This window comes from Candidatus Nomurabacteria bacterium, assembly GCA_023898465.1.
Lineage (GTDB): Bacteria > Patescibacteriota > Patescibacteriia > HK-STAS-PATE-3 > HK-STAS-PATE-3 > HK-STAS-PATE-3.
Genome location: CP060223.1, coordinates 749,550 through 807,220, shown reverse-complemented (window position 1 = coordinate 807,220; position 57,671 = coordinate 749,550). Strand labels below are relative to the sequence as shown.

Genomic DNA, 57,671 nt, shown 5'->3' with positions numbered 1-57,671 from the left:
GGTGTAATTGCCGGTGGAAGGCCCCGGCGCAGGACGAGTTGGATTCCTCTCGTGCGAGAGAGGGCTACTGGGACCGGCGACCCAGGCTCGCATACCTACGCGGGCAACGCTTGAGTTTTGTCAGCATCGAGGGAATACCTCCCATTCGTTGTGACGTGGCGCGATGATGCGCCGATTTCCAGTGGTTGACGTTGTCCGGGACTACATATGCGGTCACGAACAACGGGATAAGTTAGCACGGTCTAGAAAAACTGTCAAGCATATAAGGAAAGACCAGCTTCAAGAGAGAAGCTGGTCTCGAATGTGGCCTTAGGCGATTCGGCATTCCTTGCCTAGCCAAGTTGCTACGCAGAAGCGTTCCTCATCCAGACACGCGTACAGGAGTGGGTCATAGACCCGTCCGGTATTGTAACGGAGGTCTTCGACCTCGAAGCGAGCGCCCGGTGCTACCTCCTTGATCCTGGCGATCTGTAGCTGTACAGGATCGGGAAGTACGCCTGGGTAAGCGCACCACTCTGTTTCGATTTTCCAGGTCTGCCAGCGGACGTAAGTTCGCAACTGCAGGCGACAGCCGAGGATGAGGTTTGCAGTCAGGTAGACCGACGAAACAAGTAGCGAGCAAGTCGCCGCGAATTGAGCCGGACCAGGTACCGCCAAGTAGATGGCAGACACTATCACGAATATCGCGGCGACCTTAGCGCTGATGTGGAAGAAGCGCCTGAAGCGCGCATCTCGACGAAGCGTTGGTTCGCACTCAGCGCGACGTGCACGCTTGTATCTCTCCACATCAGCCTTGACGAAAGGTCTGATGTTGAGTTGGTTGAGCGCGATTGCCAGAGGGCGAAGTCGGGTTCCATGACGTAGTTGCTGGAAGCGGTGAGATCGACGTCGAGCGCAGGTCGGCCGACTCTTGCGAATTGGTGCCTGCACAAGGCTGGTCATCAGAGCGTCCATGAGTATTCCTTTCCTGCATGGGAACGGGTGTGAAAGAACGAGTATGGGGGTAGCATAGATTTTGCAGGCACTGCTTGTCAAAGTAGACGTTGACAGGCGAGTTTTTATATCTTAGTATTTTACTCAGATATGAAGTTTTCTACTAAAGGTGACTATGGCTTAGCTCTCATGCTCGGTCTGGCCAGGCAGCACGGTCAAGCCAGTCTTTCTTTGCGCAATCTCGCAGAGCAGGAGCGAGTGCCTTACACCTATGCTGAACAGTTAATGGTATATTTACGTCAGGCTGGTTTAGTAGAGAGCAGCCGAGGTAGTCAGGGAGGCTATCGTCTGACCCGTTCACCCAAGGAAATTAACGTAGGTGAAATACTGCATGCGGTGCATGAATTAGATGTGCTGGCTTGTGAACGGAGCGCACAGGGTTGCCCTCGGCAGGACTTTTGTACCACGCATGATATTTGGGTGCAGGTGCGAGAAGCAATGGAATCTAAGCTCAGCAAAATGCGACTTGATAAGTTACTCCATACTCAGGTAAGCTCATAACCTATGGCAGACAAGGACAAAAAAATCGGCAAGATTGAGCTAGATCAAGAAACCTGCATTAGCGCGGCCTCTTGCGTGGCTTTAGCGGCTAAGACCTTCCAACTCGATGGTCAAGGTAAAGTTGAGTTTGTCGATAAAGAGCATCCCATTGGTGATGAAGAAGAGATGATTTTAGAAGCGGCGAAGTCTTGTCCGGTGGATGCTATCAAGCTTTTTGACCAGGACGGCAAACAAATGTGGCCTGAAGTATGAGTGAGTTACGTATTTCGCAACTCCAGGCTAGCGCCGGCGCTAATCAAATACTCAAAGGGCTTGATTTAGTTGTTCGCCAAGGCGAGGTTCATGCCATCATGGGCCCCAACGGTTCAGGTAAGAGTACACTCGCTTCAGTGTTGATGGGTCATCCTCAGTATGAGGTGACCGGCGGTACTGTTACTATTGATGGGGAAGATATTCTTAGTCTGAGTCCTGATAAACGAGCACGACTTGGCGTCTTTTTAGCATTCCAATACCCGAGCGAGTTACCCGGCGTGAGTCTTTCTCAATTTCTTCGTCAGGCGTATAACGCCCAGCGTGAAGAAAAAGATCAGCTAGGTGTATTGCCGTTTCAACAAATGCTTGAGGAAAAGATTGCCCAACTAAAACTCGATCCGAACTTTCTCATGCGTGGAGTAAACGAAGGATTTTCCGGTGGAGAAAAGAAAAAGGTTGAGATATTGCAAATGGCGGTATTACAACCTCGCTTTGCCATCCTCGATGAGACAGACTCAGGCCTGGACATCGATGCCTTACGCATTGTATCTGAAGGCGTTCAGCAACTCCTAGGTCCTCAATTAGGCGTGCTTATTATCACGCATTACCAGCGCATCCTGAAATATATTACGCCGGATCACGTGCACGTATTAGCAAAAGGTAAAATTATTCGCTCAGGCGATAAGACGCTGGCTGATCAGCTAGAGGCAGAGGGTTATGATCGTATTTTGCGCGAAGCAAAAGTATGAGTCAGGCCAGTCAGGTAAAAAAGACCAATGAGTATCAATATGGTTTTCATGATCCTGACTCATCAGTGTATCGTTCTCAGCATAAACTAAGCGATGAGTTAATTCGTGATATTTCCGCCCAGAAGCATGAGCCAGAGTGGATGCGGGATTTTCGCCTGCATGCGCTGAAGCAATTTATGAAGAAGTCGATGCCGAAGTGGGGGGCTGATTTGTCACGTTTAGACTTTGATGCCATTACCTATTACGTGCGACCATCAGAAGCCTCAGCCGACAAATGGGATGAGGTGCCGGATGACATTAAGCGAACTTTTGACCGCCTTGGTATCCCGGAAGCTGAGCGGAAATATCTCGCTGGAGTTGGCGCGCAATACGACTCGGAAGTGATTTATCATAATGTGCGTGAGACGCTGGATAAGTTGGGAGTGGTTTTTCTCAGTATGGATGAAGGCTTGCGTCGTTATCCCGATTTAGTACGTGAACATTTTGGTACTGTTGTACCGCCGGGTGATAATAAATTCGCCGCCCTAAACTCCGCAGTATGGAGCGGCGGCAGCTTTGTCTATGTCCCTAAAGGTGTGAAAGTTGATCTTCCTTTACAGGCCTACTTCAGGATTAATACCGAGGCCATGGGGCAGTTTGAACGCACGCTCATTATTGCTGATGAAGGAAGTGAGGTGCACTATGTTGAAGGTTGTACGGCGCCAATCTATTCCAAAGCTTCTTTACACTCCGCTGTGGTAGAAATTATTGCCAAGCCCGGCGCTCGAGTTCGTTACACCACGATTCAAAACTGGTCGCAGAATGTATACAACTTAGTAACGAAACGCGCGATAGCCTTTGCCAACGCAACTGTCGAGTGGATCGATGGCAACATCGGTAGCTGCGTGACTATGAAATATCCCTCGGTGTATTTGATGGGTGAAGGGGCTCGGGCAGAAATTCTTTCCCTAGCATATGCGAATTCAAATCAGCATCAAGATGCTGGCGGCAAGGCGATTCATGTGGCGCCAAACACTTCTTCTCTTATTACCTCCAAATCTGTATCGCAGGGTAATGGTCGGACAAGTTACCGAGGTGTGTTACAGGTGCAGCCGGGAGCGAAAAACGTGCAGTCAAAGGTGAAATGTGACGCACTCCTCCTTGACCTTGAATCACGCACTGATACCTATCCTCGCATGGATGTGCATGAGTCAGCTACGATTGAGCATGAAGCAACGGTTAGCCGGATCGGACAAGATCAACTTTTTTACCTCATGAGTCGGGGCTTAAGTGAAGATGAAGCTGCGGCTATGGTGGTGAATGGATTTCTCGAACCGATTGTGAAGGAGTTGCCTATGGAATATGCGATGGAACTTAATCGCCTGATTGGTTTAGAAATGGAAGGGTCGGTTGGATAAGGCTATGCAAGAAAACACCCATCAATTCATTATTGATACAAATACTGCTGCAGCGATCGAGTCGCCCCAGGAGGTAGTGGTTCCTCGCGATAGTCGATTAACGTATGTGGCGTACTACTTAGGCGGTACTTGTCATCGTAAATTGCGTATTGTGCTTGAAGATGGAGCTGATGCACAAATCATTGGTGTCTTTGCGGGGGCTGGTGATGACCTTTTTTCCATTGATATTACGACGGAGCATAAGGGGAAAGGAAGCCAGGCTCGTACCTTACTGCATGGTGTTTTAGTTGAGCGTGCCAAGGCTGACTTCAAGGGGATGATTAAAATACTTCCGACTGGAAATCAGACAAATGCCTTTCTAGAAGAGCGAGTTATGGTCTTGAGTGAAGCAGCGCAGTCAGAATCTTTGCCGAGCTTAGAAATTGAAGCGCAGGACGTAAAGGCGAGTCATGCCGCAACGACCGGCGGTCTACATAAGGAGCAACTTTTTTACGCCTTGAGTCGAGGATTGCCAAGGCAAGAAGCTGGGCGTATGCTGATAGAGGGGTTTTTACGAGCTCCTTTCCTTGCACTCGAAGTAGCGGAGCAAGAAAAGGTATACTCGCACATTGCTTCTTATCTGATGCGTTTCCCACTCCCTGATAATGTCTGATTTCATACCAGTTGCTAGGGTTGAGGATATTCAGCCCGGCCAGAAACGTCGATTCGTGGTAAACGGGTTGGCGATCACGCTCATTAATTTGAACGGGCGCTTCTTTGCCACGCAGGATACTTGTACGCACGAATCAGCTTCTCTGACCGGTGGTGAGATAGTAGATGGATGTTTAGAATGCCCTCGTCATGGCGCGCGCTTTGATATTGCTACCGGAGCAGTACGAAGCCTACCGGCTACTCAGCCGATCCGCGTCTTTCCGGTAAAAGTTGAAGGTACTTCTTTACTCGTGTCATTAAATTCCCATCAAGCTATATGAGTACCCCATTAGACATAGAAAAGATCCGAGCTGACTTCCCCATACTTCAGAGGAAGGTGAACGGACACACTTTAGCGTATTTGGATAACGCTGCGTCTACCCAAAAACCGAAACAGGTTATTGAAGCTGTTGATCAGCTCTATCGCGTTCACTATGCAAATGTGCATCGCGGAGTGTATACCATTAGCGAAGAAGCAACCGCCGGCTATGAAGCTTCTCGACAAGCAGCAGCGGAATTTCTTCACGCGCCTAAGGCTGAGAATATCGTCTTTGTTCGCAATGCGACCGAGGGTATTAATTTATTGGCACATGCTTGGGCACGGAAGTTTCTCCATTCAGGCGATATAGTGCTTCTGACAGAAATGGAGCACCACGCGAATTTAATTCCCTGGCAGCTATTAGCTAAAGACAAGGGCGTGCAGCTACGCTTCATCCCAATTACCGATGAAGGTCGACTCGATCTTTCTCAGCTTGACGCATTGATGACCCCTGAGGTGAAGCTGCTCTCAGTCACGCATATGTCTAATGTCTTGGGGACTATAAACCCGGTAAAAGAAATAGTTGCAAAGGCAAAGACACATGGCATTGTCAGTATTATTGATGGAGCGCAGGCAGCTCCGCACATGCAGGTAAATGTCCAGTCAATTGATTGTGACTTTTATGTGGCCACTGGACATAAAATGCTTGGGCCAACTGGTTCAGGATTTGTGTATGGCAAAATGGAACGCTGGGAAGAGGCTGATCCTTTCCTGGGTGGCGGCCATATGATTAATGAGGTGACCTACACCGAGGCGACGTGGAATGCCGTACCATTCAAATTCGAAGCTGGGACACCTGAAATTGCAGGGGTGACTGGTTTGCAGCACGCCCTGCGTTATTTACAAGATTTAGGGTTAGAAAATATCTATGCGCATGAGATGGAATTAACCGGTTATGCGCTTGAACAGCTACAGAAGATTTCCGATCTTCAAATATACGGACCTCTCAATACTGAGGGGCGAGGCGGCGTGCTTTCCTTTAATATGAAAGGGATGCACTCCCATGACCTGGCATCAGTGTGTGATACCTACGGTGTGTGTTTACGGACTGGCCATCATTGCGCACAGCCTTTGGTGCGTAAGCTTGGTGCAGTGGCCACTGCTCGCATTAGCCTCTATGTCTATAACACCAAAGAGGAAGTTGATCGCTTAGTGCAAGCATTGCACGAAGCAAAAAAAATTCTCACCTAATATGGACCTCTATCGACAAGAAGTACTCGAACACACGAGGAGCCCAAAGAATTTCGGCACACTGGATGATGCTAATGTGCAGCAGAAAAATAGTAATCCCATGTGTGGCGATGAGATGCACATAGATCTTAGGGTGCTAGATGGCATTATCCAAGATATCCGTTTCAGTGGTGAGAGTTGTGCAATCGCTAAAGCCGGAGCCTCTATGCTGACTGAGGCGGTAAAAGGCAAAGCAGTGAAGGAGGTCATGCAAGGCACTAAGGAGGAGCAGTTAGCTCGCTTTGGTAGTCCACTCACTCCTAGTCGCCAAAAATGTGCCTTGCTTTCTTATGATACTTTGCAGCAAGCTTTGGCTCAGGTGAAATAAAGGGCTTGCATCTTTTTTCCTACATGTTAGGTTGAAAGCAGTTTTTTGATATTGAGGCGACATCCTGCCAGGGAGCCTGATCTGTGCGTCCCTAACGTAGCCCTACACCCTTCTGGGCTTTGTAGACAATCAACTACGTTTTTTCGTCGCCTCACTTCTTCAGCCACCCGTTCCTCAAACGGGAGCCACTATGCTGCGGGTTCGTTTCACGAACAAACATGGTGGTCCCCCCTCCGTTGTGGGCGGGTGGCTTTTCTTTTTCTCGATTGAGTGGACAAAAGTAGATAATTCTGCTACAATAGTAAAGTCTATGAGAAATACACGGGGGAATTGCGAGTCTCTTTGTTTGAAGAGATTTTTTTGTACCTAGACTTGATTTTTTTCACTTTCCATGCTATTTTCTCATGTTTCCTAGCGTGAATATATGGGACGTCCACTCCATCACCACTTAAAACATGCTTTTATCCCGCATGAGGGGAATAATCATCATCCCCATGCCTTGCGGTCAAAAGCCCTCAAAGTGTATGCAACGCTCCTTATTGGAGTGAAGCTTTTTGTGATGAGTATTGTGGCTTTTTATCCTGGCACCTCGTACGTCTCAAACGTGACTGTGCAGAATATCGTTGCGCTCACCAACCAAGCCCGTCAGAGTGCCGGCTTAGCTCCTTTAGCAGTGAATGGCCTCCTAGGACAGGCTGCGCAAGGGAAGGCAAATGACATGATTGTGAATCAGTATTTTGCTCATACAAGTCCGGCGAATGTGACCCCGTGGGACTGGTTTAAGCGAGCAGGGTATTCATATAAATTTGCTGGTGAGAATTTAGCTAAGGATTTTTCAACGGCCGAAACGCTGGTTGATGCCTGGTTAGCAAGTCCTTCGCACCGTAAAAATATCATGAATGCAAATTACACTGAGATTGGTATTGCGGTTTCCACTGGTGAAGTAAATGGTGTACAGACTATTGTGGTTGCACAGATGTTTGGCGCGCCTTTGCAGGTAGAAGTAGCCGCAGCACCGGAGCCCGCACCTGCAACTTCGCAATCCTCAAGCACACCAAGCATACAACAACCCAGCACTCCTACTACACCTAGCACGCCGACACCTCAGCCAGTAGTAAAGGCCGAGCCACCAATTACTCCGACTATTGCTTTTCCAAAACCGGAAAGCTTGTTAAATGTGGCGCAGCCGAGAGTGGCCGGAGTGACCAGTCCTAATGCTGTCGTAAAGGTGCAAGATGGTGAAACAGTGGTACTTGAGGTAAAGGCTGATGCCGAGGGTAAATACGAAGGTGATGTGACTGAGCCCTTGCTTGACGGTTCACATAGTTTAATTGCCTATGCGGTTGATCCGGACTCACAACTTGAGAGTGGCAGCACCGAGCCGGTAACTATTTCCATTGATACCCAGTCTCCACTTATTGCCCTTGATCGATCTGTCGTCTTACCATCCTGGGAACCGCGGACTGGTTATGATGTCTTTGCAACAGTCACCAATGACCCAGAGCATGTAGTAGTTCGCTATGGAGGAATCGAAGCGAATCTCCAACCGAGCGTTGACGGATATTACGGTCAAATTGATACACGAGGTAGTGCTCAAGCTGATAGCGCTATTTCAGTTATTGCGCAGGACGCAGCGCAAAATATTACCGAGGCTCCACTTATCACTACGGAATTCTTCGGTCGAATGGTTTTGGAGCCAAGCCGTCTGATCACTCCTGACACGCTTATTCAAATCGTCTTATACTCGCAGCGCTTCTTTGTTGCCTTCCTCATTTTCTTAACCATTGCGCTCGCATTGATGGTATTTATTCGATTCCGAGTGCAGCATCATCCAACTGTTGTCTACTCTCTGCTCTTGATGTACACGATCTCGATACTGCTTATTGTGTAGGCGCTGAAAATTCAAGCATCAAGTGCGCAAGTAGCAGGTGAATTTCCGTTGTTTCACTTTCTCGCTACATAGCGCTTTTTCTGCTACGATGAAGTCCCATGCAAGACGTGCCATCGTATGTACAAAAAAGTCGCCCTTGGTATATGAAACCATGGGTACTTGGTCTTGGCGCGCTTTTCATTATTTTGAGTGGCGGATACGTCGGGCTTACTATTCATTCCTTGCAAAAGGTTATCACTAGCGATACCAGTAGTTTTACGTTTAATACCCAGCAAAATCAGGGAGTAAACACAAATAGCAATCTCGATGCTCAACTGGTCGGTGAAAATGATCCATCACTCGGTCCTGCTGATGCTGCAGTAACTATTGTTGAGTTTGGAGATTACCAATGCCCCTATTGTAAGGAGGTGTTTCCAACCGTACGTCAGCTTATGAATACCTACAGTGGGCAAATTCGTTTTGTCTTTCGTGATTACCCAGTTACTGAGGCTCATCCACTCGCGTTATTTGCGGCTGAAGCAGGGCAGTGTGCTTGGGAACAAGGCTCAAATCAATATTGGTCGCTCCATGATCGTATGTTTATTGGACAAGACGAAATGACGCAGGAAAATATCCTGGCTTGGGCTAGATTAGCCGGAGTGAAAGAAGATGAGTTTACGAGTTGTATAACTAGTGGCAAATATGAGAATGAAATTTTGGACGATTTTTCCGACGGCTTGGATTTAGGGGTTCGTGGCACGCCTACGTTTTTTGTAAACGGAAGAAAAATTGAAGGGGCCCTACCTTTTGCCACTTTTCAGCAGTTGATAGAAGGGTTGTTAGAGTAAATTGACAATACGGGCTCAAAATTCGTATACTATCCATCACTTAGGCATTTCATTTTTTTCTTAAATTCTCGAGCACATGACACCATCTCCAGTAGTTCGTAACGTGCCATCGGGTGAAGGCTCACGTCCAGCCGGCATCCTCGATGCACCTCCCAAGACCACATTTATGTTGGGTCTTTTTGTTGGCGTAGCACTTACTGCGCTGGGCTTTATTATGTTTGGCGGTGGCGCTTCAACTGCAACAGTAAAGGGAACCGATACAGTGGCCGCAGCAAATACAAACACCTCTGCAGCTGCAGCCCCGACCGGCAACGCATCGGCTATTAGCAAGCCAACCAAGGATGATCATTACCTTGGCGCTGACCCTTCTAAAGCAAAAGTAGTACTGGTAGAGTTCTCTGATTTCCAGTGCCCATACTGCAGCAACCTTCACCCAACCTTGCAGCGAATTATTGATGAGAATCCTGACACTGTTTCTCTAGTGTATCGACATTTCCCACTCACTTCGATTCACCCTCAAGCGCTACCAGCGGCAAATGCTTCTGAATGTGCTGCTGAGCAAGATAAGTTTTGGGAGTTTGGCGATAAGATATTCGCAACGCAGTCTTCAATGAGCGACTCCTATTACAGTCAGGTAGCGAGCGATCTCGGACTAAACGTTGATAAGTTTAATGATTGCTACCAGAGCAAGAAGTATGATGATGATGTACAGGCTGATATGAGTGAAGGAGAACTCGCTGGTGTGTCTGGTACTCCGGCCACCTTTGTCTTACAGGGTGACGATGTCACTACTGGTCAATTGATTAGCGGCGCACTTCCGTACGCCAGCTTCAAATCAGTTATTGACCAGTTACTCTAGAACGATTCGGCAGCATGCCACGTAAGAAAGTTACACCAAAGCCCAGTTTGCCCGTGTGGTTCTGGGCTTTTGGTATTGTGGTAATTATCTTCGGAGTGTGGCTAAGTTGGCCGCATGGATCGAGTTCTATTAGCGACACTACACTCCTTAGTAATACCTCAAGCGATACTTCCCCCGAAGGCGTCTTTACTGATTACTTTGATGCTGGCTGGCGGAGTGGTGATACGAATGCAAAGATATTGGTAGAAGCGAGCTATTTTTTCCCAGAGCTGGCTAGTGCATTAGAGGCGCTTCCCACCAAATCAGGGCATCAGGGTGAAGTTGCTGATCGTTTAGCCATCCTGAAGCCAAATACTGATACAATCGTCTTCTACCTCACCTTAGCTAGTTCAGATGATGAACTTTCTGAATTTGATCCTGAGGAAATTGTTAGCTTAAGTGATGATGAGGGTAATGTATATCCCGTGCAGCAGTGGTCAGAGGCTAACTCAGTGCTCTTGCCAGCCTCTGAAGTCAATCAACGTATTGGCTTAGTAGCCTTTGCCCGGACAAGTGAAGAAGGATTGGATATCGATAAAGTGAATCCAAAAACCTTACAATTGACTATTGCCATCCCCGGACAAAGCGAGCAAACTTTAACCTGGGATTTAGGACTACTTGATACTTTTCTACAAAGCTATGAACGATAATACAGAACAGCAGCTAACCAAAAAACAGCGACGAGAATTACGACGCCAAGAAAAAATGGCAAACCGAGAAAAAGGTGCCCAGTCAGCCCGTATGAAAAAGCTTATTTGGACTGTCATCATTCTTGTAGTGGTTGTTGGAGGAGGTATTTGGGCTTTCCAGGGTAGTGACAATACAAGTACAGCAGGTGATTTCTCAAACGATAACGACCCAAGCCGAGGTCCTGAAACCGCAAAGGTCTTAATTGAAGAGTACTCAGATTTCCAGTGTCCAGCCTGTAAGGCAGCAGATACAAATCTCCCTGAAGTGTTGGCGGCATATCCAAATGATGTGCGCTTTGTGTACAATGATTATCCCTTAACTACCATTCACAAAAATGCACGAGCAGCTGCAGAGGCGGCACAATGTGCATTCGCGCAAGGTAAGTTCTGGGAGTATCACGATAAACTTTTTGAGGAGCAAGCGAGCTGGTCAGTATTAAGCGGCTCCACCGTTACTGACACTTTTGTGCAGTACGCTTCTGACCTTGGGATTGATTCCGAAGCTTTTCAAAGCTGTATAGATAATACCGAGCAAAAAGAAGCGGTAAATACTGATATTGGGGAAGGTAATGCTCGTAAGGTAAATTCTACTCCTACCTTCTTCATCAATGGAGAGCGACGTGTCGGTGGTATGACCACTGATAATTGGAAGTCCGTGATCGATGCCGCAATTGCCGAAGCGGACGCTACTGCATCGACTGACCAATCCGAGGTCAATGCCAACAACTAAGCGCTGGCTGATTGCCTTAGAATGGCTTGCTCGCTTGCTGGTCGGTGGAATCTTTGTTTACGCCGCGCTTGGGAAGCTCATGGCGCCAGTGGAGGAATTTGAGGCAGCGATTCGCACCTACGAATTACTTCCCGAGGGTATGGTAAGTATATTCGCATTGGTGACGCCGTGGATTGAGTTATTGGGCGGTCTCTTTGTGTTGGCTGGATTTTGGCGTCGATGGGCGGCTGGAGCGCTCACGCTTATGCTCTTGAGCTTTATCATTGCCATTAGTATTAATATTGCTCGAGGGAACACAGACATCGATTGTGGTTGCTTTGGTACTTTCTCGATCGGAGCGACACCGACTGAAGCGCTCTTAAAGGATTTAGGTTTGATTGTATTGTCTATTTTCCTTGTATGGCGTAAATCATGGAAGTGGACGATTGACGCTTGGTTAGGAAAAAGCGAAATTGGGGAAAGTTAAATTAATGAGAATATCTAAAACTACTCAGTAGGTAGCAGTGGGCATTTTTTTGGTACCGGGGGGCGGGATCGAACCGCCGACCTGAGGCTTATGAGTCCTCCGCTCTAACCAACTGAGCTACCCCGGCACGTCGTAATTACATTTTTACTTTTCGCAGCTCTTCAGTTCGATAAATATGAAGCATGAGCAGTGTATACCGTCTCTCGAAGCTTTTCAAGCATCTCCACAGACGAGCACTTGGGCCTTTTGGTTAAGTGCGAGTCTGAAAAGCGGCACACGGCCGTAATCCGAAGTAGTCCGACTTGTCGGAATACGTAGGATGAAGGACTTGATGACGCTTGGTTGCGGGGGAGGGACTTGAACCCTCAACCTGCGGATTATGAGCCCGCCGAGCTACCATTGCTCCACCCCGCAGGTGCATACTACGGATTCTCAGCATAAAGTCAAGTCAAGGATAAATAAATAGTCGACAATCTTGCTAAAAAGCAATTTTTTTGCTATACTACCAATGTAAATACAAAAACACTAACAGTTAATTAGCTTTTTGATATGCGTGAAGGACATTTTTCCGACATGTCACGCGAGGCGGGGGGCAGTCCAGAGCAATATCTCAACGATCCAAAGTTCGTTGAATTTTTAGATAGCTATGATGATGACCTCGATTTCGATGCTTTAGGGCCTGAGCAGCTAGCGGAGCGACATGAGGCATTTGAATTAGCTCAGAGCGTAGGGCCTGAAATTAAAAAGCTTTTTAAGGAAGAGATAGCTAAGCAGCTTGATATTCAGATGGATGACGCCGAGTTTGCGGCAATTGATGAATATATCCAACGAGAAGTTCGCGAGAATCCAGAAGCACTTGCTACTATTCAGAATGAAGCTCGCCAGTATAGAGAGAGTAAGGAGATGATTGAGGAAAGGGAGCTAGAGGTAGAAACGCTGCTGGCCGAGCATGGCGGTGAGAGAAAATTACGAGAGAAAGAAAAGCTGCTCAAAGAAGCGGCAAAGCAAGGCAAACAGCGTTGGTTTATTATTGGACGTTTTATTAAGCCTAGCGAAGACCAGAAGATAGCTCAAGAAGAATTAGCTACCCGTCATAATGTTGAAAAAGATTATGATAAAGAGTTGCGTAAAGTAGAGAGGATACTTGGTCCTCTTGGTGAGCTGCGAGAAGTGCAAAAGATACGACAGGATATCTGGGACGCTATAGAGCCTGCTCGGGCGATTATGGAACGAGCGCGTGAACTTGCGCAAGAAAAATTACAACAACTCGGCTCAGATGAGTCGGAGACTGGCACGCAGAAGGCGTTAGAGTATTTAGCGCAACTTCGTACGCTCAGTGAGCAGCAAGGCACTGATTATTTATCCGACTTTACCTATCACGTGGAATATGAGTCTGGTGATGGTTCTAAAACAGTTGAATTGAGTGAAGATGACTTTGAAGAAGAGTTGCAGCTTCGCATAGAGACAAAAGTTGCCGATACCCTCGAACGCTCAATCCGCGAAGTAAATCGCTATGACGCCTTTGCCAAGAAAATGGATAAGATTTTTAAAGATCCCAAGGTAGGTTTACGTCGTCCAGGAGAAGCCCGTACATTCTTGATCGAATCCCTTCGCGACATTGCTAAGAATGTCCGTCCAGGTAAGCGGGCGATTATTTCCATGTATATTACTCAAATAGAGAACACCAAATGAGCACAGTAAACCTCGACAAATTAGAAGAGCTCATGAAAGCTGAAAAGTGGCCTGAGGCTAAAAAGATGCTGGATGATTATTTTACTGATACGAAAGATCCAGCTGAACGAGGCAAGGAACATGTCACCTATGCACGTCTTTACTTACAGGTGATGACGCGTTTAAATAATCAATACCTAAGCGTGTTAGAAGAGGGCGTGGATGCTCTTAAGGCCCTGGATGCTGCCGAGTCATCCGGTTAACTATAAGCCAGACAAGCAGAAAGCCGCCTACGAGGCGGTTTTTTGGTGCCGCGGGAGAGAATCGAACTCTCATGAGCTTGCGCTCGCAGGATTTTGAGTCCTGTGCGTCTGCCAGTTCCGCCACCGCGGCGTGTGAAACATGCCAATGGTAAAGAAGTTCTCATGATATGTCAACGAGCGCCTTCGTTTTTTGGTTATTTTGTGGTATACTAGTCGCCGTAATTGCACGCTATGGCGCGAATTATTTCTATCGTAAATCAGAAAGGCGGGGTTGGAAAAACCACAACCGCAATTAACCTGGGTGCCTATCTTGCCCATTATGGTGCTCGTGTACTTTTAATTGATCTTGATCCGCAGGCCAATGCAACAAGTGGTTTAGGTATTAAGCATCGTGAGTTAGAGCGCGGTGTGTACGAGACCTTGCTTGGAGCGGCGGCGCTCTCAGAGATAATTCAACCAACTGCGCATGATCGTTATCATATCGCCCCCGCGACAGTTTCCTTAGCTGGAGCCAATGTTGAATTGGTAAATATGGATGGTCGAGAAGGTCAACTCGATCGTGCTATTCCCGAGATTGCCGAGCAATACGACTACGTACTTATTGATAACCCTCCTTCGCTCGGCATGTTGACCATTAACGGCTTAACCGCAGCCCGCGAGGTGCTTATCCCGGTGCAGTGTGAGTATTTGGCTTTAGAGGGCTTGAGTCAGTTACTGGAGACTATTCAACTAGTGAAAGAAAGCATTCAACCGAACGTAGAAGTGCTTGGCGCAGTCCTTACCATGTACGACAGTCGATACAAACTTTCTGATGCAGTGCTTCAAGAGCTTTATCGCTATTTCCCAAATCGTATTTTCCGCACCGTTATCCCACGTAATGTGCATTTAGCCGAAGCGCCATCGCATGGACGTCCTATTTTGAAACATGATCCTGATTCGCGCGGTGCTCGAGCCTATAGTCGCCTTGCTCGCGAAGTATTAAGCCCACATCATACATGAGTGAACCTGTCCTTGGTCGCGGTCTTTCCGCATTGATTCCGAAGCCTGGTACCCAAAACCCAGGAGTGAATCCCGCCCTACGCTCTTTACCGACTGATGGAGAGCGGGTAGAAAAAATTCCAGTCGAGCAAATCGTGGCTAATCCACATCAGCCTCGGCAGCATTTTGATTATCAAGCCCAAGAAGATTTAATTGCCTCAATCAAAGCACATGGCATACTCCAGCCACTCATTGTGACAAAGCTTTCTAGTGGCAGCTATGAATTGGTAGCAGGCGAGCGGCGATTTCGGGCAGCTCGCACTTTGGAATTCGCTACTGTGCCGGCTATTGTCCGTACCGCTTCAGCCCAGTCAAAGCTAGAATTAGCCTTGATTGAAAATATTCAACGTAAAGACCTTTCGCCAATCGAAGAGGCTGAGGCGTATCGCGCCTTGATCGATGAATTTGCATTAACTCAAGAGGAAGTAGCGCGTCGGGTTGGGAAGAAGCGCGCGACAGTAGCCAATATCCTTCGCTTGCTTAATCTGCCGGTCGAAGTACAGAAGAGTTTGCGTGACGGCGCTATTACGATGAGTCACGCGAAGGTTATCTTAAGTGAAGTTGATCCGACAGAGCAGATTAAGCTCTGGCAGTCGATTATGAAGAAAGATTTAACAGTCCGAGGAGGCGAAGATCTGCGTCGCAGTCATTCTTCACATGGAGCAGCGGCGCAGGCTCGTAATCCCGAAATCGCCGCGCTAGAGGATAGTCTACGCAGCGCATTAAATACCAAAGTCCGCATCACTCGTCGCAAAGGACGTGGCAGCATTACCATTGATTTTTATTCAGATGAAGAACTTGAGAACATCATCACGACTATCACCACGTAAGTCACATACTTCATCTTATCTGCTGACCATTCGGACAGCTCTGGGGGCAGTTATTTTCTTCTTGCCGCTTATCTACTACAGCGGCTTTTCTGACTTTTGGGAGTTGCCAAAAATGATACTCCTCGCACTCGGAGTCTCAGTTGCTATGATTGCTTGGTTGCTCTGGTCATTGCGTGCGCAGCAGTGGCAAGGTCGTTTTGATTGGTTAAGTCTGAGTTTAGGGCTCTTTGCCTTAGCGCTACTATTGAGCACCATTTTTTCCGTGCAGCCTTATGTTAGTCTCTTCGGCATGTCAGGGACGCAAAGCGATACCGCATTGGCTAGTTTCTACTTCATCCTCTTCGCGTTTCTGTTGCGTCAGACCACTGACGAGTCGTGCGGACGTTTTTATCTGAGCTTATTCCTTACTTCCGGTGCGCTAGCCAGTCTCTTAAGCTTTATTCACCTCGCCGGAGTACCACTTTTCCCTGGCACCGGTATACCCGAAGCGTTTCATCCATTAGCTGGTTCACCCGGCGTACTCGCTTTACTGAGTGTACTTCAATTCTTCTTGGCCTGGCAGCTGTGGCGCAATACCTCACACGCGATTTCACGCGTACTGCTCAGCCTGGTGATGTCTATTCACTTGCTCGTTTTGCTTTTTGTGGATGTCTACCTAGCAGCCCTCTGCATCGTAGCGGGTGTGGTGCTTTTACTTCTGACACGGGTGGTATTGAAGCAGCGTCCTTTTGCCGATGCGTGGATTATCGCTGCCATGTTGGTGGGGATTCTTTTGCTCAGTTTGTCAGTCAGTAAGTATTCTGGCAAAAGTTATGGTGTCGATATTACCATGCCCGCAAGCAGTTCAGCTCGAGTCAGTCTGTCGACGCTGAGCAGTCAGCCGATTCTCGGTAGTGGGCCTTCCACTTTTTATTATGATTTAGTTTCTTATCGGCCAATTGATTTGAATACCAGCTCCTACGCTGATGTTCGTTTCAGTCGACCGGATAACTATTGGCTGCAGGTTTTTGCTGGCACAGGGATTCTCGGAGGATTGCTTTTCCTGTGGCTTTTAGCTCGTTTAGTTTGGCAGAGCAGTGGGACCATACTTGATCAAAAAAAGAAACAGGGCGATTTTCAAAGCTTGGCAATTTGGTTTTTCCTCTTGAACCTTTTGATTATCTTCTTCACCCCAGGCTCCATGCTTGTTTCGCTTTCCCTTTGGTTGAGTATCGGCATCCTGGGAATGTATGGTAAAGAAAAAACTGCCCAGCCATCGAATAAGTTTCTTCGGGGCGTTGTGGCATTTTCCCTACTTCTCTTTGTTGGACTTTGGTATGGTCAGCTGCGCGTATGGTTTGGAAGCGTCTACATTACGCAAGCGCGAACAGCCATCCTCAACACCGAACCATTGCAAAGCGTGCAGGCTACGATTGATCACGCCATTTCATTGGATCCTTGGCGAGCAACGTATCGCCTTGATTCTGCCGAGCATGCCCTTGTAAGTGCTCAGCTAAGCGAGGATCAAACATTGCAGAAACAGCTGGCTTTGTCAGCAGTTGATCCGATTGAGCAGGCTATTTCCCTGGATCCTAAAAACCCAGTGGTATATGAGCAGGCACTTCGTTATATTCCAGCTATCCGACTCTTAGCCGGTACTAGCCCCTTAGCTGAGCAAGACATGCTTGAAGCGCTTATTGCCATTGAGCCAAATAACGTGAAGCACTATCGTAACTGGGCGAAGCTCGAGTTAGTCAGCTCACAGCAGCTCGCTAAAGATGAAAGCACGGCCGGGCAAGCTGATGCGCTGCTTCAATCGGCATATACCCATCTAACAAAAGCGCTTGATTTAGCGCCAGGTGATTTAGACACTCGCTATCATCTCGCCTTAACACATGAATTACTGGGCAATGAAGCATTGGCCCGTGATATGTTACGTACCTTAGCTATGGATTATCCAAATGATCCAGATGTGCTTTTTGAGCTGGCCCGCCACGAAGGCTTAAATGGTGACTACAATAAGGCAATTCAATTACTGACGACTGTTGTAAATATCACGCCGCGAAACGTGCAGGTCCGACTCGCTCTTGCCCAGGCTTATCAGGCAATCGATGAGACTGAGAGCGCGCTTTCGCAGGTAAACACTGCCCTGCAGCTTGATCCGGAGAATGTTGATGCGCAGAGCCTGCTGAGCGAATTGCAGGGTAGTGGCAATGACGAGGAATAATGACTACCCGTATACGACACATTATCCGGGCCGCTGAACTCGGTGGACGTATACATCGTAAATACTTTGGCACTCAATTAGCTACCAAGCAAAAAACTATCGCCTCTGATTTACAGACGCGAGCTGACATAGAGTCAGAGCGAGCAGTAGTGAAGTATTTGCGCAAACACTTTCCTCGTTACAGCATTACAGCCGAGGAAGAAACACAGCTGGATAATAAGAGTGACTATGGTTTTGTCATCGACCCTTTGGATGGTACGAGAAATTTTGTTATGGGCATCCCATACTTCTCTGTATCAATCGCTTTAACCTATCGAGGTAAGGTTATTGCCGGAGCGGTGCATCATTCTTCGCTTCAGAAGACTTACTACGCTGAGCTAGGAAAGGGCGCTTTTTGCAATGGAGTAAGACTCCGAGTTAATAAGGTGAATGAGATTGAAAGAGCCTCGATTGTATACACCTGTGGCTATACAACCGATCGACGAAGGGTTGCTCGGCAATACAATAAACTATTCCATTTGGACGTTAGTCGCATAGTGAATAATTGGTCACCCGCACTGGATTATTGTTTATTAGCTAGTGGCCGAATCGAGGCGGTAGTGCAGTATGGCAATGAATACTATGATTACTTTGCAGGTTTGTTAATTGCTCGAGAAGCCGGGGCAAAGATTACTGATCTGAAAGGGAAAAAGCCAAAAAGTGATGCAGAGAGCTATATACTCTCTAGCAACAACACAACATTGCACCGGGTTTTTCTAAAGGCAGTGTAAAGTTACTACCGGGTTGCCTTTCGGATCTGTTCTTTAGCGCTGTGCGTTTTCACAAAGTCTAACCAGTCTCGGTTCGGGCGTTTTCGTTTTTTTTCCTTTAGTATCTCCACAACATCACCACTGCGAAGTGGGGTATCCAAAGCCACGATTTTTTCATTCACTCTTGCTCCCGAGCATTGATTTCCCACATCAGTATGAACCCGGTAGGCAAAATCAACCGGTGTCGCATCTTCAGGTAACTCAACTACGTCACCCTCGGGTGTAAAGACGTAGATTTGATTTTTAAACACGTCAACTTTTAGACTTTCCAAATACTCCTGGTCTTTGGCAAACTCTTTTTTCCATTGCGTGAGTGCTTGCATCCAATTGGTCATGCGTTTCGGTACTTGTGAAACACCCTTTGGTTTACCTGATTCGCTATAATGCCAATGCGCAGCAATACCATATTCGGCAAATTCGTGCATCACTGTATCGCGAATTTGTATTTCAATAATCCTGCCATGCGGTCCAAAAACTGTGGTATGTAGTGATTGGTAACCGTTTGGTTTGGGCTGAGCAATGTAGTCTTTGATCTTACCTTTAATCGGTTTCCAAAGTTCATGAATTTTTCCCAGCGCCATGTAGCAACTCGGCACGTCTTTAACGATAATGCGGAGGGCAATTAAATCATTAATTTGATGAATATCACCGTTTAGCTCTGGTCGCTGTAATTTCTTCCAAAGACTGTAGAGGTGTTTCTTACGGCCGTGGCAGGACACGATTACTATGCCAGCATCAGCGAATTCCTTCGCTATGGTATGTTGGGCGCTGAGCAGAAATTTTTCTGCATGAGGATAGTGTTCGCGAAAGAGTGCTTCGATACGAATATACTCATCCGGGTGAACATAGCGAAAAGCCAAATCTTCAATCTGACCACGAAACTCACCTATACCTAGACGGTTGGCAATGGCTGCATAAATTTCCAGCGACTCAGTGGCAATGCGGAGTTGTTTCTCCCGAGGTAGAGCTGAGAGCGTACTGAGGTTATGGATACGATCTGAGAGCTTAATCAGAATCACCCGAACGTCTTCAGCCATGGCTACAAACATGCGGCGGATATTTTCTACATAGCGCTCCATGCCGCGATATTTGATCTTACCTAATTTTGTGACGCTCATCACCAGCTTGGTAATTTCCGCGCCAAAATCCTTTTTCAGCTGTTCTTCCGTTATTGGAGTATCCTCTACCACATCGTGCAGTAAAGCTGCCGAGATGGTGATGGGGTCGAGGTGGAGGTGAGTTAGTCGAGCGGCCGTGGCAATGCAGTGAGTGAAATGCGGCTCACCGTTTTTTCGCATTTGTCCCTGGTGGGCTTGTTCAGCATATTCATACGCCAGGCGGACAATATCAACATCAGCCTGGGCATCATAGGCTTGGATAGCACGTACAAAATCATCAGCCGACCAGGTGTTGACTGAGCCATCATCAACTTTACGCAGGTTCTTTGTGCTCCTTTTCATGCCGGCATAGTAGCATGAGGAGGTCGGAGCCGAGAATAGCTACTTCTTCTTTTTCTTTTCAGCGAGAATCTCGACAGCTTTTTCCAGAGTGAGCTCTTCTACTTTTATGTCTTTTGGCAATGAAGCATTTGTCCGGCCATGCTTGAGGTATGGGCCGTAGCGACCTTCGAGCAAAGTGACAGGCTTTTTATCTTTTGGATGTTCTCCAAGTTTTTTAAGCTCCTTGGCACCTCGTCGTCCTTTTTTCTCCTGAGCCAGTAATTCAAGCGCTCGAGCTAAGCTGACCGTATAAACGTCATCATCCTTAGTCAGGGAGCGAAAATCGCCGTCATGGACAATATAGGGGCCAAATCGGCCTACATTAGCAACGACATCCTTACCACTTTCAGGATGAGCGCCAAGCGTCCGAGGTAGGCTGAGATATTTTAGGGCGTCTTCCATGCTTAACTCGTTCGGATTCACTCCTCGCGGAATAGAGGCGCGACGAGGCTTTGGATTTTCATCAGTTTTTTCACCGACCTGGAGATAGGGACCGAATCGGCCAGTTAACACGTAGATTGGTTCACCAGTTTCCGGGTACTGCCCCATTGGCTTTGGTCCATTCTTCTGCACCTCAAGTAATTCCTGAACTTGCTCTTCGCTTAAGTCAGCTGGAGCCAGATCTTCTGGGATAGACGCATGAGTATCATCATCGCCATTACCACTCTCACTGACAATATAGGGACCATAACGTCCCACGCGGATTTCTACATTTGGGAGATGAGGCAGGGTAAAACTGCGAGATTTATTTGGATCAATCTTATCCTCTTGTTCTTCAACCTGTTGATGAAAATGCTCCTCACCTGAGTAGAAATTTTTAATATAAGGCTTCCAGGAAAGTTTCCCCTCGGCGATTTGATCGAGTTCCTCTTCCATTTTGGAAGTGAAGTTGGTATCGACCAGGTGGGCGAAATGCTTGGTGAGGAGTTGGGTAACAGCAAAAGCGGTAAAGGTAGGAGCTAGGGCGTTGCCAATCCTTCTGACGTAGTTACGGTCAATAATAGTACTGATGATAGAAGCATAGGTGGAAGGGCGGCCGACGCCATTTTGCTCTAAGGTTTTTACCAAGGTCGCATCATTGAAACGGGCCGGTGGCTTGGTAGTATGCTCTTCAGGTGTTAACTCTTCTAAGCTCGCAATATCGCCAACGCTCAGCTTTGGCAAAAGGGTGTCCTGCAAAATATCTGCTTTTGCGCCGTCGGCATATACTTTTAAGAATCCAGGGAAGAGGATAGTTGTCCCTGTTGCCGTGAATTCAGCCTGCTTGGCTTGAATCTTCACAGTCATGATAAGCTTCTTAGCTTCAGCCATCTGGGTGGCTAAGGTGCGTTTCCAGATCAGGGCGTAGAGGTCTTTTTCTCGACCACTTAAGCCTGCTGCATCAGGTGAGCGGAAATGTGCACCGGCTGGCCGGATTGCTTCATGAGCTTCTTGGGCGCCGCGACTTTTCGCCTTGTACTGACGTGGAGCGGCTGAGAGAAATTCTTTGCCAAAACCTTGCTCAACAGCCTCACGTGCACCGGCAATACCTTGCTGCGAGAGGTTAGGAGAGTCGGTACGCATGTAGGTGATTAAACCCTCTTCATAGAGACGCTGAGCGATTCGCATAGTGTCCCGTGAAGACAGACCCAGCTTACGGTTGGCTTCTTGCTGCAGACTCGATGTAATAAAAGGAGGGGCTGGATGAGCTTGCTGAGGTTTTTCTTGTACATCACTTACTTTCCATTCAGCATCTTGTAGATCGCCCTGGAGCTCTTTGGCTCGTTTCGCGTCAATTAAGATGGCGTCACTTTTTTCTTTGAGCTTCCCTGTTTGTTCAGAGAAGTCTTTACCATTCGCGATGCGTTGCCCATCAAGCGCGGTCAGTTTGGCATCGAAATTCTGTTGGTCTTTTTGTAGCCGAGCTTGCAGATCCCAATAGGCACCAGAAACAAAACGCATGCGCTCTAATTCACGTTGCACAATTAAATCAACCGCGACGGATTGGACTCGGCCGGCTGACAGCCCGTAGGCGATTTTTTTCCAAAGCAGAGGGGATAATTCATAGCCCACCAGTCGGTCTAAAACGCGACGGGCTTGCTGGGCATCAACTAAGTTTTCATCAATTGTGCGAGGGTTTTGTAGGGCTGCTTCAATTGCCTCTTTGGTAATTTCGTGGAATGTAATGCGCTTAAGTTCAGCTTTTGTTGGCTTGAGTAGCTGAGCCAAATGCCAAGAGATAGCTTCACCTTCGCGATCTTCATCAGTTGCGAAATAGATGACATCAGCCTCTTTAGCTAGTTTCTTCAGTTCAGCAACTTGCTTCTTGCTTTTGGTTGGAATGACGTAGCTGGGAGAAAAATCATCATCGACATCAACACCGAGAGTGCTTTTCGGTAAGTCACGAACATGTCCGTTCGATGATCGGATGGTGTAATCTTTGCCGAGGAATCTGGCAATAGTTTTTGCCTTGGTCGGCGACTCAACAATGATAAGTTGCTTGGCCATGAGTTCACTTTACTTAAAGTACAACTGGTCTTGTACCAGCTTGCGTGGCATCTCGTCAAGTCCTGGTCAAGAAAATTTCATCGCTGGAGTAGGTATTGACCGCCATCAACTGCTCTAATGCAGCCTTTTAATTCGAGCTGAGCACAGAGCTGTAATACTCGCTGGCTAGGCATTTTACTTCGCTCGATGAGCTGGTCCAAATGCAGTGCTTCACTCTGGAAACAGGCTAATATATCCGCCTCTTCTGAGCTCAGATTAACAGGCGGGAGAGGCGAATTTGCTGGAGAGGAAAGTGGTTTCAACTGGAGGTTTTGTAGAATTTCCGCAGCTTGTAAAAGAGGCGTCGCCCCTTCTTGAATAAGTCTATTTGTCCCGAGTGATTGAGGGCTGGTAATTTGCCCTGGTACAGCAAACACCTCCCGGTTTGCTTCGAGGGCAGCTCGGGCTGTGATAAGTGCGCCTGATTTTTCGCCAGCCTCTATGACAATAGTTGCTAGGCTTAAGCCGGCGATAATACGGTTTCGTTGAGGAAAGTTCCTGGCCTGTACTAGGGTGCCAGGTGGAAATTCTGAAATCCAAGCTCCTCCATGCGCCAGGATTTGCTCAGCAAGATGAAAATTTGCGCTGGGATATATTCCATCAAGGCCTGATCCAAAAACAGCTACTGTATGTCCATTTGCCTCATAGGCGGCTTGATGGGCGCAGGCATCTACCCCGAGGGCAAGACCCGACACAATACTGCATCCGGCGCTGGCCAATCGGCGACTAAAGTCCTGGGTGACTATTTTCCCATAGCGTGACATAGTACGCGTGCCAACGATGGCAATACTCGGTAACATTGCCAATTTGCCTTTCACATACAAGACATAGGGTGCGCCGGGGCTTTGTCGTAGGAGCTCAGGATAATCTGGCTCAGGTATACAAAGTGCTTGGATATCAAATCTTGCTAAGTTTCTCACGCAGTGCTCAACATCTATTTCTCGACGGCGTTTGAGGAGATAACGAAGTGCTTTAGGGCTGATACCTAATTGGGCGAGCGCATCGTCTGGGGCCTGCCAGGCCTTTTGTAGATTGCCAAAATGGGTACGTAAAGCCTGGGCAGTGTGGGGCCCGACATTGCCTATGTGCGACCAGGCGATCCAGTAGCTTTTTTCTTCAATTGAAAAATGAGGTGGCATAGTATGTGCCACATAACAAAGATGTGGCGCTCCAGATTGATCGCCACTACGCAAATCCTATCAAAAGCCTATAGCCCGGTCAATACGTGAAACTGCTCGATGATGACGCGAATAGCAAAGTAGATAAAGAAGGCGGAGATGCCTACCATAACCACATTGGTTGGCCAGCTCGGTCGGAGCGCCTTTGGCAGTCGGGCGTTATTCAAATAGATAAGGAGTGGCGTATACACTGCCATGGTGAGTCCTCCAAGGACCGCGGAGATAACAAGCAAAGTCAGAGGCTGTTCAAGCGGTAACAAGGCTGCGCCGGAAATAACAACGAGGACGATGGTTGTGTAATAAAATTTGCTGAGGGAAACTTTTTTTAACCATTGGAGCTTCTGTTGATAGGGTCCGATGTGGGCATTTTCGTACAGGATAGTACTGACCATGCGAGTTAATGCGTCAATGACCGTCCACATGACTGAGAAGAGCATCAGGGTTGCCATGACGAGAAAGAGGTTATAGCCAAAGGCGCCCCATTTCTCACCAAAGATGTTGGCTTGCGCAATAGCGACGTCCAAGCCCTCGGGTATAATGCCCTGGGGTTTAAGTACGACGTAGGCATTGAGGCTCAGTAGGAAGAGTGTAATGAGTCCCAGCAGCCAGAAGATAACTCCTTGGTCAACTCTGACAAAGCGCATCCAATCCTCCCAACGCTTTAAGTTGGTTTTATTCATGGCAAAAGTATGTCCAGCTGCGGCGACAGCCTCTGTTTTACCTGTGACTGGGTTTTCTATGCGGCCGCCATATTTTGCCATGCCAAACTGCTTATCGCGATACCAGAGCGAGACGGCCAAGTTTAACATGCCACCAGCGCCGGCAAATACGACAGCGCTTAAGAGGACATTCGTATCCACGCCACTGGACATTTTACCAAAGCTTAATAAGCCAACCAGGCCATCAGCTAAATCTTTTCCGCTGAGATTAATGACGCTGATGACAACGAGTAAAATAAAAAAGCTTGGCACAGTAATCTTGAGTGATCGCTCTAGCATGGTGTAGGCAGCTCGCCCGCTAAAGGTGAGCACAAGGACAAAGCCAAGTGCGATCCATGACCAGGCGAGATGGCCCCCGAAGCCAAAAAGTTCAGCCAGCATAGTGCCGATAGCGCTGGCCCAGCCCGGCCATATGTAGAGGAGTATGGCTGAGGCTAACCAAAACCATACCGTCCATTTCAAAACACGAGCAGAGGATAAGAAAAAACCTTCTCCGGTAGCTAGGGCATGCCGGGCAACTTCTTGGTTAATAAAATACTGGAAGCTAATGCCGAGCAGGGCCATCCATAGTAAATGTAAGCCGTACTTGGTAACGAGATGCGGCCAGAGGATGAGCTCGCCCGTGCCGATGGCCAGACCCATTACGACAACGCCAACACCGAGCGCTTTTCGCAAAGGTGGCGCCGGTGGCAATATTTTTGTAGTGAGCTTTGGATATGTTTTCATTTTCCCCCTTGCAACTTCCTTAAAATCGAAATAACTCCTCTCATGGAGAAGTATATCGTGTTTTTCGTTTTATTGAAATTACTTTTGACTATGATCTGCTACCGGCGCTGGCGCTTCATCAGGCAGTCGCAGTTTTTCTACAATGCGTTGCAAGGTATGGAGCCACTTTGCACCCAGAGCGCTCTTATCGATCTTTGCTTGGTCGCCCATGAAGTTCCAGCCTGGCACAATGCTTTCTAATAACCTCATCGTGTCGCCAGAAACCTTACTTGCAAATTTGAGGATGATGCGTTCACGTGGTGTACCGTCGACTGAGAGCTTCGAGGCGGTGCAGTGGGTCAGGTCAGTGTGTTGGGCGCGAATTTTAATCCGTAGCACCTCGTAAAGATTTTGCAGTGGGTCAGGCAGGTCTACTCCGCGGAATTCTTTTTGCATGAATAGGTCTAAATCTTTCTCAGTCGTTAATCCGGCTAGCTGTTGATAGAGTTTTAAGCGCTTTGGCTCGCTTGGCACAAGCTGTTTTGGAATGCCAATCTCCACTGGCAGATCAATTTGCACTTCACGGAGTGGCTTTTGGGTAACACCACTCTTTTGTTCTTCTATAGCTTGCGAGAGTAGTCGGGTATAGAGGGCTAATCCGATAGCCGCAACCTTACCGTGCTGTTCGCGACCCAGGAGATTTCCAGTACCACGAATTTCCAAGTCACGTAAGGCAATTTGGAAACCAGAGCCAAGCTCTTTTGCTTCTAGTAGAGCCTGCAGGCGTTTGCGAGCTGCATCATTTAACTTCTCCGCATGATAGAGGAAATACGCATAGGCTTGTCGCTTGCTACGGCCGACTCGACCACGGAGCTGGTAGAGCTGCGCTAGTCCGAACTTCGGTGCATTATCAACAATCAAGGTGTTCACATTTGGTAGGTCTAGACCACTTTCAATAATCGTTGAGCAAACAAGAATGTTTGTCTTCTTATTATCAAATTCAGACATGGCTTTTGAAAGCACGTCCTCTGCCATTTGACCGTGGGCGATGCCAATCTTGGCTTTCGGGATTAATCGACCAAGGCGTTTGGCTGCTAGCTCAATAGTCTCGACATTATTATAGAGGTAATAGGCCTGACCTCCTCGATCGAGCTCGCGCATAATAGCCTCTTTGACCAGCTTATCATCGTAGGGCTTCACAAGCGTCTCAATTGGCAGGCGACCCTCTGGCGGCGTTTCAATAACGCTGATGTCGCGTAAGCCAGAAAGGGCAAAGTTGAGTGTACGAGGGATTGGAGTAGCGGACAGGGTGAGAATATGCGCTTGAGTTCGTAGTTCCTTAAGTTTTTCCTTATGCGCTACACCAAAGCGCTGTTCTTCATCAATAATAATGAGGCCGAGATCACGGAATTTAATATCATCTGATAAGAGGCGATGGGTGCCAATAATGATGTCGACGTCCCGAGTGTGCAGTTTTTGAATGACGCGATCCTGTTCGCTCTCTGATCGGAATCGTGAAAGAAGCTCCACCTTAACATTAAAGTGCTCTAGACGATTGCGGAAGGTGTCGAAGTGCTGCTGGGTCAGAATAGTCGTAGGTGATAGCACAGCTACCTGCTTCCCGTTCATGACAGCCCGCATAGCTGCTCGGACTGCCACTTCAGTTTTACCAAAACCCACGTCTCCGCAAACCAGTCGATCCATTGGAGTCGTTTTTTCCATGTCGGCGCTTACTTCTTTAATCACCCGAGCTTGATCAGGAGTTAATTCGTAGGGGAAAGATTCAGCCAGTGCTTTTTCTTCTGCGGTGTCCTGCACAAAAGCAGCGGCGGCGGTAGTATCGCGTTTAGCATAGAGCCGCAGAAGTTCTTGAGCAATCTTTGAAGCTTCCTCGCGAATTTTGTGAGTAACTTGATACCAGTTGCTGCCAGAGAGGCGGTGGAGTTTTGGTTGCGCTAAGCCGAAGTATTTGGAAATTTTTTCTGCAGCATCGACGGGCACAAAGAGCTTGTCGCCCTCGGCATACTCGAGTACAAAATATTCTTTCGCAATGCCATCGATCTTATTCGTCGTCATGCCAGTGAAGCGTCCAATACCATGATCCATGTGCACGACAAAGTCGCCCGGGCGTAATTCGGCCACAAAGGCTGATGCGCTCACTCGCGAATAGTCAGAGCTCGGCGCCTCATCTTTTTCTTCACCGTAAATATCGTTGTCAGTCAGGACAACTCTCCCTTCATCTTTACTCATCCAGCCGTAGATACGATAGCCGGGTGGTGGAGTAAGAAAGTTTGGTAGAGGGAGCTTCTTGGCCGTGCAGTATTTTTTTAGTTCACTCGCTTTTGTGGTAATGAAAGTGACGTCGTATTTTTCAGTCTTCCATGCTTTGAGGTCTTGGCCTAGCTGATCGAGTAAGCCGTGATAAAGTTTGGGCGACTGGAAATCGAAATTGACTGAGCCCCGCGTGCCAAAGGTATGGAAGCTAAGTTGATGAAATGATTTAAATCGTTCTTCTATGGTTTTCCAATCGTGGTCTAATTCAGCCAAACCCTCAGGGTCGGACATGACTACGAGCGTGTGTGCGCGTGAAAGATAGTCAAAAATTGTAGCGCTCATCGCTGTATTTTTTAGTTCGATGGGGAGCACTTTTACGTTCGTCACCTCTGCGCCGAGGCGCTTTGTTTTACTATTCAGGGGGCGAATCGAAGAAATGGCGCTTCCCTCTAATTCAATCCGGTAGGGCTGTTCCCAATGCGGAGCATAGATATCAATAATGCCTCCTCGACGCGCAAAAGTACCGGGCGTTGAAGCCTGGGCATCACTTTCATATCCGATTGAAGCAAGGTGAGAGAGGAGGGGGACTAATTCACATTCTTGTCCGACAACAAAATTACGAGTGGCTCGTTCAAAAATAGTCGGTGAGGGAAATGGTTCGTGAAGGAGGGGAATAGCGGCAACGGTAATTCCTGGCTCAGTATTACGCATTGCTTGCAGGGCAGCCAAGTTATTTGGCTGGAGGTCGGTCAGCTTCACCGGCACCTTGAGTGTGTCGGACCAGAAGCGCAGTTGATGAAAGAGTTCTTCAGCTTCTCGAACATTTCGCACCAACCACAAAAGCGTCCCATGCTCCTTTATTTTCGGGAGCATATGGAGTATGAGCCAGGCTTTGGCTGAATTATTCGTAAGTCCAGAGAGCTCAATATGGCTCTCCTGCGAAATACGCCCGGAAATATCCGGGGCTTGTCGAGATGGAGGGGTCAAAGCGACGTACTCACCAAGAAATAGACAAAGGCATGTGCAACAACTGTGCAGTGCAAATCTAGTATAGCGCGAATAGTAAAAATGCGCAATATCTTCTCCTTTCACCCTTGACAAAGTGGGAAATGCATGCTATTTTTTCCCGTTACGTTCATGGTAGTGAAAGTGGCTTCGCTATGCTCGGCAGTATGGCGTCGTCGGTAAGTTGCGAACGGAATGCGACCCCTCCTATGCAAACCAAGTAGCTTCAAGTGAAGGTAGTACTGTTTATCAGCTATTGCTTTCCACTTGCCGGCGACGCTGTGTGGCCGAGTTTTTTCTTTATTCCCGAATAGGGTACACTAGAGATAACTGTATCGGATGCATGGCAGCTGTGCATCAGCCTCCCTAGCTCTGGTCAGTTCTTTGCAGCTACATACACCTCCCGGGGTTGAGAAGGAGTGTGCTTTGTGATCGGATTGGAAAGCTTCCGTGCCTCAGAGCATTACCTACTGAAGCAGCACTACTGGCGTGACATAGGCTGGAGTTTTCTGGTAGCAACTGCCCTCTTGTTCTTGCTCGCCAGGTTTTCGCCGCCCTATGTCCCGCATCCTTATCAGTTGCATGAGCGCGTGATGACCGCGGTGGAGTTCATGGAGGACTTCGTGGTTCCACCTCCGCCGCAAGAAGTGCAGCGACCTGACTTGCCGGCTGAGGCTGAGATCAGCGAGATGGCCAGTCTGGAAGAAACGCTGGCTCCTACGACCTACGATCCCTTTGCTCCGCCAATTGTGATGAGCGGACAGGACAGTGGAATACCCGAGACTTTTGTGGCCTATGATACAGCGCCACAGGTCATTCATCGGGTAGCTCCGGTCTATCCTGACTTGGCTCGTCAGGCTGGTGCGGAAGGTTTGGTGATGGTGCGCGTGCATATTACCGAGACCGGTGCGGTTGATGCAGCGAGTGTGGTGCAGAGTGAGGTGCTCGAGTCGATGAATCAGTCAGCATGTGCTGCGGCACTCCAGTGGCTCTTTAGTCCGGCGAAGCAGCGTGATAGGGCGGTGGCCGTCTGGACAGTCATTCCCTTCCGTTTCTCGCTGAATTGATAGTTACCCCGCCTTGTCAAATGATGAGGCGGGGTTTCTTGACATAAGTAATTTTCCGGGGTACCATCGGACAGCTCTTTTTTTGGCGCTGTAGTCTAGTGGTTAAGGCAGCTCGGCGGTCAGCCGAGTGTTTCGCAGGTTCAAATCCTGTCAGCGCCGCATTAGATCAGGTGTAGTACATTGCTTACCATTTTGTGATGGCCTCTTTCATAGCAGGATGAGCCGTCACTCTCTCGGAAGAGGGTCTGTCGCAATCTATTTGCCGGCGCAATCGACTAGTGGTTTAGGTCGCCACATTCTCTGTGTGGAAACGTAGGTTTGAATCCTGCTTGCGCTACCGTTTGTTGTGCCCTGTAGCTCAGTCGGAAGAGCGCTGGGCTATGGACCCAGATGTCGGAGGTTCAATTCCTTCCAGGGCGCCTCTCTAACTTATAGGTTGAAAGGCGGGTTAGCCAAGTGGTAAGGCAGCGGTCTTCAAATCCGCGATTCCGAGGTTCAAATCCTTGACCCGCCTCATCTGTTCTGGAAAGGCGTCCCCGAGGACACGCTGGTCTTGATCAGTGAGTTGGTGAAAGTCCTTCGCCTTTCCGCCACGCTCTAGCGGTACCTTAACTCAGTTGGTAGAGTGCTCGACTGAAAATCGGGTTACCCTGGTTCGATTCCAGGAGGTACCAAATCTTCGGGAGATGTTCATCATTGATGGCATCTCCCTTTTTCTTGATTCCGTAGTTCGCGAACGATAGGGTTGACCTCGCACCAAGCCTGGTACAGGGTTGACAGCTTTTTGGGGATACGCTACATTCTTAGTCCGTTCTTTTTTGCGGGCGTAGCTCAGTTGGCAGAGCAGCCGCCTCTGGCGGAAGGTCGCGGGTTCAAATCCCGTCTCCCGCTCATCTTGGACAGGTGAAATACCATCAGTTCACCGAGAGGTGCATAGATAAACACCCCCGGGATTTTCCCGGCCTGTCCTTAAAAAGTTGTGTTGCAGCCCAAAGTGTCCAGTACGCTGGGAAGAGCATGCAGGCCCTGAGGACCCGCAACACAGCTGCCGTGGTAGCTCAGTGGTAGAGCATCTGACTCGTAATCTGAAGGTTGGGGGTTCGAATCCCTCCCACGGCACATGGACGTCGGTCGTTGCTTGAGTGAGACTCGCATTGAAGCTCGCTTCCTTCTCGCCAAGCGCGGCCGATGTCCTTCTCTGTCCGGACGACCCTCCGGACCTGCAACGCCAGTGTTGGTAAGTACTACAAAAAAGAGTGTGAAGCCCCGCACTCGTAGGAAAACTGACACTGGCGTTTTTTCTTTAGGCCCAGTTCAGAATGATGTTGAGGACAGGCTCGAGTAGCTCGGAGATTTTTTGCTTTTCCTCAGTGTTGAATTTTTGCAGAACGTAGTCCTCAGAGGGAATGCCTAGTTCCTTGTTTGATCCAATGCCGATGCGGATACGATGAAAAGCTTGTGAGCCCACAACATCGATGATTGATTGTACTCCATTATGTCCAGCCGGTCCGCGATCAACAACATGCTTTATTTCACCGAAAGGTAAATCAAGATCATCGTGAATAACCAGTAAATCATTGAGCGGAAGTTTATAGAATCGGACAAACTCACCAACTGCCTCACCAGAGTTATTCATGTAGGTTTGTGGCTTCATGAAAAACCAATGATGGATAGGATCATCATTGCGGGTCATCTCAGCTTTAAATTTACTCTGCTCTTGAAAAGGCGCTAACTCAAGGTGCTCAACAATTGCGTCAACCAGTGCGAAGCCCAGGTTATGGCGGGTGTCGTCATATTTCGTGCCAGGGTTACCTAGTCCAACAATGCATTTCATCGGTTAATCTTTGGTTTACGGATAGAGAGGTGAATAGCGCTGCCTTCAAAATCATAGCGTTCTCGAAGCATGCGTTCAACAAAAGCGAGATAGTTAGGATGTAAATCCTCCTTTGGTCCTATGGTGATATCAAAGTGTGGCGGAGCGGTACGTATTTGCGTAATTACTCTGATGCGTGGACGTCGAGCGCCCTTTCCTTTCGTGGGGGGATGACGGCGGATGAGTTGATCTCGGAACGCTTCTAATTCGTTATCAGAAAGTTTGCGTTGTGCGTTGTGCCAGGCGCTTTGGGCTTTTTCAAGCAGGTTTGCTACGCGTGTTTTTTCAAATGCAGAAACAAATACAATCGGTGCCCAGTGGACAAAGCTGAGATGGCTGCGAATATCTTTTTCCATAGTAAAGAGCGTGGTTGCGTCTTTTTCAGTCACCAAGTCCCATTTATTTGCAGCGATGACCATAGCTGGGACAGCCTTCATCGCTTCAACTATGAGCGTACGGTCTTGGGCGCTAATACGCTCACTAAGGTCGAGCACGAGCACCAATACATCGACAGCATGCATAGTTTGGCGACTGATATCAGCTCCTTCAGCTTCTAAACTTTTGCGTGGCACGCGGACGCGGCGACGTAATCCAGCAGTATCCACCAGGGTGAATTTTTTCTCTTTCCAGGTGAAAGGAACGGAAATAGCGTCGCGGGTAGTAAAAGGTTGTGGACTGACTAAGACGCGGTCATCGTTCAGGATGGCGTTCATGAGAGAGGATTTCCCAACGTTTGGTCTCCCGATAAAGGCGATCCTTAAACCTGGATCTTTTGTTTGCGCACTAGCGCCGCCTAGCTTCTCAACAATAACATCGAGCAGATCACCGCTGCCGCGTCCATTGGCAGCTGATACTGCATAGGCAGAGCCAAGTCCGAGGCGATGAATTTCGGTTGGGATGCGTCGTTCCGCCGGTGTGCTTTCGATCTTATTCACTACCAGCAGACAAGGTTTTTTCTGTTTCCGTATCCAGGCTGCAAATTGGAGATCCTCATGTGTTAGGTCAGCCCGTCCATCAACGACAAAGAGCAGCAGCTTTGCTTCGCGGACTGCTCGCTCAGTTCGCTTGCGTATTGCAGTAGAAATTTCGTCATCCTCGTTAATAGTCCATCCACCTGTATCGATTAAATTGAAGCGTGTGTCTCGCCACTCGATTTCTTTCGCATTCATATCCCGAGTAGTGCCTGATTCAGGTGCCACAATAGCACCTCGCGATTCTGTGAGACGATTAAAGAGACGGGACTTGCCAACATTGGTTCTGCCAATGATGGTGACGTTGATTTGTTGTGCCATGACTATCGACTGGTTATCAGTGAGGAGCTACTTGTCTTGCTGTGAGATAAGAGTACATCAGGATCAGTATCGTCGCCTAGGATAACGACAAAGTCAGGATGGGTTTCTTGTTGTAATTCGACTGCTATCTCGGTAATTCGGCCGCTGAGGTCTGTGGTCAGTAGTGCGTCGGGGTTGAGATAGAGCGGGGTCTTAGAGTACACATGAGCAAAAGGTAGGGCCTGTCTCAGTGCTGCTAATGCCATAGCCTTTTCACCATTACTAATATCATAAATATAGGTTTGCGTATAACCACGGACGCTTGTGTTCCCGATATCGATAACCTCGAGTCCGTAGCTCTCCAGTATGTCTGCAGTTTCACTGGCCAGACCCACGGTACGAGTGCCGTTTTGTACGACCACGGAAGCAGTTAAGGGTTGTGCTTCACCCTCCCGTTGAAAGATGTTGTTGGCAATATCTTGGAGCTCTGACCAGTCATCCCAACCTTTTCTTGGTCGGACGATGTAGGCATTGTCAACAGTTGTGCGATCATCCATAAGCGGACTGTCGGCGCTGCTATCCAGGATGACATTGATTATGTTTGTGGTGTCAGCGTCTTCAACCAGTTCAGCGAGACGCAGGATTTCCCATAGTTCCATATTTGTGTGTGCATTGCTTGAAAGACTGCCGAGGACGTCCGATATGCGGCTAGGGTTTATCAGAGTGCCGAAGTTGAGGGCCTTTTGTCGGAGGGCAAGTAAAACGAGTTGTTGGCGTCGCGATCGATCAAAGTCAGAAGTGCTTTTACGCGAACGGACAAACTTCAATGCAGTTTCGCCGTCCATGGTCTGACGACCGGCATCGAAGCGAATGGTTTGATACCCATAGTTCTCGGTTGGGTATCGTGTGTCGACAAAGCCTTTTTCCACATCAACACTTATGCCGCCGAGATTATCCACCATTTGAATGAAGCCGTTGAAATCGATTCTCGCAGTATAAGGAATATCAACATCTAAGATATCTTCGAGCACATCAGCGGTTAAGCGTTCACCACCGCCCGGGTAGTCGTCTACTTCTCCAAAAGCATTTGCGTTGTTAATTTTGCGCCAATCATATCCCGGGATAGGAACATAGAAGTCACGAGGGATAGAGAGCAGTGCAATTTTTCCAGTTGAGGGTTGGAGACTGGCCAGGATGATAGTATCGGCTAAAAGGGCGCCCTCGTGTCCTTCGCCGCCAATACCCAGCAGGAGGATATTCACCCGGTCGCGTGACTCACCTTGCAAAGGTCTGTTTTGATTCTCCACCAGCTGATTAATGTGTTGGAGTAGGGAGAGTTGCTCGGTGCCGACTGCGCCATTGGTATTTGGAGGATCAATGACACGTGAAAAAGTAGCAAAGCCCATGGAAAGTCCAGTGATAATTCCCAGCACAACAAAAAATTTCCATCCAAAGAAGTGTGGAGTTGCAGTCTTGGGTATCTCTATCGCTGGTGATGCCTCAGGTATGATAATTTGAGCCTCTGCTATTTTTTCAGACGCTTGCTTTGGCGGGTTTTTCTTTGTGGTCTTTTTGGCGCGAGGTGCCGGCATACATAAGTCCAATCAATCTCTGCCATCGTACGAGAAAAACCGGTTTTGGTCAATGTTGTAAATGCTTTTTGGGATATTAAGAAAGGTATATGGTGCTTGGCCATAGTGTGCGGGTAGTTTATGTTTACGATAATTATATTGAATATACTGCAGTGTGTTGTAGAGGCGTTGATCAGAGTCGACGATGCGGGAATTGAAGCTGGGTTGCCAGATGGGGCCGGAGGAAATTGATCGAGCAAAGGTGCCTTTTATTGATTTCATTAAGTATGAAATGTCATCATGGTTGTTATCGCGCACGTTAGAGAACGCGCGCTGGGCTTCGGGGAATAATAATTGTGTTTGTATTTCATCCAGGCCCAGCGTGGGTTCTCCTACCCGCGCTGGGATATGCTTCCAAACCAACAAATGTATATGGTCCGGTAATATGCAAAATGCCAGCGCGGTGTAACCTTTAACAAAACACGCGCCAAGAATTGCCTGGTGCAATTTCCATGCTAGTTTCACATCTCGAAATGCCCACCGTCGGTTTTTCGTTACCGTGGTGAGATGGTATGGGTATGTGTTTTGATAAATTCTGCGCTGGGTCAAAAGGTAACCCTAAGGCGCCACCTTTGTCTGTGTGTAACATACATCCAAGATGCTGCGAGGTCAAAAGAAAAGACCGCCTCTCCGTGAAAGAAGAGGCGGCGCGGGTGGGTCCTAGTCGCCGGGCAGATCGTCGGTGAACGCCAGGGGCCAAGGCTTGAGATTTCCGTCCGGGTCGATCCAGATTCCCTGGATGGTACGGATCGATCCAGGGATCGTGTTGAAGTTGAAGCTGGTGGCACGGAGCAGGGCTTCCCTGGTACCCTGGCCGAAGTTGCCATCAACGTCGCTCATGCCGAGCTCGCGCTGGAGCGCTTTCACCGCGTTCGCCGTGGCCTCGTCAGTCATTCCGGTGATCGGGATGAGTGGCGCGTTGATCTTGCCGCCGATGATCAGGCCGTCCAAGAAGAACTGCAGCCCGACCACGTGCATGCCGGCGCTATGCTGGTTACCCTCGTTGGTCGAATTCATGTAGGGCGGGAAAAAAGCGTTTGGATCGTATGACACAGTCCCTCCTTCATTGCGTTTGTGAATGTCCAGTTTCCGACCCAGCACCTTAACGACAATACGCTGCACTGTCAAGAAAAAAGACCGCCTCTCAGATTGAGAAGCGGTCCACGGACGCTCTAGTACGGACGCATCAGCTTGCCACACTCTTCGCAGACCTTGACCTCACGCACGCCGCCTTCGAGTTTCTTCCTCTTCCAGCTCGTGTGACCATTACACTCGATGCAGCGGTCACGCCAGGTGGTTCTCGGAAGTTCGAAGTAGTTTGGAGGTTTGGGCGGTGGCGGAGGAATCGGGATGTAGACACTGCCCCCGGTCAGAGGGAAATACATCCGCGATTCAGGCGAGAAGTAGCCAACACGCCTACCCGTGCCTCCACGGTTGCATGGCAGGCTACCATCATGTGTTACAACGACCAAGGACATCTTGCCCTCCTTACTTTCGGCTAGATGTGGTGGAATCGCTTGTCCACTCTACTGCCCATTTTTTGGAGTGTCAAATAGGCTTTGAAATAAAAAATCGCCTTTTAGTGTAGTATATATACCGTATGCCAGACCCAGCCGAATTGAGCGATGAAGAGCTTGTTGTCCAGGTTCGCGAACGCGATCAAGAACTCTACCGTTTTGTAGTAGAGCGATATGAAGAGCGCTTGCGACGTTATGCGCTCACTCTGGTGAAAGATCCGGATAGGGCGGAGGACGTTTTGCAATCGGCTTTTATCAAGGCCTTTGTAAACTTACAAGGTTTCCAAGTGAAGAAAAAGTTTTCTAGCTGGATATATCGCATCGTGCATAATGAGGCCATGAATGAATTGAAAAAACACAAACGAGAAGTGTCGATTGATGAAACGCCGGAAGTGCATGTGGTGCCGGATACCAAAGAGAGCGCCCAGGAAAAATTTGAGCGCAAAGAAATTCGTCGCATGCTTGAGCGATGCCTCGATAAGTTGGATATTAAATATCGAGAGCCGCTCATCCTTTTCTACTTTCAAGATTTAGTATACGAAGAAATTCGCGACGTGCTCCACATTCCGATCGGGACAGTGGGGACGCGTATTAACCGGGGTAAAAAGTTACTCAAAACTTTGTATGAACGAGAAACCCAAGCCGTCACTGGCTGAACAAATTACACAGGAGATTAAGGAGCAAAAACTCCAGATGCGCCCGAAGGCCTATTTCATCATAGGTGGTATAGCGCTGAGCGTTGGATTATTGGCTAGTATGGCGCTGACGCTCTTCTTCTTCAGCGTGGTGCTCTATCGATTACGCGTGCACCAGCCTTTGAGCTACCTTGGTCACGGCGGTATTGGTCCATTTATCGAGAACGTGCCGTGGATCCCAATTTTCGTCGCAGTAGTTGGTATCACTCTAGGTATTTGGCTGATGCGCAAGTACGAGTTTTCTTACAAGCACACCTTTCTATGGGTAGCGGTTGGCATGGTCGGCGGCGTCACGCTCTTTGCTGTTTTACTTGATCAAGCTGGCGTGCCAGATTCAGCGCGTGGTATTCGCTTCCTAGAGCCGATAATGCATGAGCGTTACTCAGGCGATAGCTGGGTATCAGGAAAAATTGTCGAGGTAAGTGACCCTGGTTTTCTCCTGGTAGCGCCAAATGGAAATGACTTTGTTATCTACTATGCCAACGACACCTTGATTCGGCCTGATGTGCCAATTCGGGTTGGTGAGTGGGCACAGGTGTTAGGCGATCGGATTGACGCGAGCAGCTATAACGCTGATGAAATACTGCACGTGAGCTTACCTGGACGTCAGCCGCGAGTCTATCATTATTATCGCGAAAACGCGTACTAGAAAGAAAATCCCTCCCTGCATTGTAGTAATGACAGACACATTAAACCTGAGGAGGTGACTACAATGCAGCACAAAGTACTCTTTGCCACCGTAGCGGTTATGGGCATTATCGGCGCAACTGCGCTGGTAAGCAATATCGCTTCAGCTCATGGCCTCTTTGGCATGGGCAAGGGTGGGCAACAAGTTGACGACACCGCAGAGATCCTCGGTCTCGACGCAGATGCGCTTCGATCCGAGTTAGAGACAAAAGATCTCCGCGATATCGTGGAGGAGCAAGGTCTTACCCAAGAGGAATTTCACGCCAAGATGCTTGAGCAACTGCGAACGCGTCTCAGCGAGCAGGGCTTGAGTGAGGATGAAATTAACCAGCGGGTAAGCGAGACACAAACTCGTTATCAATCCATGTTGCAGACAAAAGCCGACATCCTCGGCATCAGTGTGGATGAGCTCCAAACAGAGCTGGAGAGCAAGAGCTTTCCTGAATTGCTCGACCAATATGGCATTAGCCATGTCGAGCTACACGAAAAAATGCGTGCCGCTCATCAAGCAGACGATAGTATGGGTCATGGCTTTGGACACCCCCGTGGCCGTGGACCAGCTAGCGAGCTATAGTTGAGTGTACGTTGAATATCCCCGTAGCCGTGACGCAGCCATCTGCGTTACGGTTGCGTTTGACGGGTGAGGTGTCGGTGAAAGATTAACGCGACCAGGGGTCCCCAGAGTGCGCCAAAGAGTAGCGCCAGTACGAGCTCTCCGAGAGGTACGTTCAATACGTGAATGCCCCAAAACGCTTCGGGGTTCCAAAGCTCCAGGACATCAGGGAAGAGGAGCGACCAGAGCTTTAGCAGCAAGAAATAGCCTAGGCCGCTTAATAATGCAGAGCCAAGCATGATATTCCGCAGGTCACGGCCAATCCAGATAACCAGCAAGACGCCTACAACTTCACCGAGTACTAATGCGTGCATAGCGCTCCAGTGGAAGAGGACGGGCGGCAAAAGAATTATCGTGATAATTCCCAGTGGGACAAAAACTCGTTCCGGCCACATATTTCGGCCATTGCTAATCGGTAGAAAATACTGTCGACTCATGGCTGGGTATATCGTGGCAGCAATTCCTCCAGCTAAGAAGAGAAATATCAACCGCTCGATATCAATTGGCGCCGAGGTAAAAGCAGGTGGATCATAGTAGTCAGGCTGCAAAAGCGTGGCGAGTACCACAAGCGGAATGCTCAATAGGCTGGATAGTAAGAGCATCGACCTAAGCCGGCCTTGGCTCAGGAGGAGAATCCATAGAATAAGGAGAAAGGCGTCAAACGCGGCAAATGCTTCCATAAGAAAAGTTGCTATGGAGTCAGTATGGCAAAAGCAGGTGCGTCTGCCTAGTCCCAGCTTGAATCAGCCCCTTTTGTGTGGTATTGTGCACTCGATTTTCACGAAAATGGCCGGTTTTCTCGGATGATTCTGTGGCGTAGGTCTGCTATGGACGATTAGCTCAGTTGGTTAGAGCGCACGATTCACATTCGTGAGGTCGGAGGTTCGACTCCTCCATCGTCCACCAGGAAATTTTTCTTCATTCGCTTTCTATTTTTTCAAAAACGGCCTTATGCCAAAAACAGAATATCGGTCTACAAAAAATTCCAAGGACGATAAATCATTACAACCAGTTGGAACTAGGAAAATGGCAGATATGGCTGGTCGTGAAGATAAGATAGTTCCGGGATTTGCCACTTCAGCCGGCTTATTTTTTGTCGAGCTGTTAAAAGTAGTGATTATCGCCTTGGCGATTATCGTACCGGTTCGCTATTTTCTCATGCAGCCTTTTTATGTGAAGGGCGCCTCGATGGAGCCGAATTTTCATGATAATGAATACCTTATTATTGATGAGTTGAGTTATCGCATCTCTGAGCCGCGACGTGGTGAAGTAGTGGTCTTTCATAATCCACGACAGGAGTCTGAATTCTATATTAAACGGATTATTGGATTGCCGAACGAAGAAGTAAAATTGCAACACGGCACAATTCAAATCATTAATAGTGAGCACCCGGATGGCATGACCCTTGATGAATCTATTTATTTGCCTGAGAGTATCTATACCAATGGCACCGAGGATGTCACCCTGAGTGATAATGAATACTTTGTGATGGGCGATAATCGACCATCAAGTTTGGATTCGCGTATATTTGGGCCTATTTCCGGAGACTCGATCGTTGGTCGAATCTGGGTTCGGGCTTGGCCTTTTGATAAACTTACCCATTTTTCTCGTAATGATACGGTAGTAGACACAGGAGCAAACCAATGAGCAAAGAAGTAAAAGATACAGCTGAACAAGCAGCCCCGAAGCGAAGCAATCAGCCAAAAACCCCAACGCTCGTTCGTGGTATGAAGGACATTCTGCCGAGTGAACAGGGTTATTGGCGTTTAGTTGAGGAAACAGTGCGTCAGGTGGCAATGGAATATCGTTATGAGCAGATTGAAACCCCGGTGCTGGAACCAGCAGCTTTGTTTAATCGTACTATCGGCAAAGAGACTGATGTATTGGAAAAGGAAATGTACACCTTCACTGACCGTAGCAACGAATCCCTAGCCTTACGGCCTGAGGGGACGGCTGGCGTGGCTCGGGCCTACCTTGAACATGGGATGTTAAATCAGCCGCAGCCGGTAAAAGTCTTTTATATTGAGTCATTTTTTCGACATGATAGGCCACAGGCTGGTCGTTATCGTCAGTTTTTTCAATTTGGCTTTGAGGCGATCGGCGATGCGCACCCTGTTGTTGACGCTCAGATAATTTCGATGACTTATGAGGTGTTTCGACGTTTGCAAGTGCCGGTGAACGTGCATATGAACAGCTTAGGTGATAAGGAAAGTCGGGCAGCGTATGAAAAAGCCTTATTGGACTACTATAAGTCCCACAAGAGTGAGCTATGTGAAGACTGTTTGCGTCGTATGCAAAAGAATCCCCTCCGCTTATTGGACTGCAAACAGACAGGATGCCGCACTCTAGCTGAAACAGCGCCACAAACCGTAGATCACTTGAATACAGAAAGCCGGGAGCACTTTGTGTCAGTGCTGGAATACCTTGATGAGTTAGAAATTCCGTATACGCTTGATCCACGAATTGTACGAGGATTGGATTACTACTCCAAAACAGCTTTTGAGTTCCTACCAGTTCTCTCAGAAGGGGATGATCGAGTGATTGAGCTCGGTGGTGGCGGTCGTTATGACGGTCTAATTGAACAAATTGGCGGACGAGCCACGCCAGCCGTGGGTGCGGCTTGCGGGATTGAGCGTCTGATTAATCGATTGCATGAACAAGGCGTTCAAGCGCAAGCATTGCCAGATGCCGATGTATTTTTGGCACAATTAGGTGACCCAGCCCGTAAACTTTCCATTAAACTTTTTGGCGAATTGTCAGCTCAGGGCGTCCGAGTGGCTGAGAGTTTAAGCAAAGACGGCATTAAACCTCAGTTAGAAGCAGCCAATCGCGTGAATGCAAAATATACACTGATTCTTGGCCAAAAAGAGATGATGGATGGAACAATTCTCATCCGTGATATGGAAAACGGCATTCAGGAAGTGGTAGATATGCAGAAAATTGTAAATGAAGTGGTGAAGCGCCTGCAACGAGGTAAGTCACAACAACTCCAAGCAGCTGATCCAGAGGTTGTAGCAAAAATGGAAGAGGAATCAGGCGTTTCAGAAGCGCAACAGAAGCTCGATTTATAAGCTTAGGAAGAAGATGAGCGATTGTATCTTCTGTAAGATCGTACAAGGCGAGCTACCAAGCGAGGCACTTTATCAAGATGATGAGCTCATGGTTATTCGTGATGTCTATCCAAAGGCGCGCATTCACATTCTCGCTATTCCCAAGACGCATATTGAGAGTCTCGCAACATTAGGTGATGGACAAGACGCCTTACTAGGGAAGCTTCTCGATGTATTACGCCGTACAGCTGCCAAAGAGGGAATTGCAGAGTCGGGTTATAAAGTTGTCATGAATGTGGGTCAGGATGGTGGCCAGTCAGTCCCTCATCTCCATATTCACCTACTTGGTGGGGAGCGGGTAGCCGGGATTACCTAGCTAAAGTCCCATCTAGGGCGGTATATTTCCATTTGACATAGGCCCATAGAAAGTGGTATATTTTTTTTACTTTAAAAGTTCGGTACGCGTGTTTGCGCGTAGGCCTGTCTATCGGACAGGGCATCTCAGTAAGGAGGTGAATTATCTCGGTGGTAGAAGTAAAGAAGAAAGACGGTGAGTCTACTGAAAGCTTGCTCAGACGCTTCACCAAACGAGTCCAACAAAGCGGCTTACTCATAAGAGCAAAAAAAGGAAGATATTACGAAGCGCCTCGCAGTAAGCGGGCAATTCGTGAGAGCGCAATTCGACGCAAAGAAATCAAGGATCGAAATGAGCTCCTTCGTAAAATGGGAAAGCTTCCTGAATTGGATCGACGGAAGCGCAAGGGCGGCCGACCAAGTGGACCGCGTTTACCCTCAGTAAGAACATAGCTGAATGGGACTCCAACAGACAATCGAAGAGGACTATAAAAAAGCATTTGTCTCTAGCGACAAGACCGCCGTGGCGGTTTTGCGCTATCTGAAATCAGTCATGAAAAATGAAGAAATTGACTTGAAAAAAGAGGTTTTGGATGATGAAGAAGTTTTGAAGGTCCTGAAACGCGAACAGAAACGGCGCAAAGAAGCTATGGATATGTATAGCAAAGCCGGCCGAACAGAGCTGGCAGAGCAAGAAAAGGCAGAATATGAGGCAATTGGGAAGTATTTACCAGCCCAAATGTCTGAAGCAGATATTACCAAGTTCGTCCAAGAAGCCATTATTGAGACAGGGGCTAGCTCCCTAGGGGATATGGGAAAGGTAATGGCAGCAGTTATGCCAAAAACGAAAGGTCAGGCTGATGGCGCGACCGTGCAAGCCATAGTGAAGTCGCAATTAAGCGGCTGAGCACTTCGCGTCGTTTCTTTCCATGCTTGTGAAACGACTATTACTCGGAATCATTACAGGGGTTATTTTTACTGGGGGTATCTTACTCGCCCTTAGTGTAGCTTTTCATCCTGCACCGGCGGCTGCACAGTCGACAGCTTTTACCATAGAAAACATCGGCAGCTCAATCGGTCTGGGTACGGCTGATCTCAAAGACGTTATCATAAATATCATCCGTTGGGCTCTCGGTATTATGGCCCTGGTAGCGGTAGTTTTTGTTATCTACGGTGGGTATATTTGGATGACGGCTGGTGGAAATGCCGACAAGGTTGATAAAGCAAAACAGATTATCATCAGCGCGGCAGTTGGTCTCGTTATTATTCTCATTTCCTGGGCCATTGTTACCTTTGTCATCAACACGGTAAGTAATGTCACCAATGGCGACACCTATTCGTGTGATCCGGGTTTACCATGCGGAGTTTGTCTGCTTTGTGATGCGTCTGGGACGCAGTGTAATGTACCTGACCCATCACCCCTTTGTATGCTGCCAAGTAGTCAATTTACCGTGAATGAAATTTTAACTGCGCATGATGGGCCGGACAATTCTCAAAACGTGAATCGTTGCAGTCGAGTGATGCCGCGTTTCAATTTAAATGTTGATTCGGCAACGGTGGAGGCGGCAGTGAATGACGCGACCAATCCATTGAAGCTTGAACATGCCGGTGGGGGAGCTGAGGTGTCTGGTATCTTCACTTCATCAGATAAGAGCCTCACCTTTAAGCATCCAGATGAGCTTTTTGACTCATTTGCTGATTACACGTTATTCATTCCAAAAACCTTAGAGAGCACTGGCGGTTTGAGCTTAACGAACTGTACCGCTGACGGTGGCTGTGTTGATGCGGGTGATCATTATCGCTGGAATTTCACTACCAATGATGTAGTTGATGAGACGGTGCCTAGCGTTAGTTCAGCTTACCCGGTGATCAGTGCTGAGCCAGGATATCCAGATCGAAACGTACCACGCGATCCTTTACTCTCGATTTGGTTTAGTGAGGCAATTGATATTAGCTCCTTGGCTGATGTTGATAGTCATCCTATTCCAGGCATTTTTGATCTCCAGCAGCTTGATGGAGAGGGTGGCGCAGTGATTGGAACAGTCTCCAGTGACTCCCTTGTTGTTAGCTCAGGTGGAGATAATCGGGTAGATATTCGATTCACTGACGGCGCCATGTTGGAGTCTTTCACTTGGTATCGCATCACGGTACAAAACGTAGAAGATCTGTGTGGAAACGGCTTACAACCGCCCGAAGTGTGGGAATTCCAAACCAATGATTTGACGGCTGGTATTGCTGCCTATGACCCACAGGGCGGAAATGTTTGCCCAAGCACAAATATTACTACAGTCTTCACCCTATCGATGTGGGATTACTCAGTAACTATCGAGATTGATAATCCTGCCACACCGGGTGTAGATATGAGTGCAACCATGCCGGCTCCCTCCTCAATGCCAGGGCCAGATTACGAAGTGGCTGGCTTGGGCGGCGTCTTCCGCATCATTGATCCAAATCCAGGCTCGCCAAATGCCGGTTTCAAGGTATACCAATTTGATCCGAATAATGACCTGAGTCAGAATTCTGACTTCAATGTCCGCATCACCACTGATCGAGAAATCGATGGCGATGGAAATACTCTGGCAGGTAATTGGAATTTCAGTGTCACTGATGCAGAAAATTGTACCTGTGTGCCTTTTGTAGCAGCCATAAATCCAAACAACGGTCCACCTGGGCAATGCGTGACTATTTATGGAAGTTGTTTCACTGGCACTGATACGCATAGTGCTCAGCCGCGTGATCCTGACTTTGATACTGACCCGGCTTTTCCGCCGCCGACCAATACTTCGCCGCGCCTCAATGACCCAGCTGCACCAAACTACATTGTCACGACGATTCCTGAGGATTACAGCAATGGTAATTCGGTGTACACACAGGTAACCATTGATTACGACGACGGGGCCTATGGTACGCAGGAATCAAATACGAATATCGCTTTTTCAGTAAACTCTGATACGGCCGCTCAGGGTCCTTGCCTTGCTTCGATGAGTCCAAGCAGCGGATATCGAGGTCAGACTGTTGAGGCACGCGGTGTCCGCTTTGGTTCAGCTACCGGCGGGGTAACTTATTACAACGGACAGCCCGCTACGATTTCCAGCTGGTCTGATACGTCAGCCATGTCACAAGTGCCGAGCGGTGCAGCGAGTAACACCCACCCAGTCTATGTGACTGACGCGAGTGATAATGATTCAAACCCAGTCCCGTTTACGGTACAGGATTATCCACCGAATCAAATTTTTGTTACCGACCCTTGGCCTACTTGCCAGGCAGTTTGTCCGAACGTGGTGCTGCACAATACTTTTGGCCCTTCGAGCATCGATATTAATGCGAGCACTTTGACTACCAGCACTATACTTTTGCGTAAGTGCTCAGATGCCAGTTGTACCAGCTTTACTGGCAATGTCGGCGTGGAGGGGATTACCTATGATGCAGCCACCGATCGCCTGGAGTTTGATCCAGTTGGTTCACTGCAGATTAGTCAGTGGTATGCTGCACTCTTAATTGGCGGCCCCGGTGGAGTATTAGGATCAAGTGGAGAGGAAATCGGGAATACCAATACGACCTACCTTGGCTCTCCAGCTTATCAGTGGACTTTCAGAACAAAAGATGACCCAAGCTCTTGCGCGGTTGACCACGTTACCGTGACGCCTCCTAGCCAGCTCATCACTGTTGAGGATGGTGAACGAAATTTCTATGGCAAAGCCTATGCTTCCCCTGATCAATGTGATGCTGGAGGCCAGCAGATTGATACTGATGGGACGCCTTGGACCTGGACAGTTAGTCCAAGCGGTGACGCTGACTTTGCCACAGACTCTGATACTAGTGACGATGTAGCTACGGTACATGCCGTACAAGAAACAACACTTCCACCTGCTCCTGACTACGCTACTGTGCGGGGTTCATGGAGCGGTAAATATGATACTTCCGATCTCACCATTGATTTCCTCTGGTGTGACGAAACAACTGACTGTACGCAGGGCGGCCTCTGTGGAGGAAGCACCTGTAACAATGCAGAACATCGCTGTACTCCAGTTATCACTGGTTATAGCCCAAACGGTGGAGATATTGGCACTTGGTTAACCATCAATGGTTGTTATTTCGGATCCTATGTGGCAGGTACCTGCTCTGGTGGTGATAATGACGGTGCTAGCTGTACCACTACCTACAATGATTGTCCGGGTGGTACTTGCGTTGGCAATAGTCAGGTACGCTACTCAAGCGATAAAGAAGGCCTGTGGGCTAATAGTGATATTTGTCCAAATCCTCCTGCGCTGTGGCGGAACAACGTGATTGTGGCGAGCGAGGTGCCAAATCGAAACACACCAGCTGGTGATGATGCAGTTGATGGTCCGATCACCGTTGTGCGTGGCTTAGACGGGGTAAGTGATAGCACTAATGACGCCGCGACGGGCGAGCCCATACTTCCTGACTTTGATGTAAACAGCAATATCCTACCTGGCATTTGTGCCTTGCAACCAAACAGCGGCCAAGAGGCACAGCCGGTAAAAATTATTGGTCAAAATTTTGGCACACAAGAAGCAAGCGATGCCGTCCGTTTCTCAGGTATTGATGTGAGTGTCTTTAATGGCTGGGTGGATGCGTTAATCGACGTGTTAGTGCCGCTTGGCCTGCCTACTGGTACAGTGAATACTGTGGTGCATAAGGCTGCCGGGGACAGCAATGCTTTCCCTTTCACCATTACCGCACCAAGTTGTCAGGTTTGTGTGGCTGATAGTGATTGTTCAGTAGGGAATGGCTGTGCAAATTCCGGCTGCTGTGCGCCGCAACCAAGTGTGAGCAGCACCCGACCAAATCCAGGCGATACTGACGTGTGTCGCAATACCAGCATCGAAGCCAATTTTGCCCAGGCTATGGACGTCAGCACGATGACCACAGATACGGTGATTGTGACCGTAGATGGAGGCCTTAGTGAAGGTGAGGCATGTTCGGAGGGTACTGAGTGTGCTTCAGGTGTTTGTACAACAGGCGGATGCGTAGGCAATAGCGTCCCCATTACCTTTACGGCAAAGAGTGCCACGCAGCTGCGGGTGAACCCTGGTCTGCTCTTAAAGAACACTGCGTATCGTACGGAATTGAACGGCTTGCGAGGTGCAGACGGCGTACTCATGCCAAATTACTCCTGGGTCTTTACTAGCGTGGATAGTGACAGCGTGTGCGCATTAACCGGCGTGGATATCACTCCAGCGCTTTGGAATGCTGATACCGAGGGACAGGAGCAGCTCTTTACTGCTACTCCACGCAGTGATTCAGGGCCGATAAATGAGATTCCAGGCGTCTATGAATGGGATTGGTCCTGGGATATTGATACTACGACGGTAGCGACCTTAACTGATCCTCAGGAGCTGCCGGATGGAAGTGCGACGAATGTAGCAAAGACCGGTGCAGAAAATGGCCAAGCCGTTATTTCCGCCACCGCCTCTGTTAGCACTGATGGCACTGAGAAACGCGGCTCGGCCTTAGTGGATTATTTCCGATGTGCAGATGCATGGAATTTTGATGATAGTGCGGGAAATTGTAGTCTGGGCGGAGGGTGTGAGGACTATCATTTCCACCTAGGGTATTGTCGTGATAATGACAGTACGTTGCCGAATTTTGACTTGCAGGTTATCAAAGGACAGACCGGAGACGTACAGAAGCAGTATTTGTTTAAAGAAGCAGATTCGAATGCTATTGATGCCATTGGCGTGCGGGTATATCAAAACTCCGAAGGTTTGTCACCGCTAGAATGGTACCGTCGTCAGTTCCCATTTGCTACGAGCACTCCATCATCGACTACTATAGATGGTTATCAGGCCTTACGAGATGGGCGGACTGTCTACTTAGCTGGCACCAACTTATTTGACGCGATTCCTTCATTGGTACCGCACATTTTTGTGCTTTCTTATAACGATGGAGCAAACGATGCCACTCGCAATATTTTTCAGCAAATGTTGAATCGTATTAAAATGAATACCAATGGAAGTATTGGCCCGGAGAATAAGGCAAAAATTATTCGAGACACCAAGCGCCTGGCAGATCTGCAGGATACCAGCATTGGTTTAGAAAAGTACTTCACCAGTAATGGCCATTATCCATCCCTTGAAGCTGGTAGCTTCCTCCTCGGCATGAGTACTTCTAAGTGGCCTTCTTGGCAAAGCACTTTGGGTAATGCACTTGGCCGTAGTATGAGTGTTGATCCACTCAACCAATTTGGATCCTGTCCGGCTGGCTACGAGCAAACAACCTGCTGGAATGAGCCTACCAAGACCTTCTACTGCGACCCTAACGGTTCAAATATTTACGCCTACATCTCCAGTCGAGTATGCGAGGGAAGTGGTGTTGCCTGTCGATCTAATGCTGACTGCGGCGGATCTGGCGTGTGTAAAGAGGCAAATAATTACTCCCTGTATGCTGAAATGGAGTATGACGGACCAGGGAAGTGGACCGGAGCTCCACTGGGCGACCCTTGCAGTTTTGATACGCTAGGAAATTCCAGCTGCTCATGCTTTAATTATCAGAGACCATAAGTTATGCCCCAAGAAGCGCCTGAACAACAAATGAGTTCATCTCAGCCATCTCGAGCATTGTCAAAAGGGCTGATTCTTCGTATACTCATAGTCAGTCTTGCTCTTCTTATCATCGTCCTCCTCGCTCTTCGCTACTGGCCAAAACAGAGCACTACAGAAAACGGCGTAAACAATAGCACCACGAATAGCAGTGCAAATACAAATGCTCTGTCATTACGTTCTGGAGCAGATCAAAATCCTGATGAGACTGACACTGATGGGGATGGACTTACTGATGCCGAAGAGGCTGAGCTGGGCACAGACCCAACTCGAGTGGACACTGATTCTGATTTCTTATTCGATCGAGAAGAAGTCGAGGTATATCAGACAGATCCGCTGGTCGCCGATACAGACCGTGACGGATTTCTCGATGGTGAAGAAGTAAAAGACCGTTTTAATCCAAATGGACCTGGTTCGTTGCTCGACTTTCAAAACTCGCGCGCGAATCTCAACGTCAATCAATAACGCTTGTCATGTTCGGTAGAGATCACTCCAAAGATCAACAGCCAAAAAATACACCGGGGGTAAATACAAACGAGAACCCCAAGGTGCACTTCGATGATATCCACGTAATGCCGGATCGTTTTTTGGACCCAGAAGCGAAAAAAGGCCGACCAGGCAAGCCAAACCGCATGCTTTGGATTGTCATTATGGTTACTTTACTGCTCGGCGGAGGCGCTGCGGCGGCAGTTTATTTCCTTGTACAGTCTCCGGCTGACGACAATGCTAATACCGTAAACGCGGCTAATTTCCAGCTTAATCTCAATACCAGCAACACAAACACCTCAGCAAATAGTAATGCTTCGCAGAATACCAATAACGCGAACGTGACGAATGGGAATGAGAATGGAAATACGAATACTGTGTCTAATCAAAATACCAACACGGTAAGTAATCAGAACACGAATAGTGTGGTAACGAATCAAAATACCAATACGTCCACCAACACGAACAGCGCGAATACAAATACGACGACAAATACGAATACCACGGGCACTCGAACTGAACCTTTGCCATCAACCCTAGATAGCGATGATGATGGTTTAACCGATGTGGAAGAGCAGCTCTATGGCACCGAAGCCACACAACCTGATACTGATGGAGATGGCTTCATTGACGGAAAGCGCGTCAACAGCGCCTCAGAAATCGTTGGTGAGGTCTATCTCGGCTACAATCCACGCGGAATCGGTCGTTTAGATACCACAGGCTTAGTGCGAAGCTTTACCAACACCAGCTTTAACTACACTATGCTCTATCCAACCCAATGGGTTGCTTCGGCTACTGATCAAAATAGCCGTACTGTGCAGTTTTTGCCTACGAATCCAACTGGTGAGACTATCCAGGTTATTGTTGAGGATAACCCAACAAAGCTAAGCGCCCGAAATTACTATCTTTCCCTAAATACAGGCGTGAGCTCCAGTGATTTGGAGGATGTGGTGGTGAATGGTCTAGAAGGCGTAAAGAGCCCGACTGGTGAGGATGTGTACTTAGGAAAAGCTGATAAGATTTACGTGATTCATTACGCGGTAAGCCAACTGACAGCACTCAATTTCCAGACGACTTTTGATATGATGTATCAGAGCTTCCGCTTGACGAGCTCTTCGTCCTAGCTGATGCGTATTACTGTTGTTAATCAGACCCCCGCGCACCTTTCAACCACTTGGATTCGCCAAGTAATCCAAGCAGCTGCTAAGCTAACTGAAACCAAAGATTCGGAACACTCTGTTGTAGTTACCTTCCTCCCTGATCAAGAAGTACGGCGCCTCAATAAGCGCTACCGGAAAATTGATCGCGTGACGGATGTGCTCTCTTTCACGTATACTATGGAGGGTGACCAGGATGCTTCCTCAGATGATTTCCCTTTTGGCGAGCTGATTATTGCGCCTGATCAAATGCAACGTCAGGCAGATCGACGGAAACGACCGGTTAAAGAGGAGTTACGCGATCTGCTTATCCATGGTTATCTGCATTTGCTCGGACACGATCATCACAAAGTAGGGGAGCGACGCATAATGCGCGCTTGGGAGGATAAAGTGAAAGACTATCTCACAAAAGCACGGTCATGAGCTTTCTCAGTTTCTCTCTTTTGCGCAAAAGTTTCCGCTACGCAATCAGAGGTTTGCGAACCACTTGGCAGCAGGAACAAAATTTCCGAGTGCTGACCGGCGCAGTGGCTATCGTCATTCTCTTCATCATTATTTTCCCTTTGCAGACTTGGGAAATAATTACGTTGCTCTTAATATGTGCGCTTATCCTGATTCTCGAGTTACTGAATAGCGCATTTGAAAAGTTAACTGATATTGTTGAGCCCCGCATCCATACCTATGTCCAAATGATTAAGGACATTATGGCTGGAGCAGTCCTGATTGCTTCTTTCGTAGGATTGCTCATCGTGGCGCTCATTGTTCTCCCTCACGTCATTTCTTTATTTAACACCTAGTTTAAGGAATAGCAGGTATGGCAAAAGATGTGGTATTTACAGGCCTGGATATCGGATCACACATGATCCGGGTTGTGGTTGGCCAACGAAATCCGGCTGATCATTCATTACAAATACTGGGCGCTGCTGAAAGCCCGTCCGAAGGTATTAGCAAAGGTTCGATCACCAGTATCGAAGATGCGGTTACCTCAATTTCCACTGCCTTAGAGCGAGCAGAACGTATGTCCGGCTTGCCAATCGAGCAAGCTATCGTGGGCATGACAGGTACGCACATCACCTCCCAGGATAGTCATGGTGTGGTGGCTGTGGCAAAAGCTGATGGAGAAATAAAAGATGATGATGTGGAGCGAGTTGTTGACGCAGCGCAGGCTGTTGCCACTCCGCCGAATTATGAAACTCTCCACGTTATTCCTCGTTTGTTTACTGTAGATAATCAAGAGGGAGTGAAGGATCCGGTCGGTATGACTGGCCTGCGCTTAGAAGTAGACGTGCAGATTATTCAGGGTCTCTCCTCTCAAATTAAGAACCTCACCAAATGTGTGTATCGCACGGGTATTCATGTTGATGACTTGGTGCTCGGGATTCTCGCCTGTGCTGAAGCGACGCTATCAAAGCGTCAGCGGGAATTAGGTGTGGCTTTAGTGAATATTGGTGCTAGTACCACCTCCTTAGTTGTTTTTGAGGAAGGCGACGTCCTGCATACCAAGGTATTACCGGTTGGTGGAAATCATCTGACCAATGACATTGCGATTGGCTTACGCACCTCTATCGATGTCGCAGAGAAGATTAAACTCGAACATGGCAGCGCGATCCCTGATGAAGTGCAGAAGCGCGAAGAGATAACTCTGAGCGATTACGAGGGAGGCGATAATGCTACGGTTTCACGACGACACGTCGCCGAAATTCTGGAAGCTCGCACTGAGGAAATTTTTTCCATGGTTGATAAAGAGTTACAGTCAATTGACCGCTCTGGTCGCTTGCCAGCCGGGATCGTCTTAACTGGCGGTGGAGCAAAACTGCCAGGACTAGTGGATGTTGCTAAAAAACAATTTCGTTTGCCTGCCAGCGTTGGTATGCCAACAAATGTGGTTACGGCCATAGATAAGGTGCAAGAGCCCACTTATACCACGGCAATTGGCTTATTAGCCTGGGGAGCTGGTCTTGATACTGGCCCTCGACTTTCCTTGAATAAGCTTCATTCAGTCCGAGATGCTACTGGAAAAGTGAAGGATTGGCTGAAGTCATTTTTACCCTAGATTTTTCCCTAACGCTTAGATTGACAGAAGACCGCTTTGGTCGCTACACTATCAGCACGAAGGATTAGCTTCAATTGTTCGCATCATGCCTAAACAATCACCAACAGAAGTAAAGCCGCCAGTTGAAACATTCGCGAAAATAAAGGTCATCGGAGTCGGGGGATCCGGTGGATCAGCAGTCAACCGCATGATCGATGCGCATATTCGTGGCATCGAGTTTATTGCCGTAAATACTGACGCGCAAGCCCTTCACCATAATTCAGCTTCAACTAAGGTGCATATTGGTAAAGCCACCACTCGTGGTTTAGGCGCTGGTATGGATCCCGATGTGGGCCGCAAAGCCGCTGAAGAGAGTCAGGATGAAATTCACGACCTCTTAAAAGGCTCTGATATGGTTTTCATCACCTGTGGTTTGGGCGGAGGCACTGGTACTGGTGCTGCCCCAGTGATTGCTGAAATCGCCAAGGACGTTGGCGCTTTAACAGTAGCTGTTGTTACGAAGCCATTTAGTTTTGAAGGTGCGCAGCGTAATTCAATTGCCGAGAGCGGACACAGCGAATTAGCTGATCGAGTAGACACCATCATTACTATTCCTAATGATCGACTCTTACAAATTATTGATAAGAAAACTTCCTTACTGGAATCTTTCGCAATCGTTGATGATGTGTTGCGTCAGGGCGTGCAGGGTATCGCTGAATTGATTACCGTTCCAGGTCTTATCAACGTCGACTTTGCTGACGTGAAGGCGATTATGCAAAATGCTGGTACCGCACTGATGGGTATTGGTCGCTCCACTGGCGAAAATCGTGCTACTGAAGCAGCTAAGGCGGCCATTGATTCTCCTTTGCTCGAGCTTTCTATCGATGGCGCACATGGCATCCTCTTCACCATCTCTGGTGGCGAGAAGTTATCCATGTACGAAGTCAATGAGGCGGCTAAAGTTATTACCAGTTCTGCTGATGCAAACGCTAAGGTTATCTTTGGCTCTGTGATTGATCAATCACTTGGTGATGAAATTAAGATTACGGTTATCGCGACTGGCTTTGGTAAGGATGGGAAGCGCCCAGTGATGAAAAAGATGCCTACTATCTCGCCAATTGCCCAAGACGAGCCAAAGCACAGCACCTCGTTTATGGATGATGAGCCGGAAATGGACTTCAAGCGCGAGGAGCCAGCCCCAAAACCGAAGCGTATTACTCCAGAGGTATCGCGACCAGTCAGTGATAGCGGTACAGAGAAAACAAAAGAGGAAGAGGAGCTGGAAATCCCAGCCTTCATCCGAAAGAAAATGCTCTAGGACATCTTGATAGAGTAGGGGGACGTCACGCTCAGCGTGGCGAGGTGCTTTGCGCCGTTCCAATCCCCTTAACTCACAAATTCCTAGTGTTTTGTGGGTTGACAAGACTATATCTTGTAGTAAAATTACACCTAGCACTACTAGATATTGTAGCAACGGGGGCAACACGGGCACCAGCCAGCACAAGTACGCGATATGGCAGTGGCCTGTTTTCGTCTCAAGAAAGCCTCCAAAAAACCTTACAACTTATTGCTCTACGCACCGTCCTTTCTTCAGGATGGTGTATCAAGTCGACAGGCTAATCCCTGTCGATGCATTATCTGAATAACTTGGATAGGCTTCTCCTCATGGAGCCTGAAGAGTTGCTAACGGTATGAAATGTCCGGTTTGCCATCACGCGGATAGCAAGGTTACTGATTCACGCCTCGTCACCGATGGCTTTGCCATCCGACGTCGTCGCGAATGTACTCGCTGCACCTTCCGCTTCACCACCTATGAAGAAGTAGAGCTCCTCAATGTCACCATCTTAAAAAGAGATGGACGCCGGGAACCCTACCTACGTGAAAAAATGGAGCAAGGGTTACGCAAGGCACTTGAGAAGCGACCTACGACTACTGAAGAGTTTACTCAGCTGCTCAGTCGAATCGAGCGCGACATTCAGAAGCTAAGTGGTCGCAAGAGTGCTCAAGAGGTGAAGTCAAAGGATATTGGCGAAGTCATCATGCGTCACCTTAAGAAGATTGATCCGGTTGCCTACATCCGATTTGCTTCCGTCTACCGGTCTTTCAAAGACGCTGAGACTTTCCAACGCGAACTGCAAGCTCTCCTCCGTACAAAAACAGTCCGGCGAACTGTAAAAAAACGTCGCCGCTCATAACGCTACTTTCCTCATTAACCATTACAGAAAGGATATTCCCATGCCGCCTTCTGCCCAGTCGAATACTCATGTCCACGAGAGCACTAAAGAAGCTCTGTTGGAAAAATTAATGGATACTAAGCAGAAGGGTAAGCGAGGCCTCGGTTTGCGATGGCAGCGCTTTTTTTCACGTGGAAATGTACAACCCTTTGATGAGATTCAATGGGAGCGACGCACCGCGGCGATTACTGATTCAAAAGGTAAAGTGGTTTTTGAGCAAAAGGATGTCGAGGTTCCAAATTTTTGGACACAGAATGCTACAAACATCGTTGTCTCAAAATATTTTTACGGTGATAATGATAAGGGTCAGCGAGAGACCAGCATCAAGCAGTTAATTGATCGTGTCACTCGTACCATCACTGACTGGGGTCAGGCGGATGGTTATTTTGCTACAGCTGATGATGCACAGACTTTTTACGATGAATTGACCTGGTTGATTGTGCATCAGTATATGACCTTCAATAGCCCGGTATGGTTTAACTGTGGCGTGCATCGCTATGACCGGGGATCCGGCGCTGGCCGCTGGTATTGGCAAAAAGAGAAGCAGGAAGTGGGTTTAGCTCAGGATGATTACACTCATCCACAGTGCTCGGCCTGTTTTATTCTCTCGGTAGAAGATTCAATGGATTCTATCCTTAGCTTGGCAAAGAGCGAGGGTATGATTTTCAAGTTCGGATCTGGCGCTGGCTCCAACCTTTCACCAATTCGCTCTTCACGAGAGCGCTTGTCTGGTGGTGGTACAGCCTCAGGGCCGGTTTCTTTCATGAAGGGCTTTGACTCTTTTGCTGGCGTGATCAAGTCGGGTGGAAAAACGCGACGAGCCGCTAAGATGGTTATCTTGAACGTTGAACACCCAGACGTAGTTGAATTTATCTGGAGTAAGGCAAAAGAAGAGCGAAAAGCCTGGTCATTAATTGATGCAGGTTATGATGGCGCAATTGACGGCGAGGCCTATACCTCAGTCTATTTCCAAAACGCTAACCACAGCGTCCGCGTTACTGATGAATTCATGAAAGCAGTCGAGAGCGATGGCTATTGGCAGACCCGGGCAGTAAAAGATGATGCAGTGGTTGATACGTACAAAGCTCGCGATGTGCTGCGCATGATTTCTGAAGCAACCCATCAGTGTGGTGACCCGGGATTGCAATATGACACCACCATCAACAATTGGCACACCTGTCTGAACACTGACCGTATCCATGCTTCCAACCCATGTTCCGAGTACATGTTCTTGAACGACACTGCCTGCAACCTAGCATCTATCAACCTGATGAAGTTTCGGACGCAGGATGGTCGCTTTGACTACACCAAGTATCTCCATGCCATCAAGGTGTTGATCACTGCCATGGAAATCATTGTCGATAACTCAAGCTACCCAACTGAGCGGATCGCTGCGCGCAGTCACCTCTACCGTACTTTAGGTATTGGTTACGCAAACTTGGGTGCCCTCTTGATGTCACTTGGCTTACCATATGACAGCGATGAAGGCCGAGCCTACGCAGCAGTTATTACTGCCCTCTTAACTGGTCAGGCCTATGCGCAATCAGCCGAGATTGCTAAAGAGATGGGGCCTTTCCCAGATTATGAAACGAATAAAGACTCCACTCTCCGTGTATTACGTCAGCATCGTGAAGCAGTTGATGGTATTACGCAGTCCTTGATCCCGAGCGACATGTGGGAAGCTTCTCGCAATGTGTGGGACGAAGCAGTTACCCGTGGTACCCAGTATGGTGTCCGCAATGCCCAGGTTTCCGTATTAGCTCCGACCGGAACCATCGCTTTTATGATGGACTGTGATACTACCGGCATTGAACCTGATATTGCTTTGGTGAAGTACAAGAAGCTGGTTGGTGGCGGATATATGAAGATTATCAACCGCACAGTACCAATGGCCTTGGATAGGCTGGGGTATACCAAAGAGCAGGTTACCGCTATCACTGACTTCATTGATAGCAATGACACAATCGAGGGTGCTCCTCATGTAAAGAAAGAAGATCTAGCCGTGTTTGACTGTGCTTTCCCAGCTGCAAACGGTACACGCTCCATTCACCACATGGGTCACTTAAAAATGATGGGCGCAGCACAACCTTTCATCTCTGGTGCTATCTCTAAGACCGTCAACATGCCAGCTGATTCCACAGTAGAAGAAATCATGGATGCCTACATTCAGGGTTGGAAGCTTGGCTTGAAGGCCTTAGCTATCTACCGTGATGGATCAAAGCGTACGCAGCCGCTCAATACTTCCTTGACTGAGGATGGTAAGAAGCAAGAGAAGACCGCGGCAGCCGTTGTTTCACCTGACCCGAAGCCCTACCGCCATCGTCTACCAGACGAGCGTCAATCTATCACGCATAAGTTTGATATTGCCGGGCACGAGGGTTACATCACGGTTGGTCTCTATCCTGACGGACAACCAGGCGAGCTCTTCATCACCATGAGTAAAGAGGGTAGTACACTCTCTGGAGTAATGGACGCCTTTGCCACTTCAATTTCCCTGAACTTGCAGTATGGTGTGCCGCTGAAGGTGCTCATTAGCAAATTTACGCACTCTCGCTTTGAACCAGCCGGCTTCACACGCAACAAGCAGATCCCGATGGTGAAGTCGATCATGGATTACATTTTCCGCTGGTTAGCCCTGAAGTTCATGACCTCAAAAGAGGCAGCTGAATTCCACAATGCTGATCTGACCGCGCAGGCGACCTCAACTGCTCCAGTCCAGAAAGCCGAGCCAGTCGCCAGCGCTGCTCCAGTAGCAGAGAAGGTGCAAGAAAAAGTAGAGGAAAAAGAAAGCGCCACTTCTGGAGTTCAACTTGAACTGAGCACGATCAAGAATCAAACCGACGCACCGCCTTGCGATTTCTGCGGAGCTATCATGGTTCGCAACGCATCCTGCTACAAGTGTCTGGAATGCGGTAATACGAGCGGCTGCTCCTAATCACTAGCTTGAAAATCCCGCCCCATTGCTAATAAGCAATGGGGCGGGATGCTCTGGTATGGATAAAAAAACACCCTCAGGCCTCACTCTCCTGTACCTTGGGAAGGGAAAAGGAAAAACTACTGCAGCGGTTGGCGTGGCTGTCCGAGCTCGTGGTTGGGGTAAGCGGGTTTTCTTCCTCCAGTTTGTAAAAGAAGAGCGCTGGCCCTCGGGTGAACGCGCCATGCTCAAAAAGCTTGGCGTTGATGTTTGGGTGCTTGGCAAAGGCTTTGTGAAAATTTTGAACGATACGAAACCTTTCATCGTCCATAAGCGAGCAGCGCAGCAGGCGCTTCAAGCGGCCATGCGAGCAGTTCGTTCAAATGCTTATGATGTGGTAATTCTTGATGAAGCAATTTCAGCTATTGAGTCAGAGCTCTTTTCTCAAACGGCGCTTATTAAGCTTATGAAGGCCAAGCGTCCCTCGCTGCATTTAGTGCTGACCGGACATACCAACTATCCTCGTATTAACAAGTTGGCTGATCTGGTGACTGACATGCGTAAGGTGAAACATCCTTATGATGAAGGCAGGTTGGCCGAAAAGGGAATTGACTACTAAGGAAAACGTTTATGCCCCAAGAACAATTTGTAGCGGTAAAAGCGATCATTACGCATAAAGATAAAATTCTTTTACTTCGCGAGCGGGCATATGATGAAGCGACAAATGTTGGTAAATGGGATGTTCCTGGAGGCCGTTTAGGCTTAGGTGAATCACCATTTGATGGCATAAAACGGGAAGTGGCGGAAGAAACGGGTTTGCATATTCGCGTTGATATTCCAATTT

General features: G+C 48.3%; 52 protein-coding genes and 10 tRNA genes (1 of these 62 only partly in view). 47 read left to right on the top strand and 15 right to left on the bottom strand.

The annotated features are described in order from the left end of the window. Positions 1-309 precede the first annotated feature (309 nt). On the bottom strand, positions 310-786 hold the full coding sequence (locus tag H6760_04030; protein USN53306.1) for a hypothetical protein: 477 nt from the start codon (positions 784-786) through the stop codon (positions 310-312). A gap of 297 nt (positions 787-1,083) precedes the next feature. Between H6760_04030 and H6760_04025 the strand changes: the two genes are divergently transcribed. From H6760_04025 to H6760_03960, 14 genes are all read left to right on the top strand, one after another. Continuing rightward, positions 1,084-1,494 (top strand): Rrf2 family transcriptional regulator, encoded by a 411-nt coding sequence (locus H6760_04025; protein USN53305.1) that lies wholly within the window; start codon positions 1,084-1,086, stop codon positions 1,492-1,494. A 3-nt stretch (positions 1,495-1,497) separates the two neighbouring features. After that, complete coding sequence (locus tag H6760_04020) at positions 1,498-1,746, top strand: ferredoxin (protein ID USN53304.1); 249 nt, start codon at positions 1,498-1,500, stop codon at positions 1,744-1,746. Continuing rightward, positions 1,743-2,495 carry a Fe-S cluster assembly ATPase SufC gene (sufC, locus tag H6760_04015; protein USN53303.1) on the top strand — a complete coding sequence of 251 codons (753 nt, stop codon included), beginning with the start codon at positions 1,743-1,745 and terminating at the stop codon, positions 2,493-2,495. Before H6760_04020 ends, sufC begins: the two co-directional genes overlap by 4 nt. Further along, on the top strand, positions 2,492-3,892 hold the full coding sequence (gene sufB / locus H6760_04010; protein ID USN53302.1) for a Fe-S cluster assembly protein SufB: 1,401 nt from the start codon (positions 2,492-2,494) through the stop codon (positions 3,890-3,892). The genes sufC and sufB overlap by 4 nt, the downstream gene beginning before the upstream one ends. 4 nt (positions 3,893-3,896) lie before the next feature. Beyond that, a complete protein-coding gene (locus H6760_04005; protein ID USN53301.1) occupies positions 3,897-4,544 on the top strand; it encodes a SufD family Fe-S cluster assembly protein in 648 nt (215 codons plus the stop codon). Further along, the gene (locus H6760_04000; protein ID USN53300.1) at positions 4,537-4,863 is read left to right on the top strand and encodes a non-heme iron oxygenase ferredoxin subunit; all 327 of its coding nucleotides are present in this window, start codon (positions 4,537-4,539) and stop codon (positions 4,861-4,863) included. Before H6760_04005 ends, H6760_04000 begins: the two co-directional genes overlap by 8 nt. Continuing rightward, positions 4,860-6,092 (top strand): cysteine desulfurase, encoded by a 1,233-nt coding sequence (locus H6760_03995; protein USN53299.1) that lies wholly within the window; start codon positions 4,860-4,862, stop codon positions 6,090-6,092. Before H6760_04000 ends, H6760_03995 begins: the two co-directional genes overlap by 4 nt. Before the next feature lies 1 nt (position 6,093). Beyond that, the gene (locus tag H6760_03990) at positions 6,094-6,459 is read left to right on the top strand and encodes an iron-sulfur cluster assembly scaffold protein (protein ID USN53298.1); all 366 of its coding nucleotides are present in this window, start codon (positions 6,094-6,096) and stop codon (positions 6,457-6,459) included. A gap of 424 nt (positions 6,460-6,883) precedes the next feature. Then, positions 6,884-8,350 carry a hypothetical protein gene (locus H6760_03985; protein USN53297.1) on the top strand — a complete coding sequence of 489 codons (1,467 nt, stop codon included), beginning with the start codon at positions 6,884-6,886 and terminating at the stop codon, positions 8,348-8,350. A 143-nt stretch (positions 8,351-8,493) separates the two neighbouring features. After that, the gene (locus H6760_03980) at positions 8,494-9,177 is read left to right on the top strand and encodes a DsbA family protein (GenBank protein USN53296.1); all 684 of its coding nucleotides are present in this window, start codon (positions 8,494-8,496) and stop codon (positions 9,175-9,177) included. Between the two features lie 76 nt (positions 9,178-9,253). Then, positions 9,254-10,036 carry a DsbA family protein gene (locus H6760_03975; GenBank protein ID USN53295.1) on the top strand — a complete coding sequence of 261 codons (783 nt, stop codon included), beginning with the start codon at positions 9,254-9,256 and terminating at the stop codon, positions 10,034-10,036. Positions 10,037-10,050: 14 nt separating this feature from the next. After that, positions 10,051-10,725 (top strand): hypothetical protein, encoded by a 675-nt coding sequence (locus tag H6760_03970; protein USN53294.1) that lies wholly within the window; start codon positions 10,051-10,053, stop codon positions 10,723-10,725. Next, a complete protein-coding gene (locus tag H6760_03965; protein USN53293.1) occupies positions 10,715-11,494 on the top strand; it encodes a thioredoxin domain-containing protein in 780 nt (259 codons plus the stop codon). The genes H6760_03970 and H6760_03965 overlap by 11 nt, the downstream gene beginning before the upstream one ends. Beyond that, positions 11,481-11,960, top strand: coding sequence for a DoxX family membrane protein (locus tag H6760_03960; GenBank protein ID USN53292.1), 480 nt, complete (start codon positions 11,481-11,483; stop codon positions 11,958-11,960). The genes H6760_03965 and H6760_03960 overlap by 14 nt, the downstream gene beginning before the upstream one ends. A gap of 50 nt (positions 11,961-12,010) precedes the next feature. Here the strand turns inward: H6760_03960 and H6760_03955 are convergent. Next, a tRNA-Met gene (locus H6760_03955) sits at positions 12,011-12,087 on the bottom strand. Between the two features lie 212 nt (positions 12,088-12,299). After that, positions 12,300-12,374: transfer RNA gene (locus H6760_03950), tRNA-Met, on the bottom strand. A gap of 135 nt (positions 12,375-12,509) precedes the next feature. On the opposite strand from H6760_03950, the gene H6760_03945 reads away from it, so the two are divergent. Both H6760_03945 and H6760_03940 read left to right on the top strand, forming a co-directional pair. Beyond that, positions 12,510-13,652, top strand: a complete 1,143-nt coding sequence (locus tag H6760_03945) for a hypothetical protein (protein USN53291.1) — start codon at positions 12,510-12,512, stop codon at positions 13,650-13,652. Further along, a complete protein-coding gene (locus H6760_03940; protein ID USN53290.1) occupies positions 13,649-13,894 on the top strand; it encodes a hypothetical protein in 246 nt (81 codons plus the stop codon). Before H6760_03945 ends, H6760_03940 begins: the two co-directional genes overlap by 4 nt. A gap of 43 nt (positions 13,895-13,937) precedes the next feature. Here the strand turns inward: H6760_03940 and H6760_03935 are convergent. Next, a tRNA-Leu gene (locus tag H6760_03935) sits at positions 13,938-14,024 on the bottom strand. 101 nt (positions 14,025-14,125) lie between these two features. On the opposite strand from H6760_03935, the gene H6760_03930 reads away from it, so the two are divergent. The 4 genes from H6760_03930 to H6760_03915 are packed head-to-tail and all read left to right on the top strand — an operon-like array spanning position 14,126 to position 18,738. Then, positions 14,126-14,893 carry a ParA family protein gene (locus H6760_03930; GenBank protein ID USN53289.1) on the top strand — a complete coding sequence of 256 codons (768 nt, stop codon included), beginning with the start codon at positions 14,126-14,128 and terminating at the stop codon, positions 14,891-14,893. Further along, a complete protein-coding gene (locus H6760_03925) occupies positions 14,890-15,762 on the top strand; it encodes a ParB/RepB/Spo0J family partition protein (protein ID USN53288.1) in 873 nt (290 codons plus the stop codon). The genes H6760_03930 and H6760_03925 overlap by 4 nt, the downstream gene beginning before the upstream one ends. Next, positions 15,731-17,968: a tetratricopeptide repeat protein gene (locus H6760_03920; GenBank protein ID USN53287.1), complete on the top strand. Its 2,238-nt coding sequence runs from the start codon at positions 15,731-15,733 to the stop codon at positions 17,966-17,968. The genes H6760_03925 and H6760_03920 overlap by 32 nt, the downstream gene beginning before the upstream one ends. Beyond that, positions 17,968-18,738, top strand: coding sequence for an inositol monophosphatase (locus tag H6760_03915; protein ID USN53286.1), 771 nt, complete (start codon positions 17,968-17,970; stop codon positions 18,736-18,738). The genes H6760_03920 and H6760_03915 overlap by 1 nt, the downstream gene beginning before the upstream one ends. Before the next feature lie 5 nt (positions 18,739-18,743). Here the strand turns inward: H6760_03915 and H6760_03910 are convergent, their stop codons facing one another. The 5 genes from H6760_03910 to mfd form a co-directional block, all read right to left on the bottom strand. After that, the gene (locus H6760_03910; protein USN53285.1) at positions 18,744-20,237 is read right to left on the bottom strand and encodes a bifunctional (p)ppGpp synthetase/guanosine-3',5'-bis(diphosphate) 3'-pyrophosphohydrolase; all 1,494 of its coding nucleotides are present in this window, start codon (positions 20,235-20,237) and stop codon (positions 18,744-18,746) included. A gap of 39 nt (positions 20,238-20,276) precedes the next feature. After that, on the bottom strand, positions 20,277-22,763 hold the full coding sequence (gene topA / locus H6760_03905; protein ID USN53284.1) for a type I DNA topoisomerase: 2,487 nt from the start codon (positions 22,761-22,763) through the stop codon (positions 20,277-20,279). Positions 22,764-22,840: 77 nt separating this feature from the next. Further along, complete coding sequence (dprA, locus tag H6760_03900; GenBank protein USN53283.1) at positions 22,841-23,941, bottom strand: DNA-protecting protein DprA; 1,101 nt, start codon at positions 23,939-23,941, stop codon at positions 22,841-22,843. Positions 23,942-24,009: 68 nt separating this feature from the next. Then, entirely contained in the window at positions 24,010-25,425 is a 1,416-nt protein-coding gene (locus tag H6760_03895; GenBank protein ID USN53282.1) for an Nramp family divalent metal transporter, read from the bottom strand. A 78-nt stretch (positions 25,426-25,503) separates the two neighbouring features. Then, on the bottom strand, positions 25,504-28,665 hold the full coding sequence (gene mfd, locus H6760_03890) for a transcription-repair coupling factor (protein USN53281.1): 3,162 nt from the start codon (positions 28,663-28,665) through the stop codon (positions 25,504-25,506). A gap of 446 nt (positions 28,666-29,111) precedes the next feature. Here mfd and H6760_03885 point away from each other — a divergent pair, with 446 nt between their 5' ends. From H6760_03885 to H6760_03855, 7 genes are all read left to right on the top strand, one after another. Continuing rightward, positions 29,112-29,750 carry a TonB family protein gene (locus H6760_03885; protein ID USN53280.1) on the top strand — a complete coding sequence of 213 codons (639 nt, stop codon included), beginning with the start codon at positions 29,112-29,114 and terminating at the stop codon, positions 29,748-29,750. Between the two features lie 84 nt (positions 29,751-29,834). Beyond that, positions 29,835-29,909 (top strand) — tRNA-Asp (locus tag H6760_03880). A 105-nt stretch (positions 29,910-30,014) separates the two neighbouring features. Further along, positions 30,015-30,087, top strand: a tRNA-Glu gene (locus H6760_03875). Between the two features lie 10 nt (positions 30,088-30,097). After that, positions 30,098-30,170, top strand: a tRNA-His gene (locus tag H6760_03870). A 182-nt stretch (positions 30,171-30,352) separates the two neighbouring features. After that, positions 30,353-30,424, top strand: a tRNA-Phe gene (locus H6760_03865). Between the two features lie 146 nt (positions 30,425-30,570). Then, positions 30,571-30,641, top strand: a tRNA-Arg gene (locus H6760_03860). Positions 30,642-30,797: 156 nt separating this feature from the next. Continuing rightward, positions 30,798-30,869, top strand: a tRNA-Thr gene (locus tag H6760_03855). Positions 30,870-31,053: 184 nt separating this feature from the next. Here the strand turns inward: H6760_03855 and H6760_03850 are convergent. The 5 genes from H6760_03850 to H6760_03830 form a co-directional block, all read right to left on the bottom strand. Next, the gene (locus H6760_03850) at positions 31,054-31,584 is read right to left on the bottom strand and encodes an aminoacyl-tRNA hydrolase (protein USN53279.1); all 531 of its coding nucleotides are present in this window, start codon (positions 31,582-31,584) and stop codon (positions 31,054-31,056) included. Next, entirely contained in the window at positions 31,581-32,915 is a 1,335-nt protein-coding gene (gene der / locus H6760_03845) for a ribosome biogenesis GTPase Der (protein ID USN53278.1), read from the bottom strand. The genes H6760_03850 and der overlap by 4 nt, the downstream gene beginning before the upstream one ends. Positions 32,916-32,917: 2 nt before the next feature. Next, positions 32,918-34,486: an LCP family protein gene (locus H6760_03840; GenBank protein USN53277.1), complete on the bottom strand. Its 1,569-nt coding sequence runs from the start codon at positions 34,484-34,486 to the stop codon at positions 32,918-32,920. 12 nt (positions 34,487-34,498) lie between these two features. After that, the gene (locus H6760_03835) at positions 34,499-35,074 is read right to left on the bottom strand and encodes a transposase (GenBank protein USN53276.1); all 576 of its coding nucleotides are present in this window, start codon (positions 35,072-35,074) and stop codon (positions 34,499-34,501) included. Positions 35,075-35,185: 111 nt separating this feature from the next. Further along, the gene (locus tag H6760_03830; protein USN53275.1) at positions 35,186-35,578 is read right to left on the bottom strand and encodes a peptidoglycan-binding protein; all 393 of its coding nucleotides are present in this window, start codon (positions 35,576-35,578) and stop codon (positions 35,186-35,188) included. A gap of 547 nt (positions 35,579-36,125) precedes the next feature. Between H6760_03830 and H6760_03825 the strand changes: the two genes are divergently transcribed. The 3 genes from H6760_03825 (at position 36,126) to H6760_03815 (ending at position 37,998) form a co-directional block, all read left to right on the top strand. Continuing rightward, positions 36,126-36,698, top strand: a complete 573-nt coding sequence (locus H6760_03825) for an RNA polymerase sigma factor (protein USN53274.1) — start codon at positions 36,126-36,128, stop codon at positions 36,696-36,698. After that, complete coding sequence (locus H6760_03820) at positions 36,667-37,386, top strand: hypothetical protein (protein USN53273.1); 720 nt, start codon at positions 36,667-36,669, stop codon at positions 37,384-37,386. The genes H6760_03825 and H6760_03820 overlap by 32 nt, the downstream gene beginning before the upstream one ends. 63 nt (positions 37,387-37,449) lie before the next feature. Continuing rightward, complete coding sequence (locus H6760_03815) at positions 37,450-37,998, top strand: hypothetical protein (GenBank protein ID USN53272.1); 549 nt, start codon at positions 37,450-37,452, stop codon at positions 37,996-37,998. A 47-nt stretch (positions 37,999-38,045) separates the two neighbouring features. Here the strand turns inward: H6760_03815 and H6760_03810 are convergent, their stop codons facing one another. Next, positions 38,046-38,618, bottom strand: coding sequence for a hypothetical protein (locus tag H6760_03810; protein ID USN53271.1), 573 nt, complete (start codon positions 38,616-38,618; stop codon positions 38,046-38,048). Positions 38,619-38,866: 248 nt separating this feature from the next. Here H6760_03810 and H6760_03805 point away from each other — a divergent pair. From H6760_03805 to H6760_03725, 17 genes are all read left to right on the top strand, one after another. Further along, positions 38,867-38,943: transfer RNA gene (locus H6760_03805), tRNA-Val, on the top strand. 129 nt (positions 38,944-39,072) lie between these two features. Continuing rightward, positions 39,073-39,684 carry a signal peptidase I gene (gene lepB / locus H6760_03800; GenBank protein USN53270.1) on the top strand — a complete coding sequence of 204 codons (612 nt, stop codon included), beginning with the start codon at positions 39,073-39,075 and terminating at the stop codon, positions 39,682-39,684. Beyond that, a complete protein-coding gene (locus H6760_03795; protein ID USN53269.1) occupies positions 39,681-41,108 on the top strand; it encodes a histidine--tRNA ligase in 1,428 nt (475 codons plus the stop codon). Before lepB ends, H6760_03795 begins: the two co-directional genes overlap by 4 nt. A 13-nt stretch (positions 41,109-41,121) precedes the next feature. After that, positions 41,122-41,463: a histidine triad nucleotide-binding protein gene (locus H6760_03790; GenBank protein ID USN53268.1), complete on the top strand. Its 342-nt coding sequence runs from the start codon at positions 41,122-41,124 to the stop codon at positions 41,461-41,463. A 149-nt stretch (positions 41,464-41,612) separates the two neighbouring features. After that, positions 41,613-41,894: a 30S ribosomal protein S21 gene (gene rpsU / locus H6760_03785; protein ID USN53267.1), complete on the top strand. Its 282-nt coding sequence runs from the start codon at positions 41,613-41,615 to the stop codon at positions 41,892-41,894. Positions 41,895-41,898: 4 nt separating this feature from the next. Beyond that, on the top strand, positions 41,899-42,348 hold the full coding sequence (locus H6760_03780; GenBank protein ID USN53266.1) for a GatB/YqeY domain-containing protein: 450 nt from the start codon (positions 41,899-41,901) through the stop codon (positions 42,346-42,348). A 22-nt stretch (positions 42,349-42,370) separates the two neighbouring features. Beyond that, complete coding sequence (locus H6760_03775; protein USN53265.1) at positions 42,371-47,965, top strand: Ig-like domain-containing protein; 5,595 nt, start codon at positions 42,371-42,373, stop codon at positions 47,963-47,965. A gap of 3 nt (positions 47,966-47,968) precedes the next feature. Beyond that, positions 47,969-48,469, top strand: coding sequence for a hypothetical protein (locus H6760_03770; GenBank protein USN53264.1), 501 nt, complete (start codon positions 47,969-47,971; stop codon positions 48,467-48,469). A gap of 107 nt (positions 48,470-48,576) precedes the next feature. Further along, the gene (locus H6760_03765) at positions 48,577-49,614 is read left to right on the top strand and encodes a hypothetical protein (protein USN53263.1); all 1,038 of its coding nucleotides are present in this window, start codon (positions 48,577-48,579) and stop codon (positions 49,612-49,614) included. A 3-nt stretch (positions 49,615-49,617) separates the two neighbouring features. Beyond that, positions 49,618-50,070, top strand: a complete 453-nt coding sequence (ybeY, locus tag H6760_03760; GenBank protein USN53262.1) for an rRNA maturation RNase YbeY — start codon at positions 49,618-49,620, stop codon at positions 50,068-50,070. Continuing rightward, positions 50,067-50,444, top strand: coding sequence for a diacylglycerol kinase (locus H6760_03755; GenBank protein USN53261.1), 378 nt, complete (start codon positions 50,067-50,069; stop codon positions 50,442-50,444). Before ybeY ends, H6760_03755 begins: the two co-directional genes overlap by 4 nt. Before the next feature lie 17 nt (positions 50,445-50,461). Continuing rightward, positions 50,462-51,700, top strand: coding sequence for a cell division protein FtsA (ftsA, locus tag H6760_03750; protein ID USN53260.1), 1,239 nt, complete (start codon positions 50,462-50,464; stop codon positions 51,698-51,700). A gap of 85 nt (positions 51,701-51,785) precedes the next feature. Then, positions 51,786-52,997: a cell division protein FtsZ gene (gene ftsZ, locus H6760_03745; protein USN53259.1), complete on the top strand. Its 1,212-nt coding sequence runs from the start codon at positions 51,786-51,788 to the stop codon at positions 52,995-52,997. A 373-nt stretch (positions 52,998-53,370) separates the two neighbouring features. Continuing rightward, positions 53,371-53,874: a transcriptional repressor NrdR gene (nrdR, locus tag H6760_03740; GenBank protein ID USN53258.1), complete on the top strand. Its 504-nt coding sequence runs from the start codon at positions 53,371-53,373 to the stop codon at positions 53,872-53,874. A 109-nt stretch (positions 53,875-53,983) separates the two neighbouring features. After that, positions 53,984-56,848, top strand: coding sequence for a vitamin B12-dependent ribonucleotide reductase (locus tag H6760_03735; protein USN54064.1), 2,865 nt, complete (start codon positions 53,984-53,986; stop codon positions 56,846-56,848). 58 nt (positions 56,849-56,906) lie between these two features. Beyond that, complete coding sequence (locus H6760_03730) at positions 56,907-57,446, top strand: cob(I)yrinic acid a,c-diamide adenosyltransferase (GenBank protein ID USN53257.1); 540 nt, start codon at positions 56,907-56,909, stop codon at positions 57,444-57,446. Between the two features lie 11 nt (positions 57,447-57,457). Then, positions 57,458-57,671: the start of an NUDIX domain-containing protein gene (locus tag H6760_03725; GenBank protein ID USN53256.1), read on the top strand. Its footprint extends 218 nt past the window's final position; only the first 214 of its 432 coding nucleotides appear in the window; the start codon lies at positions 57,458-57,460; its stop codon lies off the right edge, out of view.

Coding starts and splice junctions, on each gene's coding strand:
- H6760_03910 (USN53285.1), bottom strand. CDS start 20,237: ATGAAAAGGAGCACAAAGAACCTGCGTAAAGTTGATGATGGCTCAGTC.
- H6760_03925 (USN53288.1), top strand. CDS start 14,890: ATGAGTGAACCTGTCCTTGGTCGCGGTCTTTCCGCATTGATTCCGAAG.
- H6760_04000 (USN53300.1), top strand. CDS start 4,537: ATGTCTGATTTCATACCAGTTGCTAGGGTTGAGGATATTCAGCCCGGC.
- H6760_04025 (USN53305.1), top strand. CDS start 1,084: ATGAAGTTTTCTACTAAAGGTGACTATGGCTTAGCTCTCATGCTCGGT.
- H6760_03850 (USN53279.1), bottom strand. CDS start 31,584: ATGAAATGCATTGTTGGACTAGGTAACCCTGGCACGAAATATGACGAC.
- H6760_03735 (USN54064.1), top strand. CDS start 53,984: ATGGATACTAAGCAGAAGGGTAAGCGAGGCCTCGGTTTGCGATGGCAG.
- dprA (USN53283.1), bottom strand. CDS start 23,941: ATGCCACCTCATTTTTCAATTGAAGAAAAAAGCTACTGGATCGCCTGG.
- H6760_03990 (USN53298.1), top strand. CDS start 6,094: ATGGACCTCTATCGACAAGAAGTACTCGAACACACGAGGAGCCCAAAG.
- H6760_03895 (USN53282.1), bottom strand. CDS start 25,425: ATGAAAACATATCCAAAGCTCACTACAAAAATATTGCCACCGGCGCCA.
- H6760_03775 (USN53265.1), top strand. CDS start 42,371: ATGCTTGTGAAACGACTATTACTCGGAATCATTACAGGGGTTATTTTT.
- H6760_03965 (USN53293.1), top strand. CDS start 10,715: ATGAACGATAATACAGAACAGCAGCTAACCAAAAAACAGCGACGAGAA.
- H6760_03820 (USN53273.1), top strand. CDS start 36,667: ATGAACGAGAAACCCAAGCCGTCACTGGCTGAACAAATTACACAGGAG.
- nrdR (USN53258.1), top strand. CDS start 53,371: ATGAAATGTCCGGTTTGCCATCACGCGGATAGCAAGGTTACTGATTCA.
- H6760_03930 (USN53289.1), top strand. CDS start 14,126: ATGGCGCGAATTATTTCTATCGTAAATCAGAAAGGCGGGGTTGGAAAA.
- H6760_03755 (USN53261.1), top strand. CDS start 50,067: ATGAGCTTTCTCAGTTTCTCTCTTTTGCGCAAAAGTTTCCGCTACGCA.
- topA (USN53284.1), bottom strand. CDS start 22,763: ATGGCCAAGCAACTTATCATTGTTGAGTCGCCGACCAAGGCAAAAACT.
- H6760_03765 (USN53263.1), top strand. CDS start 48,577: ATGCCGGATCGTTTTTTGGACCCAGAAGCGAAAAAAGGCCGACCAGGC.
- H6760_03975 (USN53295.1), top strand. CDS start 9,254: ATGACACCATCTCCAGTAGTTCGTAACGTGCCATCGGGTGAAGGCTCA.
- sufC (USN53303.1), top strand. CDS start 1,743: ATGAGTGAGTTACGTATTTCGCAACTCCAGGCTAGCGCCGGCGCTAAT.
- H6760_03770 (USN53264.1), top strand. CDS start 47,969: ATGCCCCAAGAAGCGCCTGAACAACAAATGAGTTCATCTCAGCCATCT.
- H6760_03840 (USN53277.1), bottom strand. CDS start 34,486: ATGCCGGCACCTCGCGCCAAAAAGACCACAAAGAAAAACCCGCCAAAG.
- H6760_03815 (USN53272.1), top strand. CDS start 37,450: ATGCAGCACAAAGTACTCTTTGCCACCGTAGCGGTTATGGGCATTATC.
- H6760_03960 (USN53292.1), top strand. CDS start 11,481: ATGCCAACAACTAAGCGCTGGCTGATTGCCTTAGAATGGCTTGCTCGC.
- H6760_03980 (USN53296.1), top strand. CDS start 8,494: ATGAAACCATGGGTACTTGGTCTTGGCGCGCTTTTCATTATTTTGAGT.
- H6760_03970 (USN53294.1), top strand. CDS start 10,051: ATGCCACGTAAGAAAGTTACACCAAAGCCCAGTTTGCCCGTGTGGTTC.
- H6760_03825 (USN53274.1), top strand. CDS start 36,126: ATGCCAGACCCAGCCGAATTGAGCGATGAAGAGCTTGTTGTCCAGGTT.
- H6760_03915 (USN53286.1), top strand. CDS start 17,968: ATGACTACCCGTATACGACACATTATCCGGGCCGCTGAACTCGGTGGA.
- H6760_03790 (USN53268.1), top strand. CDS start 41,122: ATGAGCGATTGTATCTTCTGTAAGATCGTACAAGGCGAGCTACCAAGC.
- H6760_04005 (USN53301.1), top strand. CDS start 3,897: ATGCAAGAAAACACCCATCAATTCATTATTGATACAAATACTGCTGCA.
- H6760_03945 (USN53291.1), top strand. CDS start 12,510: ATGCGTGAAGGACATTTTTCCGACATGTCACGCGAGGCGGGGGGCAGT.
- H6760_03795 (USN53269.1), top strand. CDS start 39,681: ATGAGCAAAGAAGTAAAAGATACAGCTGAACAAGCAGCCCCGAAGCGA.
- lepB (USN53270.1), top strand. CDS start 39,073: ATGGCTGGTCGTGAAGATAAGATAGTTCCGGGATTTGCCACTTCAGCC.
- H6760_04020 (USN53304.1), top strand. CDS start 1,498: ATGGCAGACAAGGACAAAAAAATCGGCAAGATTGAGCTAGATCAAGAA.
- H6760_03780 (USN53266.1), top strand. CDS start 41,899: ATGGGACTCCAACAGACAATCGAAGAGGACTATAAAAAAGCATTTGTC.
- ftsZ (USN53259.1), top strand. CDS start 51,786: ATGCCTAAACAATCACCAACAGAAGTAAAGCCGCCAGTTGAAACATTC.
- H6760_03995 (USN53299.1), top strand. CDS start 4,860: ATGAGTACCCCATTAGACATAGAAAAGATCCGAGCTGACTTCCCCATA.
- der (USN53278.1), bottom strand. CDS start 32,915: ATGGCACAACAAATCAACGTCACCATCATTGGCAGAACCAATGTTGGC.
- H6760_03985 (USN53297.1), top strand. CDS start 6,884: ATGGGACGTCCACTCCATCACCACTTAAAACATGCTTTTATCCCGCAT.
- ftsA (USN53260.1), top strand. CDS start 50,462: ATGGCAAAAGATGTGGTATTTACAGGCCTGGATATCGGATCACACATG.
- H6760_03940 (USN53290.1), top strand. CDS start 13,649: ATGAGCACAGTAAACCTCGACAAATTAGAAGAGCTCATGAAAGCTGAA.
- H6760_03730 (USN53257.1), top strand. CDS start 56,907: ATGGATAAAAAAACACCCTCAGGCCTCACTCTCCTGTACCTTGGGAAG.
- sufB (USN53302.1), top strand. CDS start 2,492: ATGAGTCAGGCCAGTCAGGTAAAAAAGACCAATGAGTATCAATATGGT.
- ybeY (USN53262.1), top strand. CDS start 49,618: ATGCGTATTACTGTTGTTAATCAGACCCCCGCGCACCTTTCAACCACT.